Source organism: Mycolicibacterium septicum DSM 44393, assembly GCF_000455325.1.
Taxonomy (GTDB): Bacteria; Actinomycetota; Actinomycetes; order Mycobacteriales; family Mycobacteriaceae; genus Mycobacterium; species Mycobacterium septicum.
This window is the reverse complement of record NZ_HG322951.1, coordinates 520748-576745: the sequence shown is the minus strand read 5'-3', so window position 1 is coordinate 576745 and position 55998 is coordinate 520748. Positions and strand designations below refer to the sequence as shown.

57 protein-coding genes and 2 pseudogenes (1 of these 59 running past the window's edge) are annotated in these 55998 nt (G+C 66.7%); 27 read left to right on the top strand and 32 right to left on the bottom strand.

Annotated elements, in window-relative coordinates; translation table 11 throughout:
- From TX88_RS02785 to fadD5, 6 genes and pseudogenes are all read right to left on the bottom strand, one after another.
- Positions 1 to 766, bottom strand: partial view of a virulence factor Mce family protein gene (locus TX88_RS02785; RefSeq protein ID WP_044519030.1) — the 5' portion only. The gene continues 800 nt to the left of window position 1, outside the view; the window shows 766 of its 1566 coding nt (coding positions 1–766); it begins with the start codon at positions 764 to 766; its stop codon lies off the left edge, out of view.
- Entirely contained in the window at positions 763 to 1794 is a 1032-nt protein-coding gene (locus TX88_RS02780) for a virulence factor Mce family protein (protein ID WP_044514500.1), read from the bottom strand. Before TX88_RS02780 ends, TX88_RS02785 begins: the two co-directional genes overlap by 4 nt.
- The gene (locus TX88_RS02775) at positions 1791 to 3020 is read right to left on the bottom strand and encodes an MCE family protein (protein ID WP_044514499.1); all 1230 of its coding nucleotides are present in this window, start codon (positions 3018 to 3020) and stop codon (positions 1791 to 1793) included. Before TX88_RS02775 ends, TX88_RS02780 begins: the two co-directional genes overlap by 4 nt.
- Positions 3021 to 3024: 4 nt before the next feature.
- A pseudogene (locus TX88_RS02770) lies at positions 3025 to 3895 on the bottom strand (MlaE family ABC transporter permease).
- Between the two features lies 1 nt (position 3896).
- Positions 3897 to 4652 carry an MlaE family ABC transporter permease gene (locus tag TX88_RS02765; RefSeq protein ID WP_409365870.1) on the bottom strand — a complete coding sequence of 252 codons (756 nt, stop codon included), beginning with the start codon at positions 4650 to 4652 and terminating at the stop codon, positions 3897 to 3899.
- 286 nt (positions 4653 to 4938) lie between these two features.
- Positions 4939 to 6528 (bottom strand): fatty-acid--CoA ligase FadD5, encoded by a 1590-nt coding sequence (gene fadD5 / locus TX88_RS02760; protein ID WP_044514496.1) that lies wholly within the window; start codon positions 6526 to 6528, stop codon positions 4939 to 4941.
- A gap of 126 nt (positions 6529 to 6654) precedes the next feature.
- Between fadD5 and TX88_RS02755 the strand changes: the two genes are divergently transcribed.
- Positions 6655 to 7347 (top strand): GntR family transcriptional regulator, encoded by a 693-nt coding sequence (locus TX88_RS02755; RefSeq protein WP_084621959.1) that lies wholly within the window; start codon positions 6655 to 6657, stop codon positions 7345 to 7347.
- Between the two features lie 465 nt (positions 7348 to 7812).
- The gene (locus TX88_RS02750; protein WP_044514492.1) at positions 7813 to 8115 is read left to right on the top strand and encodes a hypothetical protein; all 303 of its coding nucleotides are present in this window, start codon (positions 7813 to 7815) and stop codon (positions 8113 to 8115) included.
- On the opposite strand, the gene TX88_RS02745 is transcribed toward TX88_RS02750, so the two are convergent.
- Positions 8112 to 8552 carry an SRPBCC family protein gene (locus TX88_RS02745; RefSeq protein ID WP_044514491.1) on the bottom strand — a complete coding sequence of 147 codons (441 nt, stop codon included), beginning with the start codon at positions 8550 to 8552 and terminating at the stop codon, positions 8112 to 8114. The two genes, TX88_RS02750 and TX88_RS02745, sit on opposite strands and share 4 nt — an antisense overlap.
- Positions 8521 to 8985 (bottom strand): acyl-CoA thioesterase, encoded by a 465-nt coding sequence (locus TX88_RS02740; protein ID WP_044519029.1) that lies wholly within the window; start codon positions 8983 to 8985, stop codon positions 8521 to 8523. The genes TX88_RS02745 and TX88_RS02740 overlap by 32 nt, the downstream gene beginning before the upstream one ends.
- Positions 8986 to 9021: 36 nt before the next feature.
- On the opposite strand from TX88_RS02740, the gene TX88_RS02735 reads away from it, so the two are divergent.
- On the top strand, positions 9022 to 10113 hold the full coding sequence (locus TX88_RS02735; protein ID WP_044514489.1) for an alcohol dehydrogenase catalytic domain-containing protein: 1092 nt from the start codon (positions 9022 to 9024) through the stop codon (positions 10111 to 10113).
- 7 nt (positions 10114 to 10120) lie between these two features.
- On the opposite strand, the gene TX88_RS02730 is transcribed toward TX88_RS02735, so the two are convergent.
- A complete protein-coding gene (locus TX88_RS02730; RefSeq protein WP_044514487.1) occupies positions 10121 to 11830 on the bottom strand; it encodes an acyl-CoA dehydrogenase in 1710 nt (569 codons plus the stop codon).
- Between the two features lie 9 nt (positions 11831 to 11839).
- Positions 11840 to 12724 (bottom strand): sigma-70 family RNA polymerase sigma factor, encoded by an 885-nt coding sequence (locus tag TX88_RS02725; RefSeq protein WP_044514486.1) that lies wholly within the window; start codon positions 12722 to 12724, stop codon positions 11840 to 11842.
- Positions 12725 to 12823: 99 nt separating this feature from the next.
- Between TX88_RS02725 and TX88_RS02720 the strand changes: the two genes are divergently transcribed.
- Entirely contained in the window at positions 12824 to 13204 is a 381-nt protein-coding gene (locus tag TX88_RS02720) for a DoxX family protein (RefSeq protein ID WP_044514484.1), read from the top strand.
- Here TX88_RS02720 and TX88_RS02715 read toward each other — a convergent pair.
- Positions 13197 to 13970, bottom strand: coding sequence for an SDR family oxidoreductase (locus tag TX88_RS02715; protein WP_044514482.1), 774 nt, complete (start codon positions 13968 to 13970; stop codon positions 13197 to 13199). The two genes, TX88_RS02720 and TX88_RS02715, sit on opposite strands and share 8 nt — an antisense overlap.
- Positions 13971 to 13989: 19 nt before the next feature.
- A complete protein-coding gene (locus tag TX88_RS02710) occupies positions 13990 to 14667 on the bottom strand; it encodes a TetR/AcrR family transcriptional regulator (protein WP_044514480.1) in 678 nt (225 codons plus the stop codon).
- A 126-nt stretch (positions 14668 to 14793) separates the two neighbouring features.
- On the opposite strand from TX88_RS02710, the gene TX88_RS33710 reads away from it, so the two are divergent.
- Positions 14794 to 14904: a hypothetical protein gene (locus TX88_RS33710; RefSeq protein WP_003883225.1), complete on the top strand. Its 111-nt coding sequence runs from the start codon at positions 14794 to 14796 to the stop codon at positions 14902 to 14904.
- Here the strand turns inward: TX88_RS33710 and TX88_RS02705 are convergent, their stop codons facing one another.
- Positions 14905 to 15417, bottom strand: a complete 513-nt coding sequence (locus TX88_RS02705) for a CGNR zinc finger domain-containing protein (protein ID WP_322786847.1) — start codon at positions 15415 to 15417, stop codon at positions 14905 to 14907.
- Positions 15418 to 15517: 100 nt separating this feature from the next.
- Here TX88_RS02705 and TX88_RS02700 point away from each other — a divergent pair, with 100 nt between their 5' ends.
- Genes TX88_RS02700 through TX88_RS02690 form a run of 3 tightly spaced genes read left to right on the top strand, consistent with a single transcriptional unit; the run spans position 15518 to position 18041 of the window.
- A complete protein-coding gene (locus tag TX88_RS02700; RefSeq protein ID WP_044514476.1) occupies positions 15518 to 16381 on the top strand; it encodes an alpha/beta fold hydrolase in 864 nt (287 codons plus the stop codon).
- Complete coding sequence (locus TX88_RS02695) at positions 16381 to 17058, top strand: haloacid dehalogenase type II (protein ID WP_044514475.1); 678 nt, start codon at positions 16381 to 16383, stop codon at positions 17056 to 17058. Before TX88_RS02700 ends, TX88_RS02695 begins: the two co-directional genes overlap by 1 nt.
- Positions 17055 to 18041 (top strand): zinc-binding alcohol dehydrogenase family protein, encoded by a 987-nt coding sequence (locus TX88_RS02690; RefSeq protein WP_244438326.1) that lies wholly within the window; start codon positions 17055 to 17057, stop codon positions 18039 to 18041. Before TX88_RS02695 ends, TX88_RS02690 begins: the two co-directional genes overlap by 4 nt.
- Positions 18042 to 18110: 69 nt before the next feature.
- Here the strand turns inward: TX88_RS02690 and TX88_RS02685 are convergent, their stop codons facing one another.
- From TX88_RS02685 to TX88_RS02675, 3 genes are read right to left on the bottom strand one after another with little or no spacing between them, the layout of a single operon-like run.
- Positions 18111 to 18899, bottom strand: a complete 789-nt coding sequence (locus tag TX88_RS02685) for an ABC transporter ATP-binding protein (protein ID WP_044514474.1) — start codon at positions 18897 to 18899, stop codon at positions 18111 to 18113.
- On the bottom strand, positions 18883 to 19920 hold the full coding sequence (locus TX88_RS02680) for a taurine ABC transporter substrate-binding protein (RefSeq protein ID WP_044514472.1): 1038 nt from the start codon (positions 19918 to 19920) through the stop codon (positions 18883 to 18885). The genes TX88_RS02685 and TX88_RS02680 overlap by 17 nt, the downstream gene beginning before the upstream one ends.
- Positions 19917 to 20780 (bottom strand): ABC transporter permease, encoded by an 864-nt coding sequence (locus tag TX88_RS02675; RefSeq protein WP_044514470.1) that lies wholly within the window; start codon positions 20778 to 20780, stop codon positions 19917 to 19919. Before TX88_RS02675 ends, TX88_RS02680 begins: the two co-directional genes overlap by 4 nt.
- A gap of 218 nt (positions 20781 to 20998) precedes the next feature.
- Here TX88_RS02675 and TX88_RS02670 point away from each other — a divergent pair, with 218 nt between their 5' ends.
- Genes TX88_RS02670 through TX88_RS02660 form a run of 3 tightly spaced genes read left to right on the top strand, consistent with a single transcriptional unit; the run spans position 20999 to position 24316 of the window.
- Entirely contained in the window at positions 20999 to 21676 is a 678-nt protein-coding gene (locus tag TX88_RS02670) for a TetR/AcrR family transcriptional regulator (RefSeq protein WP_044519027.1), read from the top strand.
- On the top strand, positions 21673 to 22530 hold the full coding sequence (locus TX88_RS02665; RefSeq protein WP_044514469.1) for a 3-hydroxyacyl-CoA dehydrogenase: 858 nt from the start codon (positions 21673 to 21675) through the stop codon (positions 22528 to 22530). The genes TX88_RS02670 and TX88_RS02665 overlap by 4 nt, the downstream gene beginning before the upstream one ends.
- Before the next feature lie 16 nt (positions 22531 to 22546).
- A complete protein-coding gene (locus tag TX88_RS02660; RefSeq protein WP_044519026.1) occupies positions 22547 to 24316 on the top strand; it encodes an oleate hydratase in 1770 nt (589 codons plus the stop codon).
- Between the two features lie 13 nt (positions 24317 to 24329).
- Here the strand turns inward: TX88_RS02660 and TX88_RS02655 are convergent, their stop codons facing one another.
- A complete protein-coding gene (locus tag TX88_RS02655) occupies positions 24330 to 24944 on the bottom strand; it encodes a DUF3159 domain-containing protein (RefSeq protein WP_044514467.1) in 615 nt (204 codons plus the stop codon).
- A 55-nt stretch (positions 24945 to 24999) separates the two neighbouring features.
- A complete protein-coding gene (locus tag TX88_RS02650; protein WP_044514466.1) occupies positions 25000 to 26313 on the bottom strand; it encodes a cytochrome P450 in 1314 nt (437 codons plus the stop codon).
- Between the two features lie 123 nt (positions 26314 to 26436).
- Between TX88_RS02650 and TX88_RS02645 the strand changes: the two genes are divergently transcribed.
- From TX88_RS02645 to TX88_RS02625, 5 genes are all read left to right on the top strand, one after another.
- A complete protein-coding gene (locus TX88_RS02645; protein ID WP_044514464.1) occupies positions 26437 to 27099 on the top strand; it encodes a TetR/AcrR family transcriptional regulator in 663 nt (220 codons plus the stop codon).
- Positions 27096 to 28112, top strand: a complete 1017-nt coding sequence (locus TX88_RS02640) for a magnesium transporter CorA family protein (protein ID WP_044514462.1) — start codon at positions 27096 to 27098, stop codon at positions 28110 to 28112. Before TX88_RS02645 ends, TX88_RS02640 begins: the two co-directional genes overlap by 4 nt.
- A gap of 220 nt (positions 28113 to 28332) precedes the next feature.
- Positions 28333 to 29859, top strand: a complete 1527-nt coding sequence (locus TX88_RS02635) for a Re/Si-specific NAD(P)(+) transhydrogenase subunit alpha (protein ID WP_044514460.1) — start codon at positions 28333 to 28335, stop codon at positions 29857 to 29859.
- A gap of 36 nt (positions 29860 to 29895) precedes the next feature.
- Complete coding sequence (pntB, locus tag TX88_RS02630) at positions 29896 to 31335, top strand: Re/Si-specific NAD(P)(+) transhydrogenase subunit beta (protein WP_044519025.1); 1440 nt, start codon at positions 29896 to 29898, stop codon at positions 31333 to 31335.
- Between the two features lie 117 nt (positions 31336 to 31452).
- Positions 31453 to 31836: a RidA family protein gene (locus TX88_RS02625; RefSeq protein WP_044514459.1), complete on the top strand. Its 384-nt coding sequence runs from the start codon at positions 31453 to 31455 to the stop codon at positions 31834 to 31836.
- Positions 31837 to 31921: 85 nt separating this feature from the next.
- Here the strand turns inward: TX88_RS02625 and TX88_RS02620 are convergent, their stop codons facing one another.
- Positions 31922 to 34588, bottom strand: coding sequence for a hypothetical protein (locus tag TX88_RS02620; protein ID WP_244438324.1), 2667 nt, complete (start codon positions 34586 to 34588; stop codon positions 31922 to 31924).
- 249 nt (positions 34589 to 34837) lie between these two features.
- Here TX88_RS02620 and TX88_RS02615 point away from each other — a divergent pair, with 249 nt between their 5' ends.
- Positions 34838 to 35998, top strand: a complete 1161-nt coding sequence (locus tag TX88_RS02615) for an ROK family transcriptional regulator (RefSeq protein WP_044514457.1) — start codon at positions 34838 to 34840, stop codon at positions 35996 to 35998.
- 94 nt (positions 35999 to 36092) lie between these two features.
- Complete coding sequence (locus TX88_RS02610; protein ID WP_044514455.1) at positions 36093 to 37232, top strand: acyl-CoA dehydrogenase family protein; 1140 nt, start codon at positions 36093 to 36095, stop codon at positions 37230 to 37232.
- Here the strand turns inward: TX88_RS02610 and TX88_RS02605 are convergent.
- Positions 37207 to 38121 carry an alpha/beta fold hydrolase gene (locus TX88_RS02605; protein ID WP_044514453.1) on the bottom strand — a complete coding sequence of 305 codons (915 nt, stop codon included), beginning with the start codon at positions 38119 to 38121 and terminating at the stop codon, positions 37207 to 37209. The genes TX88_RS02610 and TX88_RS02605 overlap by 26 nt on opposite strands.
- A 92-nt stretch (positions 38122 to 38213) precedes the next feature.
- Between TX88_RS02605 and TX88_RS02600 the strand changes: the two genes are divergently transcribed.
- Positions 38214 to 39836, top strand: a complete 1623-nt coding sequence (locus TX88_RS02600; RefSeq protein WP_044514452.1) for an LCP family protein — start codon at positions 38214 to 38216, stop codon at positions 39834 to 39836.
- 6 nt (positions 39837 to 39842) lie between these two features.
- Here TX88_RS02600 and TX88_RS02595 read toward each other — a convergent pair whose 3' ends face one another.
- Together TX88_RS02595 and TX88_RS02590 are read right to left on the bottom strand one after the other, a co-directional pair.
- A complete protein-coding gene (locus tag TX88_RS02595; protein ID WP_044514450.1) occupies positions 39843 to 41009 on the bottom strand; it encodes a sensor histidine kinase in 1167 nt (388 codons plus the stop codon).
- 1 nt (position 41010) lies between these two features.
- Positions 41011 to 41649 (bottom strand): response regulator, encoded by a 639-nt coding sequence (locus tag TX88_RS02590; RefSeq protein WP_244438323.1) that lies wholly within the window; start codon positions 41647 to 41649, stop codon positions 41011 to 41013.
- 55 nt (positions 41650 to 41704) lie between these two features.
- Between TX88_RS02590 and TX88_RS02585 the strand changes: the two genes are divergently transcribed.
- On the top strand, positions 41705 to 42586 hold the full coding sequence (locus tag TX88_RS02585) for a LysR family transcriptional regulator (protein WP_044514447.1): 882 nt from the start codon (positions 41705 to 41707) through the stop codon (positions 42584 to 42586).
- A gap of 46 nt (positions 42587 to 42632) precedes the next feature.
- A complete protein-coding gene (locus TX88_RS02580; protein WP_244438322.1) occupies positions 42633 to 43877 on the top strand; it encodes an MFS transporter in 1245 nt (414 codons plus the stop codon).
- On the opposite strand, the gene TX88_RS02575 is transcribed toward TX88_RS02580, so the two are convergent.
- Positions 43823 to 44284, bottom strand: coding sequence for a nuclear transport factor 2 family protein (locus TX88_RS02575; protein ID WP_044514445.1), 462 nt, complete (start codon positions 44282 to 44284; stop codon positions 43823 to 43825). The two genes, TX88_RS02580 and TX88_RS02575, sit on opposite strands and share 55 nt — an antisense overlap.
- Before the next feature lie 43 nt (positions 44285 to 44327).
- On the opposite strand from TX88_RS02575, the gene TX88_RS02570 reads away from it, so the two are divergent.
- Both TX88_RS02570 and TX88_RS02565 read left to right on the top strand, forming a co-directional pair.
- Positions 44328 to 45560, top strand: coding sequence for an acyl-CoA dehydrogenase family protein (locus TX88_RS02570; RefSeq protein WP_044514443.1), 1233 nt, complete (start codon positions 44328 to 44330; stop codon positions 45558 to 45560).
- Positions 45557 to 46357 carry a tyrosine-protein phosphatase gene (locus tag TX88_RS02565; RefSeq protein ID WP_044514441.1) on the top strand — a complete coding sequence of 267 codons (801 nt, stop codon included), beginning with the start codon at positions 45557 to 45559 and terminating at the stop codon, positions 46355 to 46357. The genes TX88_RS02570 and TX88_RS02565 overlap by 4 nt, the downstream gene beginning before the upstream one ends.
- Positions 46358 to 46453: 96 nt before the next feature.
- Here TX88_RS02565 and TX88_RS02560 read toward each other — a convergent pair whose 3' ends face one another.
- Genes TX88_RS02560 through TX88_RS02535 form a run of 6 tightly spaced genes read right to left on the bottom strand, consistent with a single transcriptional unit; the run spans position 46454 to position 50745 of the window.
- Entirely contained in the window at positions 46454 to 46990 is a 537-nt protein-coding gene (locus TX88_RS02560; protein WP_110917875.1) for a YceI family protein, read from the bottom strand.
- On the bottom strand, positions 46987 to 47475 hold the full coding sequence (locus TX88_RS02555) for a DUF456 domain-containing protein (RefSeq protein ID WP_044519022.1): 489 nt from the start codon (positions 47473 to 47475) through the stop codon (positions 46987 to 46989). The genes TX88_RS02560 and TX88_RS02555 overlap by 4 nt, the downstream gene beginning before the upstream one ends.
- Entirely contained in the window at positions 47472 to 48194 is a 723-nt protein-coding gene (locus TX88_RS02550) for a methyltransferase domain-containing protein (protein ID WP_044514438.1), read from the bottom strand. Before TX88_RS02550 ends, TX88_RS02555 begins: the two co-directional genes overlap by 4 nt.
- A 9-nt stretch (positions 48195 to 48203) precedes the next feature.
- Positions 48204 to 48902: a haloacid dehalogenase type II gene (locus tag TX88_RS02545; RefSeq protein ID WP_044514436.1), complete on the bottom strand. Its 699-nt coding sequence runs from the start codon at positions 48900 to 48902 to the stop codon at positions 48204 to 48206.
- Positions 48899 to 49876 (bottom strand): NADPH:quinone oxidoreductase family protein, encoded by a 978-nt coding sequence (locus TX88_RS02540; RefSeq protein WP_044514435.1) that lies wholly within the window; start codon positions 49874 to 49876, stop codon positions 48899 to 48901. The genes TX88_RS02545 and TX88_RS02540 overlap by 4 nt, the downstream gene beginning before the upstream one ends.
- 5 nt (positions 49877 to 49881) lie before the next feature.
- Positions 49882 to 50745, bottom strand: a complete 864-nt coding sequence (locus TX88_RS02535; RefSeq protein ID WP_044514433.1) for an SDR family oxidoreductase — start codon at positions 50743 to 50745, stop codon at positions 49882 to 49884.
- 218 nt (positions 50746 to 50963) lie between these two features.
- Here TX88_RS02535 and TX88_RS34475 point away from each other — a divergent pair, with 218 nt between their 5' ends.
- Together TX88_RS34475 and TX88_RS02530 are read left to right on the top strand one after the other, a co-directional pair.
- Positions 50964 to 51131, top strand: coding sequence for a hypothetical protein (locus TX88_RS34475; protein ID WP_167333287.1), 168 nt, complete (start codon positions 50964 to 50966; stop codon positions 51129 to 51131).
- Positions 51132 to 51290: 159 nt separating this feature from the next.
- Positions 51291 to 51488, top strand: a complete 198-nt coding sequence (locus tag TX88_RS02530; protein WP_044514431.1) for a hypothetical protein — start codon at positions 51291 to 51293, stop codon at positions 51486 to 51488.
- A 67-nt stretch (positions 51489 to 51555) separates the two neighbouring features.
- Here TX88_RS02530 and TX88_RS02525 read toward each other — a convergent pair whose 3' ends face one another.
- From TX88_RS02525 to TX88_RS02515, 3 genes are all read right to left on the bottom strand, one after another.
- The gene (locus TX88_RS02525) at positions 51556 to 52488 is read right to left on the bottom strand and encodes a class I SAM-dependent methyltransferase (RefSeq protein ID WP_044514428.1); all 933 of its coding nucleotides are present in this window, start codon (positions 52486 to 52488) and stop codon (positions 51556 to 51558) included.
- Positions 52485 to 53447, bottom strand: a complete 963-nt coding sequence (locus TX88_RS02520; protein WP_044514427.1) for a class I SAM-dependent methyltransferase — start codon at positions 53445 to 53447, stop codon at positions 52485 to 52487. Before TX88_RS02520 ends, TX88_RS02525 begins: the two co-directional genes overlap by 4 nt.
- 72 nt (positions 53448 to 53519) lie before the next feature.
- Positions 53520 to 54155 (bottom strand): TetR/AcrR family transcriptional regulator, encoded by a 636-nt coding sequence (locus TX88_RS02515; protein ID WP_044514426.1) that lies wholly within the window; start codon positions 54153 to 54155, stop codon positions 53520 to 53522.
- A 124-nt stretch (positions 54156 to 54279) separates the two neighbouring features.
- Here TX88_RS02515 and TX88_RS02510 point away from each other — a divergent pair, with 124 nt between their 5' ends.
- Positions 54280 to 54855, top strand: a complete 576-nt coding sequence (locus tag TX88_RS02510; RefSeq protein ID WP_044514424.1) for a TetR/AcrR family transcriptional regulator — start codon at positions 54280 to 54282, stop codon at positions 54853 to 54855.
- Positions 54856 to 54866: 11 nt separating this feature from the next.
- Positions 54867 to 55998: pseudogene (locus TX88_RS34840) on the top strand (FUSC family protein); the annotation flags it as partial.

Below are 55998 nucleotides of genomic sequence, written 5' to 3'. Positions count from 1 at the left end.
TGTCGTTGATCAGGCCTTCGACCTGATGCGACACCGACGACACCCGCTCCAGCAACATGCTGACGGCCTGACCGCGCTCGTTGACCGCGGCCAGCAGGGTTTGGGCGTTCACCAGCAGCTGGTTGACCTGCGTGCTGCGGTCACCGAGCACCGTGGCGATCTTGTTGGCGTTGGCCAGCAGCTTCTTGACGTCCTCGTCGCGCTTGCCGATGGTCTCGGAGAACTTGGCCACGCCGTCCAGCGCGGCGCTCAGGTGCGGCGAGGTCTGATCGACCGTCTCCGACAACACGTTCAGCGATTCCTTGACCGAATTCGTGTCCCAGCCCGACGCGTTGCGCGTGACATCGAGGAACGCGTCGTAGATCTGGTACGGCGTGGTCGTCTGCCCCAGCGGCAGCATCCCGCGCGGCGGCAGCGTATGGCTGCCACGCGGCTGGATCTCGATGTTCTTGCGACCCAGGATCGTGTCTGTACGGATCGCCGCACGGCTCTCGGTGCCGATCGTCTTCCCACCCAGGGTGTAGCCGATCTCGACCTTGTCGCCGTTGATGTCCATGCTCTTGACCGTGCCGACATCCATACCGGCGATGCGCACCTTGTCACCCACATTCAGGCCACCGGTATCGGAGAACTGGCCGTAATACGTGGGGACCGCGAACAGCATCGGCACGCTCGTCAGCGTCGAGCCGACGCCGATGACCAGCGCCACCACCGCAACGCCCATGAGGCCTTTGCGGAAGCGGTCGGAACCTTGCAGTGTCCTCATCTCGGCGTGCACCTACCCGACGGCTGTGAACTGAGTTTGACGGTTCGGACAGGGCCACCTGGCTGCAACCCGTTGAGCTTCAGCGAGAGGTCGCAGGCATAGAAGTTGAAGAAGTCACCGTAGATGCCACCGGCACGTCCGATGATCTTCAACGCCTGGGGGAACTGCACCAGGATGTCGTTGAGCTGCTGCTTCTGGTCGATCAGCGGCTGCTGGATGACCTCGAGCTGGCCGATCGTGTCCTTGAGCAGCGGACGGTTGTCCGACAGCAGATCTGCCAGCGAGCCGGCCGCGTTGCTGATGTTGGCCACCGAGGATCCGATCGGGTCGGCCCGGTTCTTCAGCCCGGTGATCAGCGTCTCGAAGTTCTTGAGGGTGTCGTCGAACTGCTGCTGATGCGCGACCGTGGTGTCCAGGACGATGTTCAGGTTCTTGATCACCTCGCCGATGGCCTGGTCGCGGTCGGCGATGCTCTGGGTGAGCTGCGCCGTCTGGTCCAGGATGTCGTTGATGGTGCCGCCCTGGCCCTGGAAGATCGTGATGATCGACTTGGAGATGGTGTTGACCTTCTCCGGGCTCAACGACTGGAACAGCGGACGGAAGCCGCCGACGAGTGCGTCGAGGTCGAGCGCGGGCTCGGTGCGTTCCAGCGGAATGGTGCTGCCCGGCTGGATCTTCGTGTTGCTCTCGCCGCGCTTGAGCTCCAGGTAGCGGTTACCGATCAGGTCCTGGTAGCGGATCGCGGCCGTGGACTGGTCGAACAACGGCAGTGACTTCTCGACGTTGAACGTGACCTCGGCCTGCTGGCCACCGTTGATCAGCTTGACGCCCGAGACCTTGCCGACCTCGACACCGGAGGCACGGACGAACTGTCCCGTGCGCAGACCGCTGACGTTCTTGAAGATCGCCGAGTACTCGGCGGTCCGGTTGAACCGGATCTGACCGAAGACCACGAAGATGATCGCAGTGAAGGTGAGCAGCACCAGTGAGAAGATGCCGAGCTTGATAATCGTGCCCTTGATGCTCATGGGTTGATCGTGTTCTCCCCCACTTGGCGGCCCCACACGTACTCGGCCACGAGCGGTTGCCCCAGCTCGAGGTGGTTGTACGGGGCGATCGATGCACCGGTATCCATCACCAGGTACGGCATGGGCCACAGGTCCTTGGTGATCGGCTGCCAGCAGCCCGGCCGGCCCTCGGGCCCGCCCTTGGCGTTGACCCGCGGCAGGTTGTCGGGATAGACGTACGGGTTGCCCACGCCCATCACCAACGACTGGGTCTGCAGCGAGTAACCGTTACCACCAAGTGCGCCGGCAAGTTTCGGGCCTGCGTCGTGGTAGTTGCGGATCGTGCAGAACAGCGCCGGGCTGTACTTGTCGAGCAGAGCCGACGTCGGCAGCAGGTCCTGGGCGCCGCGGACCAGATAGGGCCCGCCGCGCTCGAAGATGTCGCCGCCGGTGTTGCCGAAGCCGACCGCGGCGACCAACGCCTGATCCAGATTGCCGCGCTGATCGTTGAGCGTGCGGGCGGTGGTGACCGCGTTGGTCAGACCGTCGAACAGGTCCGGACCGGCATTCGCGTAGACCTCGCCCAGGTCGGCCAGACCCGCGATGTCGCGGCGGATCTGGGGCATGCGCGGGTTGAGGTCGCTCAGGATGTCGTTGCCGTTGACGATCGACTGGCCGAACTTGTCACCCAGGCCGTCGAGCGCCTGCGCGGTGGCCGTCAGCGTCTGGTTCAGCTTGATCGGGTCGATCTGCTCGGAGATCGCGGTGATCGTCTCGAACAGCGTGTTGAACTCCGTCGTCACGCCCTGGGCGCGGATCGGCGTTCCGGGCGACAGCCGCGTTGCCGACGGGTTGGCCGGCGACAGGAACGAGATGTACTTGTTGCCGAACACCGTCGTGGCCCGCAGTTCGGCGGTCACGTTCTCCGGGATCAGCTTCAGGTACTGAGGCTTGACGTCCAGGGTCAGTTTGGCCTCGGGGTTGTCGTCGACGGTGACGACGTCGACGGAAGCCAGGCGACCGATCGGCACACCGTTGAAGGTGACCTTCGAACCCGGGTCCATCGACAGACCGGCCCGTCCGGACAACACGGTCAGCTGCGTCTTCTTCTCGAAGGTTCCGCGGAACTGCATCCACGTCAGCGCGAGGACCAAGGTGGTGACGAGCGCGAGCACCAATCCGGCCAGCTTGTACGGCGGGATCTTGGGCTTGTTGAGGGGCGCGTGCGGGGCTGAGGGCGTGGCCATGCCGCTACACCGTGAGGTTGAAGTTGGGGTCGGTGCCGTAGAGCGCCAACGAAGCCAACAGGACCACCATCACGATTGCGATCAACGAGGTTCGCATCGACCTCCCTACTGCCTCACCCACACCGACAGCACCGCCACTGGCGTAATAGCCGAAGTAGCAGTGGTTCAACATGACCACGATCGACATGACGATGACCTGGAGGAAGGACCACATCACGTCGTCGACGCGCAGGAACGTATGGAAGTAGTGCTCATACGTACCCACCGACTGCGAATAGAAGACCGTTGTGACGAACTGTGCGGACAGGAAGGACAGCAGGACCGCCCCGGCGTACAACGGGATGATGACGATCGACCCGGCGATGAGGCGCGTGGAGACCAGATACGAAATCGACCTGATCCCCATGACTTCCAGCGCGTCGACCTCTTCGCTGATGCGCATGGCGCCGAGTTCGGCGGTGGCGCCGGCACCGACCGTGGAGGCCAGGGCCTGCCCGGTGACGACCGGGGGCAACGACGCGGATGTTTGCCAGGGCGGCGAAGAAGCCGGTGAAGGCCTCGACGCCGATATTGCCAAGGGACGCGAAGCCCTGGATGGCGATCAGGGAGCCTGCCGACAGCGTGACGAACCCGATGATGGCGACGGTGCCGCCGATGACGGCCATCGCGCCGGTACCCATGCCGATCTCGGCGACGAGTCGCAGAGCCTCACGGCGGTAGTGGCGGAACGCGTGCGGGATCGAGCCGATGGCCTGGACGACGAACCACGCGACGTGGCCCATGCTGTCGAGGAACCGGGCCGGAGTGCCCGCGATGTCTGAGGTGCGCGAGAACGCCCGGGGAAACCGGGACCGAAGGACTGTTGCAGTACTCATGTCAGTGCCCTGTTCCGAACCGCACACCGATGGTGGTGAGCACGACGTTGACTGCGAACAATGCGACCACGCACAACACCAGGGTCTCGTTCATCGCGGTGCCGACGCCCTTGGAGCCACCGGCCACCGTCAGGCCGCGGTAGCAGCCGACGAGTCCGGCGATCAGGCCGAACAGCGTGGCCTTGATGACCGAGATCATCACCTCGGGAAATCCGGTCAGCAGGGTCAGCGTGGACACATAGGCACCGGCGGAGACGTTCTGGACATACACGCCGAAGAAGAAGCCGCCGACCAGACCGATGGTGATCACCGCGCCGTTGAGCATGAAGGCCACAAAGGTGGAGGCGACCACGCGGGGAACGACGAGGCGCTCGATCGGATCGATGCCCAGCACCTCGAGCGCGTCGATCTCCTCACGCACGGTGCGGGCACCCAGGTCCGCGCAGATCGCGGTCGAACCGGCGCCGGCAACCACGAGCACTGTCACCAGAGGACCGAGCTGCGTGACCGCACCCAGCGCCGCACCGGCGCCCGAGACGTCAGCCGCGCCGAACTCCGCCAACAGGATGTTGAGCGTGAAGATGATGAGCACGGTCAGCGGGATCGACACCGCGAGCGTGGGCAGGAAGGCCACCCGGATCAGGAACCAGCTCTGCAGCACGAACTCTTTCCACTGGAAAGGCCGTGTGAGAAAGGCCTTTCCAGTGAGCACAGTCATCTTGAAGAAGCCACCGACCATAGCCAGCGGCTTCTCCATTTGACCACGTACGTAGCCGACGAGCCCGTCGGCAGGCGCCGTCACCGCTGCGCCCCCTGGACGTGTCGCACGCCCCCTCCTCGTCGCCTGTCAACTTGTGTGATCCGTCTCTCCCTACTCACGAGTAGTAATTGAGACCACCGGACTGTACCCGATAGAAACCGGGCCGTGCACTGCATCGGGTGGATTGTGCCATCAACCGTTAACAAGGGCGTGCAAAGACAGCAAACTTTCGCCGCGACCTGCAGAAACCGTTGACGCGGAGTTACTTTCGCAACCGTCAACCCTATTGGGCGTTGATGGGCGACCCGAACCGCTCCCTGAGTTCGGTCTTGAGTACCTTGCCCGAGGGGTTGCGGGGCAGAGCGTCGACGATCTCGAGCGCCTTCGGGTGCTTGTAGCGCGCCAGGCGTTCGGTGAGGAACCCGTCGAGATCCCCGAGATTCAATACGTCGCCTCTGGTGAGAGCGACCACCGCAACCGGAACCTCGCCCCATTTCTCGTCATGCCGGCCGATCACGGCGACCTCGGTGATGGCTGGGTGACCTGCGAGGACGTTCTCGACCTCGGCGCAGTAGATGTTCTCGCCGCCGGAGATGATCATGTCCTTCTTGCGGTCGACGACCCAGATGTAGCCCTCCTCGTCCTGACGGACCAGATCACCGGAGTGGAACCAGCCGCCGGCGAACGCCTCGGCCGTGGCCTTGGGGTTGTTCCAGTAGCCGGCCATCAAAGTTGGGGCGCGGTAGACGATCTCGCCGACATCGCCGACGGGGACGTCGTTCATGTTCTCGTCCACGATGCGAGCCGAGACGGTGGGGATGACCTGACCGACCGAACCGAGCTTGCGAATTGCGTCGTCCGCCAACAACATGCAGGTAACCGGGGACATCTCGGTCTGACCGAACGCAGCAAGGATCTGGCTGCCGGGGAAGGTCTCGGCCATTGCACGTAGCAAGGTGTCCGAGGCCGGCGCAGCGCCCCATGACAGGGCCCGCAGGCAAAGATCGCGCGGATTGGCTTTCTGCTCAGCGCAAACCGCCTGCCACTGCGCGGGCACCAGGAAGATCGCCGTCACCTTCTCGGCCGCCAGCACGTCGAGCAGTGCACCCGGATCGAAGGCGCCGAGCGGATAGAGCACCGTGGGCAGTCCGAGGGTCAGACCCGTGTTCACGTTTCCCGCGACGCCGGCGATGTGGAACAGCGGGACGCCGATGAAGCCGACATCGTTGTTGATGTCGACGCCGGTGGTGAACAGGTTGGTCATGCCCTGCCCGGCGAGGTTGGCGTGGGTCAGCACCGCGCCCTTGGGCCGGCCGGTGGTGCCCGAGGTGTACATGATCAGGGCGGGGGCATCGCTGGGGATGTCAACCGGTTGCGCGGGCTCGCCGTCTTCGGCGATCAGGTCCTCGAAGCCGAGGACGCCGTCTTCCGTTGGGGCGTCGGCGACGACGACCGTCGACAGCGTGGCATCGAGATCGCGTACCGCCGTGGCGACTCCGGCGAGGACGGGCTCGGTGACGATGACACGGGCCGCGCAATCGCTGACCAGGAAGGCCACCTCGGGCGGGGTCATCCGGAAGTTCACGGGCACCGCGATGGCGCCGAGCTTGTTGGCCGCCAGCATCGCCTCGATGAACTCGGGCCGGTTCAGCATCAGGATCAGCACCCGGTCACCGAAGCCGACTCCGCGCCGGCTCAGTGCGCCGGCCAGCTTGGTCACCCGGTGGTCGAGCTCGCCCCACGTGGTGGTGTGCCCCAGGAACCGCAGGGCGGTCTTGTCGGGCTGCATGAGGGCATGCCGGGTCAGTTGATTGGCCCAGTTCTGACGACGGGCCAGGTATGGCTGCTCAGTGGGGAACGGCTCGGCAGTCAACGGATCTGCACTCCATCGGTATCGAGTTGCACGAATTTTATATTTGATCAAACATGGGGTTGCCCCGGTCACACTATGGCCTCGGCGCCTCGGCGACAAGCCCACCAGAAAGGCGACCGGATTCCCGTGAATGCACCTGCCAGAGTGGCCGTGCAACGTCGTCGCGGGGGACGGCGCGAGCAACTTTCCGACGAGGTGGCCGCCCAGCTCCGGGCCGAGATCATGACCGGTGTCCTGCGGCCCGGGACGTTCATCCGTCTCGACGAGACCGCCGCGGCACTCGGGGTGAGCATCACCCCCGTGCGGGAGGCACTGCGCACACTGCGCGGCGAGGGCATGGTGCAGCTGGAGCCCAACCGCGGACACGTCGTGGTACCCCTCACCCGCGCCGACGTCGAAGACATCTTCTGGTTGCAGGCCACCATCGCGCGGGAGCTCGCCGCCACCGCTACAACCCGCATCACCCCGGCCGAGATCGACGAGCTGGAACAGCTCAACGCCGAGCTCGCGGCCGCGGTCAAGGATCACGATCCCGTGGCGATCTCGTCCGCCGAGTTCACCTTCCACCGGGCGTTCAACCATGCCAGCGGCCGCATCAAGCTGGCCTGGTTCCTGCTGCACGTCGCGCGGTACCTGCCCGCCCTCATCTATTCGACCGATCCGAAGTGGGGCACCGAGGCCGTGGAGAACCACCGGCTGCTGATCGACGCGCTGCGCCGGCGGGATGCGACCGCAGCAGTGGAGCTCAATGCGAACCAGTTCACCGATGCTGCCCAACGGCTCATCGCGCGGCTCGACGACATCGGGATGTGGGACTGACGGCTGAGTGCTCAGCTCCGGGGTGTCAGGCATTCCGGCGCCGGTCCCCGCGTCGGCGTGTCGGCGCGGCTTCGCCGGTGTGTCGTGGCGCGAAATCGATGTCCGACCTGCCCGGCTGTCAGCGACATCGAGCGACAATCGCCTCAGGCACACCGTTGGCATCTCCGGTCACAGATGCCATCCATACTCGCGTCACTCCAGGCAAAGCCAACCTCATGCGTAACGCTTTTCGGGTTGCCCACCTATCAGCGACAGAGTCGCTGTTAGTCGGGCATTGAACATCTGAGGCACGCGATGCCAGAGGTGCGATAGTGGCAAAAATGTTCAGCGCCAACGGGTTTGACGAGGCGCGTGATGCCGACGTGGCGACTGTCGCTGAATTGTCGCTCGCAGCCGGGCACCTCGGATATCCGTCCGAAATCGGTGAACGGGGGGACTGTCATACCCTGCTGGCACCGTGACGCCATGGCGGACAAACTCCTGCTGCGCGGCACCAACCTCCGCTACGTGCTCACCATGCAGCTGCTGCAGCACGGCGCACAATCGGTGGCCGATCTGGTCGACGCGCTCGAGGACCAGGGGTTCACCACCGCTGGGCGCCCCTCGAAGGCGATCTCCGACGCCCTGCGGTGGGAGATGAACCACGGCCGGGTCTACCGGATCAGGCACGGCCGATACCGGCCGGCCGAGATGCCTCGGTCCACCGAGTACCGCATCCGCAATCGCGTACTCGAGCTGCGGGCGGCAGCAGCCGATCGCGCGGCCTAAGCGGACAGCTGCTGCACCCTGGCGATGAGGGCGTTGGCCAGGTGGTCGAGGGTGTCGCCGATGAGCTTCTTGACCATCATGGCCGGGATCGGCAGCTTGACCTCGACCTCGAGGTCGACCTGAAGCAGCGTGCTGTCGGGCCCGAGGGGGACGACAGAGAACCGCTGTTCCTGCTTGGTGAAGTGGTCCCCCTGCTGCAGCACGGTGTAGATCTGGTTCTCGGCGGGGTAGTAGACCGCATTGATGAAGGTGCCGGACTGACCCTGGATCTCGACGTCCATACGCAGCTGGCTGGGCCGGCCGTCGTCGTAGCGGGCCAGAATCCAGCAGCCCTTGATCTCGGGGTTCCACTGCGGATAGGCCTCGAAATCACCGACGATCGCCATGATCTTGTCGGCAGGGGCATCAACCTCGACGGTCTTGCTCACGAGTGGCATCCGGCGATGATATCGACTGCAGCAGATCGCGGATCACGTCGGGAATCGGTACCGGCCGGCGCGTGGTCCGGTCCACGTAGACATGCACCCAGTGGCCCACCGCCGCCACCGGCCCATCCGGCTCGAACAATCCGAGCCGGTAGGTGACGCTGCTGTTCCCCAGCCGGGCCACCGCCAGACCGACCACCAACGGGTCGGGGAACTTCAACTCCGCGAAGTAGCGGCACCCGGACTCGGCGACCACACCGAGCCAGGGTGCGTTGACCGGGTCGACGTCGCAGTTGGTGTTGATCCAGGCGTTGATCGCGGTGTCGAACAGTTCGTAGTACACGGCGTTGTTGAGGTGGCCGAACATGTCGTTGTCGGTCCATCGGGTCAGCACCGGCCAGTGCAGCGGAAAGTCCTCGCGGGTCAGGTCGGCAGCGTCGGTCATGGCTGAAGTCTGACACCAGGTGACAGGCTGGTGCCCATGAAGATCCGCGGAGCCGTCCTTGAGCACATCGGCCTCTCCCGCCCGTACGCCACGTCGCAGCCGATCCGGGTGAGCGACCTTGACCTCGCCGAACCCGGCCCGGGCGAACTGCTGGTGCGCATCGAGGCCGCGGGGCTGTGCCACTCCGATCTGTCCGTCGTCGACGGCAACCGGGTACGCCCGGTCCCGATGCTCCTTGGGCATGAGGCCGCCGGGATCGTCGAAGCGGGTGACACCGATCTGCCGGTGGGCCAACGGGTGGTGATGACGTTCCTGCCGCGCTGCGGGGATTGCCCCGCGTGTGCCACCGACGGCCTGACACCCTGCGGTCCCGGATCGGCCGCCAACGGCGCGGGCACGTTGATGAACGGCGACATCCGGCTGACCCGCGACGGCCAACCGGTGTTCCACCACCTCGGGGTATCCGGCTTCGCCACCTACGCCGTCGTCGACCGCCGGTCGGTGGTGCCCGTCCCGGATGATGTCCCCGCCACGGTGGCCTCGCTGTTGGGCTGCGCGGTGCTCACCGGCGGCGGCGCCGTTCTGAACGTCGGCACGCCGCGGGCCGGCCAGACCGTGGCAGTGGTCGGCCTGGGCGGTGTCGGCATGGCGGCGGCCCTGACCGCGCTCGCCCACGACGGCGTCCGCGTCATCGGCGTGGACCAGCTGCCGGACAAGCTGGCCCGGGCGCGCGAGCTCGGCGTGCACGAGGCCTACACCCCCGAGCAGGCCGCCGATCTCAAGGCCGACGTGGTGATCGAAGCCGCGGGCCACCCCGCCGCGTTGGAAACCTCGATCGCACTCACCGGGCCGGGCGGTCGCACCATCACCGTCGGCCTGCCCCGTCCGGACGCCCGAATCTCGGTGTCACCGTTGGGTTTCGTGGCCGAGGGCCGGTCGCTGATCGGCAGCTACCTGGGCTCGGCGGTACCGGCCCGCGACATCCCGCGGTTCGTCGAACTCTGGCGGGCCGGACGGCTACCCGTCGAGCAGCTGGTGTCCTCGACCATCACCCTCGATCAGATCAACTCCGGCATGGACGAGCTGGCCGACGGGCGGGCCGTGCGCCAGATCATCGAATTGAGTTGAACCCGGGCTAGAACCAGTTGTCGCGCATCTCCAGCGTGGTGCGGTCCAGACTCTCCAGCAGGTCCAATTGCGGTGCGGTCTTGGGCAGTTCGTAGCGGAAGAAGTACCGGGCGGCCTGACGCTTGCCGTCATAGAAGTCGCCCGTGCGCCCTTCGGCGGCCAGGTACTGCTCCAGCCAGATCCATGCCACCACGATGTGCCCGAACGCCTCGAGGTAGACCGCGCTGTTGGCCATCGCGGCCTCGATGTCACCGGAGGCGAACATCGCGCCGGTCACCGCGACCAGCCGCTGCCAGGACGCATCGAGCTGGGCCGCCAACTCCGGCGCCGCGCCCGTGGCCTTCGAGACGGTTGCCGCGATGCGCTCCCCCAGCGCCGCCAGGCCGGCCCCGCCGTTCTGGGTCACCTTGCGACCCAACAGGTCCAGGCTCTGGATACCGTGGGTGCCCTCGTGGATCGGGTTGAGCCGGTTGTCGCGGTAGTGCTGCTCGACGTCGTACTCGCGGGTGTAGCCGTAACCGCCGTGAACCTGGATCGCCAGGCTGTTGGCCTCCACGCACCATTGCGAAGGCCAGCTCTTGGCGATCGGGGTGAGGATGTCGAGCACCGCGGTGTCATCGGTATCGACCAGCTTGGCGCAGTAGAGCGCCAGCGCCAGCCCACCTTCGACATAGGCCTTCTGCGCCAACAGCATCCGCTTCACGTCCGCGTGCTCGATGATCGGCACCTGCGGGGTCGACGGGTCCTTGACGCCCAACGGCCGGCCCTGCGGGCGCTCGCGCGCGTACTCCAGCGACTTGAGGTACCCGGTGTAGCCGAGCGCGACGGCACCCATCCCGACTCCGAGGCGGGCCTCGTTCATCATGTGGAACATGTAGACGATGCCGCGGTGCGGCTCCCCGACCAGATAGCCGACCGCGCCGTCGAAGTTGAGCACGGTGTTGGTGATACCGCGTTGGCCCATCTTGTGATTCAGCCCGGAGATGGCCACACCGTTGCGGGTGCCGTCGGCCAGCAACTTCGGCACGACGAACAGTGAGATGCCCTTGGTGCCGGCCGGGCCACCGGGAATCTTGGCCAGCACCAGGTTGACGATGTTCTCGGTGAGCTCATGCTCGGCGCCGGATATCCACATCTTCGAGCCGAACAGCCGGTAGCTGCCGTCGGGCTGCGGTTCGGCGCGGGTGGTGATGTCGGCCAGCGACGATCCGGCCTGGGTCTCCGACAGCGCCATGGTGCCCGAGAACCGGCCCGCCAGCATGGGTTTGACGAACGTCTCGATCTGCTCGGCCGAGCCGAAACGGGCCAGCAGGTTGGCATTGGCGATGGTCAGCATCAGATAGCCCGAGGTCGACACGTTCGCCGCGGAGATCCATGCGAACGCGGCCTGCGCGACGGTGGCCGGCAACTGCGCGCCACCGATCTCGGCGTCCATTCCCATGGCGATCAGATCGGCCGCCGCGAACGCGTCCCACGCCTCTTTCACGTCGGGGATCAGCGTGACGGCCTGTCCGTCGAACGTCGGCTCGTTGGCATCACTGAGCTTGTTGTGCGGCGCGAAGTAACGGGTCGCGAGTTGCTCGCACAGATCCAGCACACCGTCGAAGGTCTCGCGGGAGTGTTCGGCGAAGCGGTCCAGCGCCGTGAGCTTTTCGACGTCCAACCACTCGTAGAGCAGGAAGTCCAGGTCGCGCCGCGAGAGGATCGTCGACTTCATGCCGCCAGGTTAATCGTCGGCAGGCGGCTCGGGCAGCGACATCCGGGCCAGCCGTCGTGGATCGACGATCGACACGATCCCGACTAGCCGGCCCCCGTCGACGGAGCACGCCATCACGCCGAGCGGACGACCCTTCGGCCCCCACGCCAGGATCCCCGGCTCGCCGTTCACCGACACCCTCCGGGCGATGACGCGGGTGCCCTGGCCGCGTCGTACCGCAGCGACGACGGAATCCGATCCGGTCCCGACGGTCACCCCGGCGGCCGTGTAGCGCTGCCAGCTGACGTCGGGGTCGAGCACGCGCAGCAGTGCGTCGAAGTCGCCGTCACGGGCGGCGGCGAGGAAGGCGTCGACGACCTCACGCTGCTCCTGCTTCCGGCGGCGGTCGCTGGTGGGCGGCGGCACGTCCTGCACCTTCCGGCGCGCGCGGCTGGCCATCATCTTGACGGCGTCGCTCGACTTGTCGAGGATCTGCCCGATGTCGGCGAACGGCACGGCAAACATGTCGTGCAGGACGAACGCCAGGCGTTCGTCCGGACGCAGCGATCCCAGCACGACCAGCATCGCCAACCCGACCGAGTCCGCGAGCACCGCGGCGTCCTCCGGGGAGTCGACGTCCTCGGTGACGACGAGTTCGGGAAGGTCGGCGGTGGGCGTCGGCTCGGCGCGGCTGGTGCGCGACCGCAACATGTCGATACAGATGCGGCCCAACACAGTTGTCAGCCAGCCTGCGACGTTCTCGATCGAGTCCGCGTCTTGACGAGACAGGCGTAGCCACGCTTCCTGCACGGCGTCCTCGGCGTCCGCCCGTGAGCCGAGGACGCGGTGGGCCACCGCGAGCAGTCGCAGGCGCTGTTGCTCGAATGTGTCGGCCAGTGATGCCTCGGGCGTCATCGGTTACCTCTCCTCGCGCCGATCCGTCATAAGAGTGACGAGTCGGCAGTGCCCGACGTAACCACGAAGCCCAGACGTAACCACGAAACGGAGCGAGGAATGCACACCACCCTGTGGATCATCACCATCATCGCCGCGGCGGCCTACGTGGCAGGCGGGGCCAGCCTGCTGTTCATGTCCCGGGAGAAGTACCGGTCGCTGGGCAGCAATCAGCACTGGGTCGATGATTTCGGCGACGGCCACCTCACGGCGATCGCGACGATCAAACTGGTCGGTGCGATCGGCCTGGTGCTGCCCGTCGCGGTGGGTATCGCGCCCGTACTGACCCCGGTGGCGGCCTGCGGCCTGGCCCTGTTCATGGCTGGTGCGGCCACGACCAGATTTCGTCGCAGCGAGTGGCTCTACATGGCCGGCGACATCGTCTTCATCGGCATGTTCGCCTTCTTGGCGTGGGGCTGGTTCACCCTGCCCGTCACCTGATCGTGCTGACGCCGCCGTCGACCGGGATGACCGCGCCCGTGATGTACGCGCTGGCCCGGCTGGCCAGGAACACCGAGATCCCGGCGATGTCGTCGGGCTGACCGATCCGGCCGAGCGGCAGCGCCGACCCGACAGCCTCGGACCCGCCGCGCAGCATCTCCTTGGTCATCCGGGATTCGAACAGGCCCGGCGCGATCGCGTTGACCAGGATCCGCGGGGCCAGTTCCCCGGCGAGGTGGCGCGTCAGCATGTGCACGGCGGCCTTGCTGGCGCTGTAGGAGAAGTTGTCGCGGCCCTTGCCGGGCGCGACGATGCCGTCGATGCTGCCGGTGTTGATCACGCGTGCCGGATCTTCTTCGGTGGCAGCGGCATTCAGCAGCGGCGTGAGCGCCCGGGTCAGCAGGAACACGCCTTTGACGTTGACGTCGTAGACCTTGTCGAATCCCGACTCCGGGAACTCGTCGTACGGTGCGCCCCAGGCCGCGCCCGCGTTGTTGAACAGCGCATGGATCGCATCCTCACGGCCCGTCACGGCCGCGGTGAGCGCCGCGACCCCTTCGGCGGTCCCCAGGTCGGCAGGCACCGCGGAGATCCGGCCGAGTGGGGACAACGCGTCCACCGCCGCGGACAGCTCGGCCTCCTTGCGGCTCGAGACGTACACGGACGCCCCCGCCTGCAGCAGGCCACGGGCCATCATCAGGCCGATGCCACGGCCGCCTCCGGTGACGACGGCGACCTTGCCGTCCAGTCGGAACAGATCAGTCATGCCCACCAGATCTTTCTTTCTAGGCTTTTTCCTCGATGTCGACACCGAGCGGGGACTCGTTGCGGGTCACCTCGTCGCGGATCAGCCCACGCAGCAGCGCGGTGCTGAACTCGACGGCGATCTCCTGGGCGCTCCGTCTGCCGTGCGGTCGCAGCCAGCGGTAGGAGCCCAGCGTCATCCCGATGTAGCCGAGGGCCAGGACATGCGAATCGCAGTCGTAGAACTCGCCGCTGGCGATGCCGCGGTCGATCACGTCGCGGACATGCTCGTAGACCTGTGTCTCAGCGCGCCGGATGTAGGCCACCTGCTCCTCGGTGAACCATTCCGCGATGTACGGGCCTTCCTGGAAGTACACCGCGGCGCGCTCCAGGTCGCCGGCGATACCGACCAGCAATCGGCGGGTGAAGTTGTAGATGGTTTCCCGTGCCGAGGCGGTGGGGTCGTCGTGGAGGGCCTCGACGGTGAAGTCCGCGGTGCTCTTGTAGATGTCGTAGAGGATGAGCGACTTGCTCGAGTAGTAGTGGTAGACCGTGGCCTTGTTCAGGCCGACAGCCTCGGCGACATCGTCCATCCGGGTGCCGTGATAGCCGCGGGCGGCGAACAGCTTGGCCGCGACGGTCAGCAGTTCGTCGCGGCGGGACGTCCCGTTGGCCGCCGCGCCTCCGCGGCCCCGGCCGCCCTCTGCATCGGATGACATAGCACACTCACTATCAGCATCGCCCGGACCTTGCCCAGGAAATCAATCAACTAGATGGTTGAAGAGTGTAGGCAATTCTCTTCGCGGCTCTGTTCCGGCCTTGCCCAGTGCGTCTAGACTCCGGGCATGGATCCGAATCCTGACTACGACCTCAGCGACGAGAGCGACTTCTTCTTTCCGTGGCTGGCCTGGGGTCTGCGCGGCGTGTACCCGCCGCCGGCGTACCCCCCGGTGTAATCAGGACTGTTCGTCAGTCTTCGCAGTCCTGGCGCGCTGGTGATACCGGCGCGCCTTCATGCGGTTTCCGCAGGTAGCCATCGAACACCAGCGAGCGGTGTTGGGCTTGCTGCGATCGATCAGGAACAGCCGGCAGTCCGGATTCCCGCACGCGCGTAGTCGCCCCGGACTCGCGACGCGCAGCGCGTCCCAGGCCAGGATGGCCCGCACGGCGCCGCGCCGCGCGGCGTCGGTATCGAGTTCCCACCTCACACCGCCCTTCGTGGCGCGTGCCCGCAATGCCACCGCATCGAGAAGCGGCTCCAACGCGTCCGCCGTCTCGGCCCCGCGCACGACCGCCTGCAGCACGTTCCTGGCCTCGACCAGGTCCGCCAGTTCGGCCTCGGTCGCGTCGTGCTCGTCCAGCCAGGTCCACGCCTGCGCGCGGTCCGCGAGGATGTCGCGCTGCGTCCCTTCCACCACCGGTGTGGTGTTGAGCAGATCCAACAGCAGGGCCTCGTCCTTCAGGCCCACCTCCACACGTTCCATATCTAACCTCCAAACAACTATTGACAGGTTATGCCGTCCGGCGTTAGATGTCACTAACCACTAACACTAGTTAAAGGAGTTAGTCATGACGGTTCACCATCGCTACGCCACCATCGACGGGCAGCGGCTGTTCTACCGCGAGGCGGGTGCACCGGACGCACCGGCGATCGTGCTGCTGCACGGCTTCCCGACGAGCTCGTACATGTTCCGCGACCTCATCCCCCGGTTGGCCGAGCGCTACCACGTCATCGCGCCCGATCACCTGGGCTACGGACACTCCGATGCACCGGCGACCGACGAGTTCGACTACACCTTCGACGCACTGGCCGACCTGACCGACGGCCTGCTGAACCAACTCGGGGTGTCCCGCTACGCGATCTACGTCCAGGACTACGGCGCCCCGATCGGCTGGCGACTGGCACTGCGGCATCCGGAGGCCATCACCGCGATCGTCAGCCAGAACGGCAACGGCTATGACGAGGGTTTCGTCGAGAGCTTCTGGACCGGGGTGTGGGCCTACCAGCGCGAGCAGACCCCCGAGACCGAGGCGGGAGTGCGGACCGCATTGAGTGTCGACGGCATCAAATGGCAGTACCTGACCGGGGTCTCCGATGAGAGCCTGGTCAACCCGGACACCTGGGTGCACGACGCGGCGATGGTGGCCCGGCCCGGCAATGATCTGGTACAGCTCAAGCTGTTCCGGGACTACGCGACCAACGCCCCGCTGTACCCCGCGTTGCACGAGTACCTGCGCACCAGTGCGGTTCCCGTCCTTGCCGTCTGGGGCAAGGGCGACCCCATCTTCGGCCCCGACGGTGCCCGGGCCTTCGACAAGGACGCGGTCGACGCCGAGATCCACCTGCTCGACGGCGGGCACTTCCTGCTGGAGACCCATCTCGACGAGGTCGCCAGCCTGATCGACGGGTTCCTGCAGCGCCGGGTCATCTGATGAGGCCCGAGGCACTGGTGTTCGACGTCAACGAGACCCTCATCGACATCGACTCGCTGCAGCCGTATTTCGGTCGGGTCTTCGGTGATCCACTCGTGCTGCGCGAATGGTTCGGCCAGCTGGTGACGTACTCCATGGCCATCACGCTGGCCGGCGGCTACACCGACTTCTTCACCCTCGGACAAGGGGTCCTGCGGATGACCGCCGAGGTCCACGGGGTGGAAGTCGGCGACGATGATCTACGCGGACTCACCGAGGCCATGCGGACGATGCCGGCCCATCCGGACGCTGCGGAGGGCTTGCAGCGTCTGCGCGCCAACGGTTTCCGCCTCGTCACACTGACCAACTCGCCACACCGAGACGGACCGACGCCACTGGAGCAGGCCGGCTTGGCCGAATATTTCGAGCATCAGTTCAGCGTCGACGAGCAACGGGCCTTCAAGCCCTCACCGGCGCTGTACACCGGCGTCGCCGGCGACCTGGGCGTGGCACCGGCGGCCTGCATGATGGTCGCGGCGCACATGTGGGACACGCTCGGGGCGCAGTCCGCGGGATTCCGCGGCGCCTTCATCGCGCGACCGGGCAACGCGGTACTCGCCGCTCCCGGCGTACCCCAACCCGATGTCATCGCATCAGATCTATTACAGCTCAACGACATACTGGAGAAACTCTCATGACCACCACACAGATGCGCGCGATCGTTCTGGACGGCTTCGGTGGTCTCGACCACCTGGTCTACACCGACATCCCCAAGCCCGAGCCCAAGGCAGGCGAAGTGGTCATCCAGATCAAAGGGTTCGGCATCAATCACGCCGAGATGCACATGCGGCGCGGGGAATGGGCCGAGGCCGCTCCGGTCAGCGGTATCGAATGCGTCGGCATCGTCGACTCGTGTCCGGGCGGCGAGTTCCCTGTCGGCGCCAAAGTCGCCGCGCTCATGGGCGGATTGGGCCGGACCATCAACGGCAGCTACGCCGAGTACACCCGGGTGCGGGCCGCGAACGTCGCACTGATCGACGCCGACCTGCCGTGGGACCAACTGGCCGCTCTTCCCGAGACCTATGCGACCGCGTGGACCTGCCTGTTCCGCAACATCAACCTGCAGTCCGGCCAGACGATCGTGATCCGCGGCGCCACATCGTCGTTCGGCCAGGCCGCGGTCAAGCTCGCCGTCAACGCGGGTGCCAACGTCATCGCCACCACCCGGAGCCCCGAACGGTTCGCGCTGCTGGAACGTCTCGGCGTCGCCCGCGCGGAGAAGGAAGTGCCCGACCTGAGCGCGCACCTCGCCGAGTCCGGAAACGTCGACGCGGTGCTCGACCTGGTCGGCAACAGCACGATCCTGGATTCCCTGGAGATGCTGCGCCGCGGCGGAACCGCTTGCCTGGCAGGCTGGTTGGGTGGGCTCGATCCGATCCCTGACTTCAACCCGCTGCTGCAGATGGCCAGCGGTGTCAATCTGACGTTCTTCGGCAGCTTCGTCTTCGGCTCACCCGGGTTCCCGCTGTCCGACGTGCCACTGCAGGCCATTGCCCAGCAGGTCGAGCGCGGGGAACTCGAGGCCGCGCCGTCGCGAGTCTTCCCATTCGACGAGATCCGTGAGGCGCACCGCGTCATGGAAGCCGGCGAGGCCGGCGGCAAGATGGTGGTGGTCGTCTGACCCGAAAGTGACGTAATGGTCGCTATCGGAGCGGATTTACGACCATTGCGTCACTTTCGCCGCATGCAATTACGCCGCGGCGAGCTTCACGGCCTCACTCACATCCGTCCGCAACTTCAGGTACTCCGGCGAACTGCGCAGTTCGTGAGCGTCGACCCCGGCACGCGGCAGTTCCACCGGCAGGTCCAGGGCGATCTTCCCGGGCCGCCGCGTCAGCACGACGATCCGTGAGCCCAGGAACGCGGCCTCGTCGGCGCTGTGCGTCACGAAAACCGTTGTGCGACCGGACTCCGCACTCACCTGGCGGACATCCTCCTGCAACCGTTCACGGGTGAGCGCATCCAGCGCCGCGAACGGCTCGTCCAACAGGAACAGCGGCGTCTCGGCGGCCAGCGCCCGCGCGATCGCGACGCGCTGCTGCTGCCCGCCACTGATCTCCCAGATCCTGCGTTTGGCGGTGCCTTCCAGGCCCACGCGCTCCAGCAGTTCCTCGCGCCGCTCGGCCCGTCGCTCACGAGGCACGTTGGCGTACTTGAGGGCCAGGTCCACGTTGCCGCCGACGGTGCGCCACGGAAACAGCCGCGGCTGCTGGAACACCACACCCGAGGTGACCCCGGGTGTCGGGCGGGAACCGGACACCTCGACCTCGCCCTCGGACGGGGTCTCGAAGCCGGCGATCAGGCGCAGCAGTGTGCTCTTGCCGCACCCCGATGCCCCCACCAGGACCAGGAAGGAGCCAGGCTCGACGTCGAGATCCACCGGGCCGAGCGCGGTGACCTCCTCGGACCCGCGCCCATAGCGATGGGCGACGTTGCGGATCTTCAGCGCGCCGGAGGCGTCACTACTTGACGATGACATCCGGCAACCCCTTCGTATAGATCGCGTCCTTGAAGGTCTGCAGCGGCGCGGTCTCGGGGATCTGCTTCTGATCGGCCAGGAACTGCGACGCGCTCTGCAGGTTCGCGGCGATGTTGCCCGGTGCGCCGTCACTGCCCAGCCACTCAGGGGAGGCCACCTCGGCAGGCGTCAGGTAGACACCCTGCTTCAGCTGCCCGGCAACATCTTCCGGGCTGAGCCCGACCTCGGCCGCGATCGCCTTGGCCGCGGCCTGCGGGTCATCCTTGATGACGTTCAGCGCGCGGGCCTGCTGCTTGCGCCAGATGTCGACCACCTCTGGATGCGCGGTGGAGAAGTCGTCGGACACCGCGGCAAGATCCAGCGTGGGCTTGCCGTCCTTGGCCAATTGCCGGCTGGTGATCAGATCCTTACCGGTCTTCCGGAGCTGGTCCAGCGTGGGCAGCCAGCTGTAGGCCGCGGCGATGTCCCCACGCTCCCAGGCGGCGAGAATGGCCTGAGGCTGCAGGTCGATCAGCTGAACATCACTGGGAGACAGCCCATTCTGCGCCAGCGCGGCCAGCAGGCTGTAGTGCGCGGTGGACGCGAACGGGGTGGCGATCCGCTTACCCCGCAGGTCGGCGATCGAGTTGACGCCGGCGCCGTCACGGGCCACCAGGGCCTCGTTGTCACCAGCAACGTCGAGCACGAACGCCACCTTGTACGGAATGTTCAGCGGCGCCGACAAACCGCGGGCCACCGGGCTGGAACCCAGCGCACCGAAGTCCAGTTCCTTGGCGATGAACGCGGTGTTCACGTCGGCCCCGGAGTCGAACTTGGTCCACTTGATGTTGTAGTCGGGCAGCGCCTCTTCGAGCCACTTGTTGTTCTTGACGATCAGGTCCCCACTCGGAAAGGACTGGTAGCCAAGGCGAATGGTGGGCTTCTCGGAGCTTTGCCCGGAGTGGTCGACCGCGCAGGCCGATAGCCCGAACGTCGCGGCGGCCACTGCCACCGACGCGGCGAACAGCGCCTTGATTCTCATATCTTCCCTCTCCATGGGACAGCCCGTCGTTCGACGGCCCGCAAACCTCCGTCGATGATCAGGCCCGAGATCCCGATGGCGAAGATCCCGACCAGCACGACCGGTGTGTTGTTGTAATTGCTTGCGTCCTTGACCAATCCGCCGATGCCGGGGATGCCGTTGAACAGTTCGGCGGCCACCACCGACGAGTACGCCATGCCCACAGCCAGCCGGATTCCGGTGAAGGTCTCCGGCAGCGCCGAGGGCACCACGACGTCACGGATGACCTGCGCCCGGCTGGCCCCCAGGGCCCGGGCCGCCTCCTGCAGTCCGACGGGTGCGGCGACGACGGCAGCGGTGGTGGCCACGGCGGCCGGCGGCAGTGCGGCCAGCGCGAGCAGCGTGATCTTGGGCGCCTCGTCGATGCCCAGCCAGATCACCAGCAGGAAGAAGTACGCCAGCGGCGGCAGGGCACGCAGGAAGGTCAGCCACGGTTCGAGCACGCTGCGCAGCCATCCGACCGAGCCCATCAGCAGACCGAGTGCGACGCCGACGACCACACCGATGACGACACCGGCCAGGACGCGGCGCAGCGTCATGTAGAGGTGCTCGTAGAGCAGGTACCCCGCGTAGCCGCGGGCCCCGTCATGCGTGGTGGAGACGTCGATGAACGCGCGCCAGACCGTCGACGGGTAGGGCACGAACGTTTGGTTCCAGATCCCTGCCCAGGCGACGACCTGCCACACCGCGAAGAACACCACCACCGACAACAGCGGCAGGGCGGACCTGGTCAGCAGGGTGCGCCAGCGGTTCGACGGCGCAACGGGACGTGGCGGGCCGGCTTCGGCCTCGCTGGGGACGATATCGACGAACACAGACACTGTGGGCAGCTTTCTGTTGCTGAAGGCAGGGGTGGCGATTGGCTTCAGCGACAACAGCAACCAGGCAGCGTTCCGTTCACCCGGGTATTGCTACCGGCGGGCGCGTCCGCGGTGAAGGTCTGAAATCGAGGTGAGTTTATTTGCCACCCAAGGTTGACGCTTTCGAGCGTTAGTGAGTACGCTCATTAATGAACGCACTCATTAGCGAGGTGAACACGATGCCCGAGGCGACCCAACAGCGGAACGGGCGGTCGACAGGCCGGCGGACGCGCAACATGCACGACAAGCAACAGCGGATCTTCGCCGCGGCGCGCTCACTCTTCGAGGCGCACGGGTTCGAGGCCGTCACCGTGGCCCAGATCGCCGACACCGCCGACGTCGCCGCAGGCACCTTGTTCAGGTACGCGTCATCGAAAGCCGAACTCCTGCTGATGGTCTACAACGACCAGTTCCTGCAGGCGATCGAGACCGGTATGCGCGACGCGGCCGACATCGACGATCCGAGCGCAGCCGTGTTCGCGATGGTGGCGCCCGTCATCACCGAGGCCGCTCGTCGGCCGGACAACGCGACGGCCTACCAACGCGAATTGCTGTTCGGCGCCCCCACCGAGCGTTTCCGCGCCGAAGGCCTCGCACACGTCAAGAGGCTCGAAGACGCGATCTCCGCCCGCCTGACGCACTGCCGTGCAGCGGATCCAGCCACCGACACCGAGTTGCAGGCCAATGCCGACCGCGCTGCCAGAAGCGTCTTCGCGGCCCTGCATCTGTTGGTGGTCCAGCCGTCGACCGGCGTGAAGTGGGGCGCCGACGGTGCTCACGAACTGCTCCAGCAGATCAACCAGATCGTGCTGGGGTTCCTGGCATCCACAACACCACGAGAAGGAGAGACATCGTGACCGACTCCATCAAGACGGTGACCGTGCTCGGAACCGGCGTTCTCGGTTCCCAGATCGCGTTCCAATCAGCGTTCAAGGGCTTCACCGTCACGGCCTACGACATCAACGACAAGGTTCTGGAGGCGGCCAAGGACCGCTTCGCGAAGCTGGCCGAAACCTACGCCAACGAGGTACCCGATGCCCGCGACGGCAAGGCCCAGGAAGCACTGAACCGCCTCACGCTGACCTCCGATCTCGCCGCGGCCGTGGCCGACGCCGACCTGGTCATCGAGGCGATCCCCGAGATCCTCGATCTCAAACGGGAGACCTACCAGAAGCTCGGCGAACTCGCGCCGGCCAAGACGATCTTCGCCACCAATTCCTCGACACTGCTGCCCAGTGACCTCAAGGATTCCACCGGCCGGCCCGCCAAGTTCCTGGCGCTGCACTTCGCAAACCGCGTGTGGCAGTTCAACACCGCCGAGATCATGGGGACCACCGACACCGACCCGGCTGTGTTCGCCGAGGTGGTCGAGTTCGCCAAGGCCATCGGCATGGTGCCCATCGAACTGCACAAGGAGAAGGCCGGCTACGTCCTCAACTCCCTTCTGGTGCCGTTCCTCAACGCGGCCGCCGAACTCGCCGCCGGCGGCTACGCCGACCCCAGCGCCGTCGACGACACCTGGCGGATCGCCACCGGCGCACCCGTCGGCCCGTTCCAGATCTACGACATCATCGGCCTGACCACGCCGTACAACATCATGGCCAACGGCGACGCCGAAGCTCAGAAGCTCGCCGCGTGGCTCAAAGAGAACTACATCGACAAGGGCAAGTTGGGCCTCGCCACCGGCGAGGGCTTCTACAAGTACAACTGAGGAGAAAGTGGGCGAGATGTATTACAGCAGTGGTAATTACGAAGCATTTGCACGTCCCCGCAAACCCGAGGGCGTAGAAGACAAGACCGCCTGGTTCGTGGGCGCCGGCCTGGCGTCGATGTCGTCGGCGGTGTTCATGATCCGCGACGGTCAACTCCCGGGCGACAAGATCACCATCCTGGAGCGATTGAAGCTGCCCGGCGGCGCCCTCGACGGCATCAAGGAACCCGAGAAGGGCTTCGTGATCCGCGGCGGGCGTGAGATGGAAGACCACATGGAATGTCTGTGGGACCTGTTCCGGACCATTCCCTCGCTCGAGATCGAGGGTGCCAGCGTGCTCGACGAGTTCTACTGGCTCAACAAGGACGACCCCAACTACAGCCTGTGCCGGGCCACCGAGAACCGCGGCCAGGACGCCCACACCGACAACAAGTTCGGGCTCAACGCCAAGGCGCAGAAGGACATCGTCAAGGTTTTCCTCGCGACCCGCGAAGAGCTGGAGAACAAGCGCATCGACGAGGTCTTCGGGAAAGACTTCCTGGACAGCAACTTCTGGCTGTACTGGCGCACCATGTTCGCGTTCGAAGAGTGGCACAGCGCGCTGGAGATGAAGCTGTACATCCACCGCTTCATCCACCACATCAAGGGCTTGCCGGATCTGTCGGCGCTGAAATTCACGAAGTACAACCAGTACGAGTCGCTCGTGCTGCCGATGTACAAATGGCTCCTGGCGCAGGGGGTGACCTTCCACTTCGACACCGAGGTCACCGACATCGACTTCGACATCACGGCGGACCGCAAGCAGGCCACCAGGATTCACTGGATCCAGGACGGTGAGCCGGGTGGCGTCGACCTCGGCCCCAACGACCTGGTGCTCACCACCATCGGCTCACTGACCGAGAACTCGGACGACGGCAACCACCACACTGCCGCCAAGCTCAACACCGGCCCCGCGCCGGCCTGGGATCTGTGGCGCCGCATCGCGGCGAAGGATCCGTCGTTCGGGCGCCCCGACGTCTTCGGCGCCCACATCCCCGAGACGAAGTGGGAATCGGCGACCGTGACCACCCTGGATCACCGCATCCCCGAGTACATCCAGAAGATCTGCAAGCGGGATCCGTTCTCCGGCAAGGTGGTTACCGGTGGCATCGTGACGGCTCGAGATTCGAAGTGGCTGATGAGCTGGACCGTCAACCGCCAGCCGCATTTCAAGCAGCAGCCCTCCGACCAGATCGTGGTGTGGGTGTACGGGCTGTTCGTCGACACCCCGGGCGACTACGTGAAGAAGTCGCTCAGCGAGTGCACCGGCGAGGAGATCACCCAGGAGTGGCTGTACCACCTGGGTGTGCCGGAAGCCGACATCCCCGAACTGGCCGCCAATGCCGCCAAGACCGTGCCGGTGATGATGCCCTACGTGACGGCGTTCTTCATGCCGCGGCAAGCGGGCGACCGTCCCGCCGTCGTCCCGGAGGGCGCGGTGAACTTCGCGTTCATCGGTCAGTTCGCCGAGACCACCCGCGACTGCATCTTCACCACCGAGTACTCGGTGCGTACCGGGATGGAAGCGGCTTATCAGCTGCTGGGGATCGACCGCGGGGTGCCCGAGGTGTTCAACTCCACTTACGACGTCCGCAAACTGATCGCCGGAACGGTGCATCTGCGCGACGGCAAGGAGGTCGAACTGCCCATCCCGGAGATCATCCGCAAGCGCGTGATCGGCAAGGTCACCGACAACGAGATCGGTGAACTGCTGGCCGAGTACGGATTGATTCCCGGCAACGGCTGACGATGGGCTTCGGTCAGGTCGCCGAGCGTGCCAGCGCCCGGATCGCGTACCGGGCGCTGAGCAGGACCAGCGTGGTGGTGACGACGAACAGCGGCCAGCCCATCGCCAGCCGCGCCACCGCGAGCAGGCTGTCCTGCCCCGTGTCGTAGAGGTAGTTCTGCACCAGGAACCGCGACCAGGACACGGCCGCCAGGACGGCGGTGACGATGTTGAAGACCCGCCGCACCCCGGGGACCTGGCGCCAGGTGCTGTCGCGACCGGTGGCCCAGGCCCAGATGACGCCGACGAGCGGGCGCCTGACGAAGATCGAGGCGGTCATCACGATGGCCGAGGCCAGGGACATCCAGATCCCCGGGAGGTAGAAGTCCTTGGCCTGGCCGGTCACCAGGGCCAGCAGCCCGCAGCCCGCCACCCCGACGAATCCCCACACCGCGGGCCGGACCGATTCGCGGCGCAGCAGTTGCCATCCGAGCACGACGGCCGCCATCGCCAGCGCGGAGATGATCGCGGGCACCCGCCCCGAGAGCGCCGAGACGGTCGCGTACACGGTCACCGGCAGCGCCGAATAGACCATGCCGCTGACACCGCCGACGCGCGCCATCAGTCCGTCGAGTGGGGAATCCGTCATGGGAGTGTGGGCCTCGCGTTCAAGATCTGGCAGGTCCCCACCGAGAGTACCCAGATCAGCAGACCAGCCCGGCCGGCTCCGTGCGCCTGGTCCCCAGGAGGGCCGGCAGCTTCACATATCCGTGCAGATTGACCAACCCTCTCGGGCGGGGAGTCTCGGTCAGCCGCAGGTCGGGGTAGGCCTCGAACAGCGCCCGCAGGGCGGTGGCGCCTTCGATGCGGGCCAGTGCCGCGCCCAGGCAGACGTGGATGCCCGACGCGAAGGCCAAGTGGTCCCGGGCATTGGGGCGGGTGATGTCGAAGCGCGTCGGCTCGGTGAACACCCGCGGATCCCGGTTGGCGCCACCCAGCAGAACCGCGACCATGGTTCCGGCCGGCAGCCGCTGCCCGGCCATCTCGACGTCGCACTGCGCGGTGCGCGCGGTCATCTGCACCGGGCTTTCGATGCGCAGGATCTCTTCGACCGCGGCGGGCCACAGGTCCGGGTTGTCGCGCAGCAGGGCGAGTTGATCGGGGTGCTGCTGCAGCAGCACGATCCCGTTGCCGATGAGGTTGACGGTGGTTTCGAAGCCGGCGCCGATGAGAAGCGCTGCGTTGGCGGCGAGTTCGTGGTCGGTCAGCGTGTGGTCGGCGGCCATCTTGGTGAACGGGTTGTCCTCCGCGGCTCCGGCGCGGACCTTGTCGAAGAGGTCGGTGAGGAATCCGTCCAGACCACGCATCCCATCGATGCCACGCCGGTACGTCCGCCACGGGATCCCGACATCGAGCAGCGGCGCCCCATCGTGACCCCACTCGAGCAGTTGCGCATGGGATTCGCCGGACAGGCCGAGGATCTCGGCGATCATGGCGACCGGAAGGACGGCAGCGAAGTCCGCGATCAGGTCGGGGTGGGACGCACCGGCGAGCCGCTCGATGAGTTCCGCGGTCACCTCGGCCACCCTGGCGTCGAGCTTGTCGATCGCGCGCGGGGTGAAGCTCTGCGCCACCAGCTGCCGGTATTGCGTGTGCGTCGGCGGGTCGACGATGACCATCGCGGGCGGCTCCACCGGATTGGCCACTTTCGGATCGGTATGGTCCAGCAGCTTCTGAACTGGTTTCGGCATCCCCATCCCAGTCGGCGGGGTGACTCCGAACCGCTTGTCCCGCAGTATTTCCCGAGCGACCCCGTGGTCGACGGTGACCCAGACGAACGGAGTCTTCACCAGTGGGCCGCGTCGGCGGATCTGCTCCATCAGCGGATACGGGTCGATGCCCTTGCCGTGGCTGGAGATGAGCGCACCCATCGGATTACCCGTCCGGCCTTGAAACGACATGAACGCCTTCGGTACGGCATGCAGCGCCATCCAGCGTGTCCACAATCCGATGCTCATAACGCCCTCCCTCGTCGGCCCGGACAACTATGGTGAGATGGTGAGACATAGATACGTTCATTGTCTCTCTCGTCTCGATGGTTAGGCTACGGCGATCGGGACGGACGGGCAAGGAGGGATTTCGTGACTTCCACGCGAACAGCGGACTTCGTGCGGCGCCTCGCCGAACCGGATCCCGCGGTGCTGGCCCGCGTGCGCGAGCCCGATCCGATCAGCACCCGGATCCTGTCCGCGACGCTCCAGCAGGCGGAACTGGTCGGAATCCGGCGCACGACGATGGAGGATGTGGCCCGCCGCAGCGGTGTCGGCCGCGCCACGCTCTACCGGCGGTTCCCGACCAAGGACGCCCTGATCGATGCCCTCGTGCTGTCCGAGGCGCGCCGCTACCTCGAGGGCAGCGCGCTGGCCCGGGCCCACGCCGAAACCCTGGAAGACCGACTCGTCTATGGCACCGTCTTCACGGTGACCTTCCTGCGGGACCACGCCCTGCTCAAGAAGCTGCTGCGCACCGAACCCGAGACGATCCTGCCCAGCCTCACCGTCGATGCCGGGGCCATCATCGATTTCGCCACGGAGTACTCGGCCGCACAGCTGCGCACCGATCTCTATGGGACAACCGAAACCACCGCGGCACAGGAACGCCACATCCGCACCGTCGCCGAGCTGCACACCCGACTTACGTTGTCGTTCATCGTCACTCCTCACACCGGCATCAAACTGACCAGCCTGGAAGACACCCGCGACTACGTGCGCACCTACCTGCTGCCGATGGTGGCCGCCTCGTGAGGCAGGTGCAGGGACGGGTCTGGCGCAAAGGACAGCCGGTCGACGGCGGCTTCAAGTTCACGGATATCTCGGACTGCCTGACCGACGAGGACACCCTGGTATGGGCCGACATCTACGACCCCGACCACGAGGCACTTCGTGAACTGGCCACCGAGCTCGGGCTCAACATGTGGGCCGTCGAGGACGCCGTCGCACCCAAGGAACGCACGAAAACCTCGGTGTACCACACCCATACGTTCTTCACCGTGTACGCCGTGGACACCCGGGAGCCGGAAGCCGACGCGACACCCGACACGTCACTGTTGATCAAACATCGCATCTCGGCGTTCGTCCTGCCCCGAGGCCTGATCACCGTCCGGCTGCCCAGCTACAACGGTGAGGCCACCGAGTTCGACATCAGCAAGGTGTCGCGCCGCTTCGACGACCTCGGCGGCCAGCGGTACGGCGTCGGGTCGCTGGTCCACGCGCTGCTCGACGTCGTGGTCGACGGACACTTCGAGGCTGTCGAGGCGCTCGACGACGCCATCGAAGGACTCGAGGACGAGTTGTTCGCCGACGGCGGTCCACGACGCGGCCTGCAGCGGCGCACCTTCCAGCTGCGCAAGGACCTGGTCGAGCTGCGCCGGGTGGTGCTGCCGATGCGCGAGGTGGTCAGCACCATCCAGCACCGCAGGATGGACTCGTCCACCTCTCCCGACCTCGACCCGCTCTACGCCGACCTCTACGACCACGTGCTGCGGGCCTCGGAGTGGACCGAATCCCTGCGCGACATGGTCACCACGGTGTTCGAGACGAACCTGTCCCTGCAGGACGCCCGGCTCAACACGGTGATGAAGAAACTCAGCGGCTGGGCCGCCATCATCGCGGTGCCGACCGCCATCACGGGTTTCTACGGCCAGAACGTGCTGTACCCCGGGATCAATACTGCAGTGGGGTTCATCGCCAGCAGCATTTTGATCGTTGTGCTGGTCGTCCTGTTGTACGTGATGTTCAAACGCCGGGACTGGCTGTGACGGCCGAACCGGACATGCTGCGGCTCAAGAAGGCCATCGCCAGACCCTGGAGATATCCCCCATTGGTGTGATCTTTCCGGCTGACCGCAACGCATCTTCCCAGGTCAGGGACAAAGCCGCACCCTGAGCACACCGCTTATCCACATGGGGGGTCCTCACCGATTCCACATGCAATGCGACACTCTTCCATGCCCAACCAACTAGATCGGACCGAAAATCGATGATCATCGGGATACCGCGCGAGTCCCTGACTGGTGAAACGCGCGTCGCCGCCACGCCGCAGACTGTCGGACAGATTATCAAGCTCGGCTATGAGGTAGTCGTAGAAACCGGCGCCGGCGCTGCTTCGAGTTTCTCCGATGCTGCCTACGTCGACGCCGGTGCCGAGATCGGCCAGGCGTGGGACGCCGACGTCGTGCTGAAGGTCAACGCACCCGACGATGCCGAGATCGGCAAGCTGCGCGACGGCGCGACCCTGGTCAGCCTGATCTCCCCCGGGCTCAAGCCCGAGCTGGTCGAGAAGCTGTCCACCCGCCCGATCACGGTGCTGGCGATGGACGCGGTCCCGCGTATCTCCCGGGCCCAGTCGTTGGACGTGCTGTCGTCGATGGCCAACATCGCCGGCTACCGCGCCGTGGTCGAGGCCGCCCACAGCTTCGGCCGGTTCTTCACCGGCCAGGTGACCGCGGCAGGCAAGGTGCCCCCGGCCAAGGTGCTCGTGGTCGGTGCCGGAGTCGCCGGCCTGGCCGCCATCGGTGCCGCAGGCAGCCTCGGCGCGATCGTGCGGGCCACCGACCCGCGGCCCGAGGTCGCCGATCAGGTCGCCTCCCTCGGCGGCGAGTACCTGTCGGTGGCCAACGAGGCCGCCGAGGTATCGGCCACCGGCTACGCCAAAGAGATGGACGACGACTACAAGGCCCGCGAGGCGCAGCTCTACGCCGAGCAGTGCAAGGACGTCGACATCATCGTCACGACCGCGCTGATTCCCGGCAGGCCCGCACCGCGCATCATCACCGCCGAGATGGTGGCCTCGATGAAGGCCGGCAGCGTCATCGTCGACATGGCCGCGGCCAACGGCGGCAACGTCGAGGGCACGGTCAAGGACCAGGCCATCGTCACCGACAACGGTGTCACGATCATCGGCTACACCGACCTGGCCGGCCGGCTGCCCGCCCAGGCCTCCCAGCTGTACGGCACCAACCTGGTCAACCTGCTCAAGCTGCTGACCCCGGAGAAGGACGGCAAGGTCGTCCTCGACTGGGACGACGTGGTGCAGCGCTCGGTGACCGTGGTGCGCGACGGCGAGACCACCTGGCCCCCGCCGCCGGTGCAGGTCTCCGCCGCCCCGGCCGCGCAGCCCGCCGCGGCGGCCCCGGTGGTCAAGGAAGAGAAGCAGCCGATGTCGACCGGACGCCGCCTCGGCGTCACGTTCGCCGCCGCGGCCGCGATCTTCGCCCTGATCGCGATGTCCCCGGCAGCGCTGCAGGTCCACCTGACCGTGTTCGCACTGGCGATCGTCATCGGCTACTACGTGATCGGCAATGTGCACCACGCGCTGCACACCCCGCTGATGTCGGTGACCAACGCGATCTCCGGAATCATCGTGGTGGGCGCCCTGCTGCAGATCGGCCACGGCGACATCGCCATCACGTCGCTGGCCTTCGTGGCCATCCTGCTGGCCAGCATCAACGTATTCGGCGGCTTCGCGGTGACGCGTCGCATGCTCGCGATGTTCTCCCGCAGCTAGAACCTGCGTGCCCACAGAGACTTTGGAATGGATTCCATGTTCACCCTAGAAAACGTTGCCACGGCCGCCTACGTCGTCGCGGCCCTGCTGTTCATCCTGGCCCTGGCCGGACTGTCCAAGCACGAAACCTCCCGTGCCGGAAACACCTTCGGCATGACCGGCATGGCGGTCGCCCTGATCGCGACCATCGCCCTGGCCGTCGAGCGCAAGATCGAGCCGCTGGGCCTGGCCCTGCTGATCGGCGCCATGATCGTCGGCGCTGCGATCGGCCTGTGGCGCGCCAAGGTCGTCGAGATGACCGGCATGCCCGAACTGATCGCGCTGCTGCACAGCTTCGTCGGTCTGGCCGCGGTTCTGGTCGGCTGGAACGGCTACCTGCACGTCGAGAACAACCTCGGCGGCGAGGAAGCCGTGAAGCTGGTCGGCGAGAAGATGCTCGGCATCCACTCGGCCGAGGTGTTCATCGGTGTCTTCATCGGTGCCGTCACCTTCACCGGCTCGATCGTGGCCAACCTCAAGCTGTCGGCCCGCATCAAGTCCGCGCCGCTGATGCTGCCCGGCAAGAACTTCCTCAACATCGGTGCGCTCATCGTGTTCGCCGCGCTGACCGTCTGGTTCGTCATCGAGCCGCACCTGTGGCTGCTCATCGTGGTGACCGTGCTCGCGCTGCTGCTCGGCTGGCACCTGGTGGCCTCGATCGGCGGCGGCGACATGCCCGTCGTGGTGTCGATGCTCAACAGCTACTCGGGCTGGGCCGCGGCCGCGTCGGGCTTCCTGCTCGGCAACGACCTGCTGATCATCACTGGCGCCCTCGTCGGCTCCTCCGGTGCCTACCTGTCCTACATCATGTGCAAGGCGATGAACCGGTCGTTCATTTCCGTGATCGCCGGTGGTTTCGGCATCGAGGCCGGGCCCGCCGAGGACAAGGACTACGGCGAGCACCGCGAGATCAACGCCGAGGGTGCGGCCGAACTGCTCAGCCAGGCCGACTCCGTGATCATCACGCCCGGCTACGGCATGGCGGTGGCCCAGGCCCAGTACGGTGTCGCCGACCTGACCCGCAAGCTGCGTGAGCGCGGCGTCAACGTCCGCTTCGGCATCCACCCCGTCGCCGGCCGCCTGCCCGGCCACATGAACGTGCTGCTGGCCGAGGCCAAGGTGCCCTACGACATCGTGCTCGAGATGGACGAGATCAACGACGACTTCGACGGCACCTCCGTCGTCCTCGTCATCGGCGCCAACGACACGGTGAACCCGGCCGCGTCCGAGGATCCGAGCAGCCCGATCGCCGGCATGCCGGTGCTCACGGTGTGGAACGCCGACCACGTCATCGTGTTCAAGCGGTCCATGGCCTCCGGCTACGCCGGCGTGCAGAACCCGCTGTTCTTCCGGGAGAACACCCAGATGCTGTTCGGTGACGCCCGCGACCGCGTCAACGACATCCTCGCGGCGCTGCCTGCTGCGGCGCACGTCTAGTTTCCTCCGCCGGATCTCCGGCGAGCAGACGCCAAAGCCCCCTATTCCTTCGGGAAAAGGGGGCTTTCGCGTCTTTTCACGGTCAAGCCGGCAACTTCTCTGAACCAGGAGCCAGGTATGAAAATAGTTGTCCCGCAGTGGATGCAGCCGATGTACGACGCCCACCACTTCGCACCGGCGGTCGTCGACGGCGATCACCTGCGCTGTTCGGGGATGATCGGGATCCGCCCCGATATGAGTGTCGCCGAGGACCCGCGGGCACAGTTCACGCAGGCTTTCGAGAACCTGCGTGGGCTGCTCGCGGAGGCCGGGCGGACCTTCGCCGACGTCACCGACATCACCAGCTACCACGTCGGCCTGCAACAGCACGTGCAGGTGTTCGGTGAGGTCAAGGACGAGTTCGTGGGCGCACCGTACCCGGCCTGGACCGCGGTCGGTGTCACCGAGCTGGCCGTGCCGGGCGCGCTGGTCGAGATCCAGATCATCGCACGGATGCGCTGACATGCGTTGAACGCCAACCGCTCCGACGCACACACCGTGCGGTGAGCGGGCCGGAGCGGTTGGTTTGGTCAGTGCCCGTCAGTGACTAGACGTTGTCTCGTGCGTCGTCGATGTCGTTGGGATCTAGGAGGCTCTGCTCGTCGCCATCGACGTCGGACGTGATGTAGCCGGTCATCGTCCGGGTGAGCTTGTTGATGTTGGCGTCGGCCTTGAGGTATCCCGTGTGCGCTCCGGTGACCGTGATGTCCGCCTTGTAGGCGACCGACGCCTGGCTGGCGGTGGTATCCGTCGACTCGGTGCCGTTGAGGATCATGCCGTCCTTGTTGACATAGTCGGTGTAGGTGACGGTCCGGACGATGTGACCCGTCGTCGGATCGGTGACCTCGCTGACCACCGCGGTGCCGCCGCCGTCGCCGGCATACGTTCCGGTTGCCGGTAACGGCGCATTGGTGGCGACGTAGGTGTCGAGCTTGGGTGCCCAGTCCGGGTCCGGCGTGGTCATGTCTCCGGCGACGGGCCCGGTGCTGGTCGTGTACTTGAGGTTGGCCACCACGAGGCGGGTGTCCGTCTCGCCGGCCTCCCAGAACGTGACCGCGGTGCCGTCGGCGTTCCAGCTCGCCATGCTCCGAGCGGTGTAGCCGTCATTGTCCGCGAACAGCGGAATCCCGTTCTCGCCCTTGAGCTCATCCTCGACGGCGACGGCCCATTCCTGGTTGCTCACGTTGTGGTAGTTCGAATCACCTGCATAGGCGGTGTAGACGGTCCCCTGAATGTACGCCGGAAGAAATGCCGGCCGGTCGATCCTGGTCATGGGCGACAACGCATGGTATCCGCGCGTGCTGCCGACCGCGATCCACTGACCATTCGGCGACATGTCGATGTCTTCGTCGTACTCGGGGTTGGCGGTCAGTCGGGTGACCTCACCGGTTTCCAGGTCGACCACGATGTCGTCGACACCGCCGGCCTCATACGTGCCGCCGAGGATGATCACGCCCTTACCGTCGGGCGTCCATTGCTTGCCCTCACCTACCGGATAGACCACTCGCGCGTCGTCGATGTGGTACTCGGCTGCCCCGGTGGTGGCGTTGGTGGTGCGGGTCAGCTTGCCGACGACCGGCACGGCCGTGATGGTTCCGCCCTGGCCCATCTGGATCTGGCTGAACAGGACGTGGGTCCCGTCGGGCGAAATCCTCATCTCGCGTTGCGGGTCGAGGGCACGTGAACCCGACGGCGGCGTGACGACCGGGACCAACTGCCGACCGTTGGCGGTGTCCTCGTAGACCACGTAGTAGTTAGGACTGGTGGCGACCTGGATCATCAACCGGCCCGAACCGTCCTGGAACGGAACGACTCTGGACAGTCCCTGGCTGATCTCCGGGGAGACACCGCACGTGATGCACTCGACCTTCGAGCCGTCGACGCTGATCTGGTAGATCTCCTGGCGACCACCGGCCGGAGGGGTGGCCGCGAAGTAGATGGACTTCCCGTCCTCGGCGAAACGGGGGGTGTTGGGGTTCTTGATGCCGTCGGGCATGTTCAGGATCACGCGCTCGATGGTGGGGCTGAGCACCGTGACGTCGACTTCCTTCTGAGCGGTGCGCGGCTTGAAGAAGCTCAGCAGGTTGACCTTCTCGCCGTCGGTGACCGACACCGTGAACGAATCCTCCTGCGCCGCCTCGTAATCGATATCGTTGGGGGTGTAGGTGAACTCGCCTGTCTTCTGGTCGATGGTCACCGTTCCGTACTTCGGCTGCTCGGTCACCGTGTAGGTCAATTCATCGCCCTCGGCATCGGTGGCGCCGATGTTGCCCGTGACGGTCTGGCCCGTCTGCACGGTGGTGACGGGGTCAGAACTGACGGTCGGCGACTGGTTGAACGCATTGCGCCGAACCCAGGCCAGCGCGGCCCACATCATCGGCGTGAACGGTTCCGGCGAATCGGGTGCCGGCGCGAGGAACGGGTTCAGCAGATCGGTGACGATGCCGTTCAGGATCCCCACGGGATCATCGGTGGTTGCGGCAACCTTGGCGACCGGCCCAGCGACGGCAGCAGTAGCGGTCTGCATCTTGGCTGCACCAGAAGCGAATTGGGTCTGGACCTCGTTCGCGGCGGACACCACATCCGACTCGGTGATCTTGTCGGAGACCCTCTCGCTCACCCGCTCCGTCACCTGCTCGGTGACCCGTTCCACCTTGGCCAACGACCGCTTGAGCGTGTCGGTGAGCCTGACCGGCCCGACCGGGGTCAGTGGCGAGGCGTTGTCCGATGTGCGCGCCGACGCGACAGACGCCGCGGAGTCCGGCATCGACAACGCCGGCCTGCCCTTGCCCTCGGTCAGGCCCAAGACGGTCGACCGGACCTTGTCAGGAATCGACGACAGGGCATCCACGTGCGCGTCAACAGCCTCGGCCAGTCCCCGGGGCTTGCCCGGCTCCTTCTGCGCCCCGGTGCTCTCGATATCGGAATCTGTCGCGCGCGCCCCGCCACTGCTGCTGATCGTGACCCCGGGCGCCAGTTCCTTGGTGGTCGACGTCTTGCCCGTCCGCTTCGGCTTGGTGGCCTTCTTGGCCGAGTTCTTGCCGACGGGCGATGCGCCCTTCTTCGCGTCGTCGGAGACGGTGGACGCTTCGGTCGACGACGCCGAGTTCGCTGAACTGGATGTCGAGGAGTCGGGCGAGGAGGTGCCGGTGGTTTCGGCCGCGGCGACGCCGTAGCCGGAGGCGACCGCGGCGACCAGCCATCCCGTGACCACGATGCCGCTGTATGCCCCGATCCGCGCGGTAGTTTGGGTTGTTCGGCGAGCGGGTGTCGGGCTTGCCGGCGCGCTCGACGAAGGCGACGCGAACAGGGGGTTGACGAGCGGATTGCTAGCGTTCATGGCTTGGCTCCGATGCCCTAGTGGCTTATTTAATTTCTGTGACGAATTTAATAGCAGTCGGTTGTCGGGGACGTCAAGGAGGTTCACCTGAAACGGTCAGAATCGACGCGGCAGGAAGCACAGGTGCTGCGCCTGTTGCACCGCCAGCGCGTCGTTCACCTGCTGCGGACAGAGGGTCCGCTGGCCCGGGCCGACCTGGCGGATCGGCTCGGCCTGAGCCGTCCCTCCGTCACCACCCTTGTCGGCGAACTGATCGACAACGGCACCCTGATCGAGCTGGATTCGCGCGTCGAAGGTCCCGGTTACCGGGGCCGGCCCCGCAAACTACTGGGCTGCAACCCGCAGGCGCGGCGCGTACTGGGGATCTGGATCGACGAACGCCGGGCGCGCGTCGTCGTCGCCGACGCGACGGGCAACATCTCCAGCGAGAGCGAGACGCCGACGGCCGGACGGACCCCGGCCTCCGCCATCCGCTCGATCATCCGCATCTCGAAGGAGTTGATCGACGACCCCTCCGGCGGGCCGGTTGCCGCCGCAGGCATCTGCATTCCTGGATTCGTCGACAGCACAACGGGATTCGTCGTCGAGTCGAAGGCGCTCGGCTGGTCGGAGGTGGAGCTGGGCCGGCCGATCTTCGATGCGCTCGGCATACCGACGGCCGTGCAGGACACGACCCAGGCCATGACGCTCGCCGAGACGATTGCCGGCGAGGCCAGGGAGGTGCGCTCGGCGCTGGTGCTCGACTGCGGCGGCCACACCAACGTCGGCCTGATCATCGGCGGCCGGCCATACGGGGGCGCGACCGGGGTCGCCGGAGCAATCGGGCACATGCCCGTTTCCGGAAGCCTCATCCCGTGCGCCTGCGGGCGGGTCGGCTGCGTCGACGCCAGCATGTCGCTGACCGCCATGCAACCCGTCGCCCCACACACCGAGGGCATGGCGCTCCGCGACATCGACCTTGACGCGGTAGCACTGGAAACGAGCCGAAACCCGGACGCCCAGAACCTCATCCGCGACGTCATCGACCGGATCGCGCGCCTCGCCATCCTCGTCGAAGCGATCTTCGACCCGCAGATCCTGATCCTCTCGGGCCTCATCGTCGAGTTCGAGGAACTCATCGTGGCCCTGCACGCCCGCATCGACGAGATCCGGCCGCCCGAGCGACAGGGCCGGACCACCACCGTGCGATCGCAAATCGGCCGCGACTACCGGGTCGCGGTCATCGTCGCCCTGCAACAACTCGACCCCGATATCGCCGGACTGCTGCACACCCCCAGCCGATGACACATCCCCCTGCCGAGCAGACGCTGCGGTACCCGAAACCGCGCGAATCGGGGTACCTCCGCGTCTGCTCGCGGAGAAACTAGGATGTGCAAGTATGCCGGTCGACCGCCTCTTGCCCTCTGACGAAGCTCGTGACCTCATCGAGCTCACCCGCGACATCGCCGACAAGGTGCTCGATCCGATCGTCGACCAGCACGAGAAAGCCGAGACCTACCCCGACGGCGTCTTCGCCCAGCTCGGCGCGGCGGGGCTGTTGAGCTTGCCCCAGCCCGAGGAGTGGGGTGGTGGGGGCCAACCGTACGAGGTCTACCTGCAGGTACTGGAGGAGATCGCCGCGCGGTGGGCGGCGGTCGGGGTCGCGGTCAGCGTGCACAGCCTGTCGTCGCACCCGCTGCTCGCCTACGGCAGCGAGGAGCAGAAGCAGCGTTGGCTGCCCGGCATGCTCTCCGGTGAGCAGATCGGTGCCTACAGCCTGTCCGAGCCGCAGGCCGGATCCGACGCCGCGGCGCTGAACTGCAAGGCCACCCGTGACGGCGACGCCTACGTGCTCAACGGTTCCAAGGCGTGGATCACCCACGGCGGGAAGGCCGATTTCTACACCCTGTTCGCCCGGACCGGCGAAGGTTCCAAGGGCATTTCCTGCTTCCTGGTCCCCAGCGATCTCGAGGGGCTGAGCTTCGGCAAGCCCGAGGAGAAGATGGGCCTACACGCGGTGCCCACCACCTCGGCGTTCTACGACAACGCCCGCCTCGACTCCGATCGCCTGATCGGCCAAGAGGGACAAGGACTTTCGATCGCCTTCTCCGCGCTGGACTCCGGCCGGCTCGGCATCGCCGCCGTCGCGGTCGGCATCGCCCAGGCCGCTCTGGACGAGGCCGTCCGCTACGCCAACGAACGAACCACGTTCGGCCGCAAGATCGCCGACCACCAAGGCCTCGGGTTCCTGCTCGCCGACATGGCCGCCGCCGTGGTGAGCGCGCGGGCCACCTATCTGGACGCCGCGCGCAGACGGGATCAAGGCCTGCCCTACTCCACCCAGGCCAGCGTCGCCAAGCTGATCGCCACCGACGCCGCGATGAAGGTCACCACCGACGCCGTGCAGGTGTTCGGCGGTGTCGGCTACACCCGCGACTTCCGCGTCGAGCGCTACATGCGCGAAGCCAAGATCACCCAGATCTTCGAGGGCACCAACCAGATTCAGCGTCTGGTCATCTCGCGGGGCCTGGGGTCCTGACGAAGTCGGTCACCGCCGCGAGGAACTGGTCGGGCTGCTCGACCATCGGCGTGTGTCCGGAACCCTTGATCACCACAGGCGTCAGCCCGGCCTCGGTGTAGCGCTCGACATTGGGCGCGGTCGGGGTCAGTACATCCTGGTCGCCCCACAGCACCAGTACCGGCTTGTGCAGTGCGGCAAGCGTTTCCACCACCGGATGCGGGCCCTCGGTCGAGTCGCAGACTCCGGCGTAGGTGAGGCGCTCCAGCGAGCGGTGCGCGTAGTCCGGCACCGGGTAGTCCGCGCCGAATCCGGTCTGCAGCGAGCTCTCGGTGATGGCATCCACGGTCCGGAACCGGTCCAGTGCCGGGCCGATCACCGGCCAGCACACCATCTTTCCGAGTAGCGGCATGGTGACCAGATCGTCGGCGGCCGGGGTATCGGACACCACAACGCGATCCACCAGATCCGGATACTGCCGGGCCAGTTCGGCGGAGACCGCTCCGCCCATCGAATGCCCGATCAGCACCGCATGACGCACACCGAGTTGCACCAGTGCGTTGTGCACCGCCTTGGCCTGCTCGGCCGCACGGTACGGAGCACCGTCACCGGGCGCCTCCGAGCCGCCATGGCCGACGAGATCGACCGCGATCACCCGCTGATCGCGGGCCAGTTGCGGCGCCACCTGCTCCCACCACTCGATCGACGCCGAATACCCGTGCAGCAACACCACGGCGCGATCACCCGGCGGCCCGTACTCCCGCACGTTGAGATCGGGGCCGTCCAGCTCCAGCACGTGCCCGCCCGCGAAGGGCTCCGCCTTGCGCTGCTCCTTGGTCACCACCAGCTCGTTCAGCAGCAACGCCACCACCGCCAGCAGGAGCACGCTCACGGCGATGCGCAATTTCATGCTGCGCACGCTAATGCCGGGACGTCGGTGTTGACCAGCAATTTTCCCCGGTGGACGAAGCCTCAGCGAACGGCCCCATAATGGCAGGTGCCATGAACGCACCCAACCACGCCGCCAGCGCCCCCCGGCACCGCATGCCGCGCCGGGGCGTACGCGCCGCCCGGCGCTCGGCCGTCGGCCTGATGGCGGCAACGGTGCTGGCAGGGACGGGTACCGGCTGGGTGTCCTACCACGGCGCGCTGGACGGCATCACCACGTCCAACGCGCTCGAAGGCGGCCCGGTCTCGTCCGGGGACACCGAGAACATCCTGATCATGGGGCTGGACAGCCGGCTGGACCAGCACGGCAACCCGCTGCCCCAGGACATCTACGAGGCGCTGCACGCCGGCGACGAGACCGTCGGCGGCTACAACGCCAACGTGCTGATCGTGGTGCACCTGCCCGGGAACGGCGGCCCCCCGACCGCGTTCTCCATCCCCCGTGACGACTACGTCGAGCTCGCCGGCTGTGACGTCGACCCGTGCAAGGGCAAGGTCAAGCAGGCCTACGGCTGGGCCTATCAGCGCGAGATGGAGTCGCTGGAGTCCTCATCCTCCGGAGATTCCTCGACGAACGAACAGCAGGCCCGTGAGGCCGGCCGCCGGGCCCAGATCGCCACGGTGCGCAATCTCCTCGGAATCCCGATCGACCATTTCGTCGAGGTCACTCTCGGAGCGTTCTTCCAGATCGCCAAGGCTGTGGCGCCGATCACAGTGTGCCTCAACGCCGACACCTCGGATCCGTACTCCGGCGCGGACTTCCACCGGGGCGTGCAGCAGATCGACGCCGCGCAGGCCATGGCGTTCGTGCGTCAGCGCCGCGACATCAACGACGAGAACTTCACCGACCTCGACCGCACCCGGCGCCAACAGGCGTTCATCGCCGCGCTGGTGTCGGCCCTGGGCAAGAGCGGCGCCCTGTCCAGCCCCACCATGCTGCGTGATCTGCTCAACGTCACCAAGCAGAACGTCGCGCTGGATTCCGGGTTCGACCTCGCCAGCTTCGCCAGCCGGGCCTCAGCGCTGACCGGTGCGCCACCCACCCTCTACACGCTGCCCATCAAGGAGTTCGGCCAGAACTCGCTGGGCGAGGACATCAACATCGTCGACATCCCCACCATCCGGGCCATCGTGCGGGACCTGGTCGCCGAACCCGGCGGCACCACCGAGGCGCCCGCCGCACCTGCGCACGTCCTCGAAGGCCACGGTGCGGTGCTCGACGTGGTGAACGCTTCCACGTACTCCGGACTGGCTGCGCAGCTCGAAACCACCTTCTCCGCGAACGGATTCACCCCGGGCGAGATCGGCGACGCCGAATCTCTGGCCGCTGTCACCACGATCGACTACGGGACCGGCGCGGAGGCCGGCGCCCAGTCGCTGGCCGACGAGCTGAAGGTCATCGCCACGCCATCGTCCGAGGTGGCCCCCGGGACGGTGCAGCTGACGCTGGGTACCGACTTTCCCGGCGACGACTACCTGACCGGATCGAGCGAGTCGTCCGACGCGAGTTCCTCGGACGGATCGGATTCGACCTGGGACTCCGCCAGCGAGACGACGGAGGAAACCACCGCCAGTACGCCGGTGACCACCGTGGCCGCAACCGCGTCCGGCACCAAGTCCGCGGCGCCGACCGACCTGAGCCAGATGAAGGTCTCCGGCATTCCCTGCGTGAAATAGCCGCCGCTACAGCGTGACCCGGACCTGGGTGCCGTATCCGGGTTCCGAACTGATCGCCATCGAGCCGCCCATGGCCTCGATGCGGACCTGCAGCGAGGCCAGCCCGATGTGTCCCTCGGCGACGGACTGGGCCACCGTCGACGGGTCGAACCCCTTGCCGTCGTCGGCCACGGTCAGCACCACGCGGTCCCCGGCCCGGAAGAGACCGACCGAGACAGTGCTCGCGTCCGCGTGTTTGTTGATGTTGGCCAGCAGCTCGCGCGCGGCGCGGTAGAGCAGGGCCTGACCTTCGGGGTGCCCGACGTCCTCGAGGTCCGCCCGCACCGTCATATCCGGCCGAGTCTCGTACTGGCGCAACAGTTCCTGTATGGCCGGGGTGAGACCCAGCTGGGCCAGCACCTGCGGATGCAGCGCGGTCACCGTGGAGCGGAGTCCGACCGCCGTCTCCTGCAGGGCGGCATGCACCCGGTCCAGCCCCGGGTCCGGGATGCGTTCGCGGATCTCGTCGAGTTCCAGGCGTGCCGCCAGCAGGACCTGCAGCGGCCCGTCGTGAAGGTGTTCGGCCAGTTCGGCATTGCGCAGGTCGTCGGCCCGCGTCGACTCCGACACCAGCTGGCGCCGCACCTCCATCAGCGTTCGCACCCGCGCCGAACGCCGCGCCAGCACGAAGGACAACGCGGCCGACGCGACAGCCAGCCAGCCCAGGAAACCCACGTGCATGTACACGATGTCCGGCAGGCCGACGTTGTCGTCGCGCTCGGAATACAGGATCCACACCGCCAGGTAGCCCAGTGCAGTGCTGGCGCCGAGCAGCGCCGTCAACCACGGACGATCCTGGAACGCAACGGATATGGGCAACAGGAAGAACACCGGCAGCAGCGCCGCGGTGGCACCGCCCGACACCGCGCACAGCGCGACCAGCACCAGCACATCGACCGCGGTGGAGGCCCACTCGGCCCACGCCGGCACGGGCCCGCGGAACACCACCACCAGCCACAGCACCGCCACGGCGGTGTACACGCTCAGGATCACCGCGTACAGGATCGGCAACCAGTGGTCGACATCCCACACCGAGACCAGGACCACGATGAGACCGATCAGCGGCAGCCGCAGCAACGCCGAAACCCGGACCGGTTGAGTGGTGAAGAATTCGACGACGCGCCCGCTGGCCATGTCAGTCCAGCAGCCGGCGGCGCATCGCCTCCGCGACCGCCGCGCCCCGGTCACTCACGCCGAGCTTCTCGTACAGCCGTTGCACGTGGGTCTTCACCGTCGACGGGGCCAGGAACAGCTCCTTGGCCATTGCCGGGATGGAACGGCCCTTGGCGATCAGGTCGAGCACCTCGCGTTCCCGCGGGCTGAGCACCGGGACATCGGGTTCGTTGCGGCGACGAATCTCCCCGGCCAGCCCGGCCGCCAGGTTCGGGTCGAGCACGTCGCGGCCCTTGGCACACGACAGCACGGCGTTCACCAGCTCACTGCGGGTGGACTCCTTGGACAGGAACCCGGCCGCCCCCTGCTGCAACGCCGTGTAGACGATCGCCGACTCGTCGTGGGCGGAGACCAGCAACACCCGGGTGGGCAGCTCGTCGCGGCTCACCGCGGCTGCCACCTGTGCCCCGTCGAGCTGCGGCATCCGGTAGTCGAGCAGGGCCACCTGCGGCTGATGGGTCCTGATCAATTCCAGTGCGTCGGCGCCGTTGTCGGCTTCGGCCACCACGTCGATCTCGCCGCTGGAGGTCAGCGCGCGCACCACGCCTTCGCGGAACATCGGGTGGTCATCGCCCACCACCACCCGCACCTTTTCGGCCATGCGGCTCAGCATGGCACAGCGCGGGTCGGTGATCAGCGCGTTTAGAGTCGGCGGTATGCATCTGGACGAGCTGCAGTGGTTCGTGGTGCTTGCCGAGACCGAGCATGTCACCGACGCCGCAGCCGAACTCGGCATCAGCCAGCCCACCCTGTCGCGCGCGCTGGCCCGGATCGAGGAGCAGGTGGGGGTGCCGCTGTTCGATCGGGTCCACCGACGGCTTCGGCTCAACGCCTACGGTCGCATCCTGTTGGAGCACGCCCGCCGCAGCATCGGCGAAATCCATACGGCCACCGAGCGAATCGCGGAGCTACGCGATCCTGATACCGGGACGGTGCGGCTGGCGTTCCTGCATTCGCAGGCCGGCTGGTTCGTGCCCGAGCTGTTGCGACGGTTCCGCGCCGAGGCCCCCCTGGTGCGCTTCGAGCTGTTCCAGGGTGCGGCGCACCAGATCGTCGAACGTCTGGCCAACGGCGAGGCCGACCTGGCGATCACGTCACCGCGCCCGGAGGGTTTCCGCTGGCGCGGGATGTACATGGAGCGGCTGTGCCTGGCGGTTCCGCGCGAGCATCGCTTCGCCCGACGGTCCCGGATCCGGCTGGCCGACGCCGGCGCCGAACCTTTCGTGGCGCTGGCACCTGACTTCGGGTTACGCCAGCTCACCGACGAATTGTGGGCCGAGGCCGGGATCTCACCGCCGGTGGTGTTCGAGGCGATGGAGATCCCGACCATGGAAGGGCTGGTGGCGGCGGGATTCGGGGTGGCCGTCGTGCCGGTGCCACGGCCCGAACGGGCCGAGCCGGGCGCGGCGTACATCCCGCTGTCGGAGAGTTCTGCCAAACGTCAGATCGGCCTGACCTGGAACGCGGACCGCCCGCTGCCGCCCGCTGCGGAGCGCCTGGCCGAGTTCGTCATGCACAATGTGCATGACATTGACTAATCTCATGCATTGGACACATCTTTGCCGGCGCCCTACCGTCGTCTGAGTGTCCACCTCCCTGACCTCCGTTGACTGGCAGGGGCATTCACGTGGCTCGAGCGAGTACCGACGCCTGCTGGCCGCATTGTTCTGCGCCGGCGTCGCCACCTTCGCGCAGCTGTACTCGCCCCAGGCCGTCCTCCCGCTGATCGCCCAAGACATGGGCACCGGCGCCGCCCATGCCGCGCTGACGATCTCGGCCGCCACGGTCGGCCTCGCACTGGGCGTGATCCCGTGGTCAGCCCTGGCCGACCGGATCGGCCGGGTCCAGGCCATGACGATTTCCATCACTGCGGCAACGGTTCTCGGGCTTGTCGTGCCGTTGGCCCCGACCGCGGCGCTGCTGCTGTCCGGCCGGTTTCTCGAAGGGCTGATGCTGGGCGGAGTGCCCGCGGTGGCCATCGCCTACCTCACCGAGGAGATCGACGCCGGACATGCCGCCCGCGCGGCGGGCACCTACGTCGCCGGCACCACGATCGGCGGGCTGGCAGGCCGCCTGGTCACCGGACCGGTCGCCGAGTTCGCCGGATGGCGCGTCGGCGTGCTGGTGGTCGCGGTGCTGTGTGGGCTGTCGGCGTTCGCCTTCGTCAAACTCGCCCCACCCGCGCGCGGCTTCACCCCGGCACGCAACCGAGACCTGGCCCGGCGGCTGGCCGAGAACCTGCGTTCACCTCGCCAGCTGGTGCTCTACAGCCAGGGATTCCTGCTGATGGGCGGGTTCGTGGCGATGTACAACTTCCTCGGGTTCCGGCTGATGGCCGCACCGTTCGGCCTGCCCCAGACCGTGGTCAGCCTGGTGTTCCTGGCCTACCTGTCGGGTACCTGGGCCTCGGCCCGGGCCGGCGCCGAGGCCACCCGGTTCGGCCGCAAATCCGTGCTGCTCGGCTCGATCGCCACGATGGTTGCCGGCGTCGCGATCACGCTGGCCGGCAACGTCATCGTGGTGCTGATCGGGCTGGTGATCGCCACCGCAGGATTCTTCGGCGCGCATGCGATCGCCTCGGGCTGGGTCGGCGCGGCCGCCGGCGACGGCAAGGCACAGGCGTCCTCGCTGTACAACCTCTTCTACTACGCGGGCTCCAGCTTGATCGGCTGGATCGGCGGGCTGGCATTCGACTCCGCCGGTTGGCCTGCCGTGGCCGGGACTGTGATGGGTCTGGCCGTGCTGGCAGGGGTGCTGGCCTGCACTCTGGGCAGCTACCAGAGCTCGATGTCCCGGCCGTACTCCGACTCCGGGCGCGGACCGAAGTAGCGCCGCTGCGACTCCTCGATGAGGACGTCGTTGATGCTGGCCTCGCGCCGGGCCATCAGGCCCTCCGGGGTGAACTGCCACAGTTCGTTTCCGTAGCTCCGGTACCACTGGCCCTGCGCGTCATGCCATTCGTACTGGAACCGCACCGCCATCCGGTTTTCCCGGAACCCCCACAGGCTCTTGCGCAGCACATAATCCAGCTCGCGCTCCCATTTGGCGGTCAGGAACTCCACGATCTGTTTGCGGCCGACGATGTGCAGGTCGCGATTGCGCCACTGCGAGTCCGGCGTATAGGCCAGGCTGACCCGCTGCGGGTCGCGAGTGTTCCAGGCATCTTCGGCGGCTTGAACCTTCTGGAGCGCTGTTTCCAGAGTGAAGGGCGGGAAAGGCGGGCGACTGTCGGTCATGCCACCTTTCTACCTGTCTAACCATGTGGCTATCGTGGCTGGCATGGACTTCGCGATGTCGGCCAAAGCGGCTGATTACCACTCCCGGTTGACCGACTTCATGACCGAGCATGTGTTGCCGGCGGAAGCCTCGTACCACGCCTATCGCGAGGAGAAGGGCCCCAAGGACCACACGGTGCCGCCGGTGGTCGAGGAGCTCAAGGCCAAGGCGCGTGAGCAGGGCCTGTGGAATCTGTTCCTGCCCTCGGAGTCGGGCCTGAGCAACCTGGAGTACGCGCCGCTGGCCGAGCTGTCGGGGTGGAGCCTGGAGATCGCTCCCGAGGCGCTCAACTGTGCCGCCCCGGACACCGGGAACATGGAGACCCTGCACCTGTTCGCCGACGAGGCGCAGCGCAAGCAGTGGCTGGAGCCGCTGCTGGCCGGTGAGATCCGCAGCGCGTTCGCGATGACCGAGCCCGCCGTGGCGTCCTCGGATGCCCGCAACATCGAGACGACGATGCTGCGCGACGGTGCCGACTATGTGATCAACGGCCGCAAGTGGTGGATCACCGGGGCGGCCGATCCGCGCTGCAAGCTCCTGATCGTGATGGGCCGCACCAATCCTGACGCTGCCAGCCATGCGCAGCAGTCGATGATCCTGGTGCCCGTGGATACCCCCGGGGTGGACATCCAGCGCTCGCTGCCGGTGTTCGGCTGGCAGGATCAGCACGGGCACTGCGAGATCGTGTTCGACAACGTGCGGGTGCCGGCCGAGAACCTGCTCCACGAAGAGGGCAGCGGTTTCGCGATCGCCCAGGCCCGGCTGGGCCCGGGCCGCATCCACCACTGCATGCGTGCGCTCGGTGCGGCCGAGCGAGCCCTGGCGTTGATGGTCGACCGGGTGCAGAAGCGCGTCGCGTTCGGCAAGCCGTTGGCCGAGCAGGGTGTGGTGCGTGAGTCGATCGCCAAGTCCCGCAACGAGATCGACCAGGCCCGGCTGCTGTGCGAGAAGGCCGCGTGGATGATCGACCAGGAGGGCAACAAGGCCGCGCACGTGCTGGTCTCCCAGATCAAGTCGGTGGCCCCGCAGATCGCCTGCAATGTCATCGACCGGGCCATCCAGGTGCACGGTGCGGCCGGGGTCAGCGACGACTTCCCGCTGGCCCGGCTCTACAGCTGGCACCGCGCGATGCGGCTGTTCGACGGCCCCGACGAGGTCCACATGCGGACCATCGCCCGCGCCGAGCTCGGCCGGGAGAAATCCCCGCTCGCAGCAGCGGCGGTGACTGCGCAGTGACCATCGAGCTGGGGGAACTGTCGGGGGCGTGGAATTTTCGGGATGTCGCGGACGAGACCGCGATCCGGCCGGGGCTGCTCTACCGCTCCAGCCAACTCAGCCAGCTCTCCGCTGACGGCCGGGCCGTGTTCAGTCGGCTCGGCATCACCGACGTCGCCGACCTTCGGTCACACCAAGAGGTACAGCGGCAAGGCACGGGGCAGGTGCCTGACGGCGTATCCGTCCATCTGCTTCCGTTCCACCCCGACAGCGGGTCGAATCAAGATGCGCCGCACGAGAACACCTTCCAACGGGTGATGTCGGAGTCAGCCGAGGGTGAGGACATCACTACCGCGGCCCGCCGGTACATGACCGAGGTTTACGAGGAGTTCCCGACGCTGCCGGGCGCGCACAGCGCGGTGCGGGAGGTGATTTCCCTTCTGGGGCAGGAACGTCCGGTGATCGCCCACTGCTTCGCCGGCAAGGACCGGACCGGCTTCACCGTCGCCACGGTTTTGGAGGCCGTGGGCGTGGATCGGGACCGCATCATCTCCGACTTCCTGGCCAGCAATGGCGCGATCCCGGCTCTGCGGAACCGGATCATGGAGTCGGTACGGGCGCGGTCGCAGGAAGCTCCGGAGTTGATCACCTATGCGGAGGCGCGGTTGACCGACGAAGTTCTCGGTGTGCGCGAGGACTACCTCGCCGCGGCGTGGAAGAAGCTCGACGAGGCGTACGGCTCGGTGGGCGGCTTCCTCGACGCGGCCGGGGTGTCGGCTGAGGATCTCGCGGCGCTGCGGTCCGGCCTGCTCGGTTGACCTAGCTCAGCTCCTCGTTTGACTTTGAGCTGACGCCGCAGTCTTACGGGTAACGGTGTGCGTGGTGTCGAAGTCAACGGGCACCGCCACGCGCCGTCAGGCCGGTTGGGTCACTACCAGACTCACCTCGACCTCGTCGGCCACCTTCATCGCGCCCATCAACATCGAGTACTGCTTCAGCCCGAAATCGCTGTGCCGCACCTGCGCTTGGCCGCTGATCCGCCCGGATCCGTCCCCCTCGACCCGGACGACCGCAACTTGGTCGCCGCTGTGGCCGCCGATCTCGAGTGTCCCCTCGATCCGGTACGTTTCCGCGTCGGCGACGATCTCGCCGGACCGGAACACTGCCTGCGGAAACTTCTTCGCCCGCAGTGTCTTCAACGCATTGGACCGGATCAGCACCTTCTCGGCACCAGACAACGGAGTCATGCCGCCCTCACCCCGCAGCACGTCGAGGGAATCGAGGTCGACCGTCACCTCCACCGACGACGGCACCTTGCCATCCCATTCCACCGTCGCGTGCCAGGAGCGCATCGCGATGGTCAACCGATGACCCATCCGCGACGCACTACCCGTCACGCCGGTGCGCAGCAGCAACTCGCCCGTGTCGGGGCTCAGGTTCCACTGCGTCACGACGCGATCACCAGGCCCGCCACCCACGTGATGGTGGCCAGCAGCGCACCGGTCAGCTCGACCCCGACCGACAGCGCAACCCCCTTGAGCGCGTGCACAGTTGACGCCCAGGCCCGCCGGTAGTCACGCCGTGCGGCCAACTCCGCCAGATACACACCGGCGACGAAGCCGATCACCAAACCGATCACCGGGATGACGAAGAAGCCGATCAGGCCGAGCACCCCACCGGCCACCAGGCTCGAGATCCTCACATCGGCGGCCCGCATCCGCCGGACCGGCCACGCGTACTTGATCACCTCGGCCGTCACGAAGAACACCGCCGCGATACCGAGCGTCACCCACGACACCGTGGTGCGTTCGACGATGGCCCACACCGCGATCGCGGCGAACACGAGAAACCCGCCGCCGGGTAAGACGGGCAGCACGATGCCGACCAGTCCTACGGCGATCACCAACGCAACAAGAACAACGCCAAGGGTGCTCACGGTTTCTGCCCGCGCACCCACTGCATGGTGCCCATGGTCTTGGAACGTACCCGCTCCAGCCCCAGCCCCTCGAACCGATCGGCGAGCTCATCCTCGGCGAAGAAGCGGGCCCCGCCCTTCGACAGCAGCCGTGCCGGCCCACGGGTCGTCGCCGTGGGCACCATGATCGCGATGCGCCCGCCGGGACGCAGCACCCGCACCATCTCCGCCAGCGCTGCCTCGGCGTCGGGGATCAGCTGCACCGCCGCAATCGATGTCACCGCATCGAAGACGTCGTCCCGGAACGGGAGCTTCTGGGCGTCGGCGCGCAGGAAACCCACCTGCCGACCGGCCTCGGCCTCTACGGCGCGGGCCAGCATGGGCTCCGAGATGTCCACGCCGAACGCGAACCCGTCCAGCCCGGCCGCCCGGGCCAGTGCGGCCGTCACGTTCCCTGGACCGCTACCGACATCGAGGGCGATTCCACCGGGCGGGATGTCGAGCCATTCGGCGGGCTCCTGCCACGCCGTCATCACCTTGCGGGCGAGGGCCTGGGCGTTGTCGTAGAGCCTCGACCCGACCGGTGTCGCCCATAGCTTCTGGATGAATCCCGCATTCTTGGGGGCGTCACTGCCCTCCCCCAGCAGATCGAGATATCCCTTGCTGACGTCCGGCTCGGCCGGCGGATCGATCAGGAGATCCAGCGCCTTGCGCAATGCCCCACTCGATGCGGTGTCCACACCTCTACGCTACGCACCGAGCTGGTCGGCGAGGTCGACAAAATCCGTCGCGATGATGTCGAAGTCGTCGGACGCGACGTCGTGCGGAGCTCGGTCCGGCCCGTACTCAAGGGGGCGGGCCACGTACGCGGTCCCGAGCCCGGCCGCGCGGGCGGCCCGCAGGTCAGAAGGATGGGCCGCGACCAGGGTCAGCTCCTCGGGCACGATGTCGAGCAGTTCGGCGCAGCCCTGATAAGCCTCCGGGTCGGGCTTGTAATGCCGGAACAGCTCGGCCGAGATCACGCAATCCCACGGCAGCCCGGCATGTTTGGCCATGTTGGTGAGCAGTGAGACGTTGCCGTTCGACAACGTCGTGATGAGGTAGCGCTGCTTGAGCCGGGTCAGCCCGACCACCGAATCCGGCCATGGGTCGAGCCGGTGCCAGGCCCGGTTGAGGTGGTCGATCTCAGCGTCCCCGGCCCGGATGCCCGCGGCATCGAGCAGGTCGACCAGGATCGCGCGATGCAGATCGTCGATCCTGGTCCACGGCAGCTCACCGCGGCGCACCCGGTCCATGGCCGGGGCGTAGCCGGCCCGCCAGTTGTCGGCGAAAGCCGACCAGTCCCGTTGCAGTCCCCGGCTTTTGCCGAAGGCTTCCAGCTCACCGATGATGCTGGACCGCCAGTCGACGACGGTCCCGAACACATCGAAGGCCAGGGCTCGCACTATGGCTCCAGCACCAGCTTCCCGCGCACCGAGCCGTTGGCCAGTGCATCGAGGGCAGCCGCCCCCTCGGACAACGGGAACCGCACCGGTGGCGGCGGACGCAACCCGGCGGCCACCAACTTCGTCAGCTCGGCACCGACCTCCGCCTGGGCGGCCGGGTGGCGGCGCACGAACTCGCCCCAGCCGACCCCGACCACACTGACGTTGCGCAGCAACAGCCGGTTCACCTTGACGGTCGGGATCCCGCCGCCCGCGGCGAAACCGATGACCAGCAGCCGACCTTCTGGGGCCAGCACCCGGATGGCGTCGTCGAAGGCTTCGCCGCCGATCGGGTCGACAGCCAGGTCGACGCCCTGACCACCGGTGGCTTCCATCACGGCTTCCCGCCAGCCATCTGCCAGCGGCAACACCACGTCGGCACCGAGCGACGATACGAACTCCTCGGCCCCGGACCGGTGCACCATCGCAATCACCTTGGCGCCCATGGCTTTGGCCAACTGGATCGACGCGACGCCGATGCCACCTGCCGAGCCGAGCACCAGGACGGTCTCCCCCGGCATCAGCCCGCCGCGGCGGGCCAGTGCGAACTGCATCGTGTAGTAGTTGCCCAGCAGCGATGCCGCCTCGCCGTCGTCGAGGCCGTCGGCAGTGGGGATCACGTTGGCCGGCACGGCCGCCACCTGCTCGGCGTACCCGCCGATCATCGAGAACGCCGAAACCCGCTGTCCCGGGGTGAACCCGGAGCCCTCGGGTGCCGAGCGCACCGTTCCGGCCACCTCCATGCCGGGTGTGAACGGCGGTTCCAGCCGCAGCTGGTACTCACCGCGTAACAACAGCAGATCGGGGAAGCAGACACCGGCGGCGCCGACGTCGATGACGACGGTGCCCGCGTATGCGGGGTCACCGGCCAGATCATCGACGTCGACGTACGCCAGCCCGGATGTACCGGTAAGTGCCTGCGCTACAAGCGCTTTCACCAGTTCTAGCCGAGCTTGAAGCTGGCCTGCTGAGCGGCGGACAGATCGGTGATCTCGCCCCACTTGGCGGCGATGTCGTCGACCGAGGGCACCTCGGTGAAGGTGATGCCGTCGTTCTGGAACAGTGCGGTGCGCTGCACCTTGCCGCCGCCGACGATGAACACCGAGTCGGTGTCGGGCAGTTCCTCGGTCATCAGGTAGGCCACAACCGGTGCGACGTACTCGGGGGTGAGCTTCTCGAAGACCTCGGGGGGAAGGATGTCCTGGGTCATGCGGGTCGCGGCGATCGGGGCTACTGCGTTGGTCTTGATGTTGTACTTGGCGCCTTCCTGGGCCAGCGTGTTGATCAGGCCGACCAGGCCGAGCTTGGCGGCACCGTAGTTGGCCTGACCGAAGTTGCCGAACAGACCGCTGGTGGAGGTGGCGACGACGACGCGGCCGAAGCTCTGCTCACGGAAGTGCGGCCAGGCGGCCCGGATGACGTTGTAGCCGCCGTAGAGGTGCACCTTGAGCACGGCGTCCCACTGCTCGAACGTCATCTTGTGGAAGGTGCCGTCACGCAGGATGCCGGCGTTGGACACCACGCCGTCGACCTTGCCGAACTCATCGATCGCGGTCTTGATGATGTTCTCGGCGCCCGCCTGCTCGGCAACGCTGTCGTAGTTGGCGACGGCACGACCACCGGCCGCCTTGATCTCGGCCACCACCTCATCGGCCATGTTATGTCCGGCGCCGGAGCCGTCGCGGGCACCGCCGAGGTCGTTGACGACGACGCTGGCGCCCTCACGGGCGAGCGTCAGGGCGTACTCGCGGCCCAGACCTCCACCGGCTCCGGTGACGACGACGACGCGGTCCTGCACTCCTGGCATGGGGATTCCTCCTCGTTAACGGGCCGCAAAACGGCTCAGCTCCCCTCCTGTATACGGCGGGCGGATAACTCCCGGTTAACCGGGTCGGTTACCGCCCGGGACGACGCATTTCTGCCACCGAACGGTCAATTGCCGCCAACCGCGCTGATCAGGAATCAACCGGCTCTTCCTTTAGTTGAACCAATCAAGAAAGCAAGATTTAGAAAGAGGCAGAGGAAATGAAGAAGTTCGGGTTCACTGCAATGATCGCCAGTGGTCTGGCCGCCGCCGTCCTGGGTCTCGCCGGCCCCGCATCGGCCGATGTGTCCCACCACGATTGGCTGGATCAGATCGGCCCGCACGTGACCGTGCCGCACGTCGACACCACCGTGCACCAGAGCCACTGAGACGTCGGTTCCTTGCGGAAACAGCACGCGGACAGATCCCGATGACCCGCCGGGTCCAGTGACCACTGTCACGGCACCAGCCAGGGTTTAGCGGGATTAAACCCCCAGGTGAGTCGGTTGATCTACTACGGAATGTGTTCCCAAAAAGGATAGAAATAGATGAATAAGTTCGGAGTTCCCGCATTGCTCGTCAGCGGAGTGGCCACAGCCCTTCTAGGCCTGTCCGCGCCCGCGTCGGCCGGAGTCGACCACCACCTCTGGGTGCACCAGATGCATCAGAAGGCGACGGTTCCTCAGGTCGACACCACCGTCAAGCACACCAACGTGAATCGCACCAAGGCGATGTCGAACCGCTGACCGGCAACGAAAACGTAAGGGGCGCCCCACAACCGGGGCGCCCCTTTCGTTGTTCGGGAGGTCGGGCTCAGAGCTTTTCAGCCGTGACGAACATGGAGAACGCCCGTGTGTCGTCATGGTCGAGCTCGACGTAACGTCCCAGCCGGCGCATCTCATCGAGTGAATGCACACCGTCGGCACGCCAGCCATGGGTACCCAGCCAGTCGGCGACGTCGGCACGGTCGGGATCCTCGTAGATCAGGTCCTGGATGTTGAGCGCCTGCTCCATGTTGAACTGAGCCGCGAAACGTTCGAAACGCTCGCGCATCTCTTCCCGCCGCTCGCTCGCCGTGACACCGGCGGTCTCGGCCGCGATCCGGCTACCCGGGGCCGACAGCTCGGTGACGAGCTCGAACAGTCGATCCTGGGCATCGCCGGGAAGGTACATCAGCAAGCCCTCGGCCAGCCACGCGGTCGGCTGCCCATCGTCAAAGCCCGCCTCCCGCAGCGCCTTCGGCCAATCCTGGCGCAGGTCGATCGCCACCTCGTGGCGCTGCGCCGATGGCTGCGCACCGTGGGTGGCCAGGGTTTCGGCCTTGTACTCCAGCACCTTGGGCTGGTCGATCTCGTACACCGAGGTGCCGGCCGGCCAGTCCAGCCGGTACGCCCGGGAGTCCAGGCCCGAGGCCAGGATGACGATCTGACGGATTCCCGCCTTGGCGGCCTCGGTGAAGTACTCGTCGAAGAAGTGTGTGCGCACCGCCTGGTAGCTGCCCATGTGCTCGAAGATCTTGGCGGCCTCGCCGTCGACCTCCGCGATCTTGGCGGCGACGTCCTGATCGAGCAGCGTCTCCCAGAAGCCCGTTCCGGCACCGGCGACCAGGATCGCCGCATACGGGTCGCGGATCAGCGGGTTCTCGCGTCCGGTCTCCCCGGCCCGGGCGGCGGCGACCATGACGGCCGTCGAGCCCACACTGGTGGCGATGTCCCAGGTGTCGTCGTGACTACGCAGTGAGCTCATCGGGTTTCTCCGTCCAATCTGGCGCGCAACAGCACGCTGTCCAAGCCGATTTCGGCCAATTCGTCGACGCCGGCCGGCCGGCCCAACCGGGCCATCTCGTCGGCGCTGTCGACCGCGTTGACGTCCCAGCCGTGTGCCGCAAGCCATTCCGCAGCGTCAGCCCGCTCGTCACCGGTGTACATCAGCGCGTCAGCGTCGATGTCGAGCCCCAGCGAGGCACGCATGCGCTCGCCACGGGCGCGGCGCGCGGCGCGCTTCTCCGGGGTGTAGCGGGCCGGCTCCATGGTGAAGTCCTCGACCGCCAGGCGGCTGCCCGGTGCGCTGTGGGCGCCGACGAGTTCGAACAACCGGTCCTGGGCCTCACCGGGCAGATACGGCAGCAGGCCCTCGGCCAGCCACGCGGTCGGCTGCTCCGGGTCGAACCCGGCTTCGATCAGGGCCGCGGGCCAATCGTCGCGCAGATCGATCGGCACCGGGACATGTTGTGCGCGGGCGACGGCCCCGTGCGCCCCCAGAGTCGCGGTCTTGTATTCCAGCACCTTGGGCTGGTCGATCTCGTACACCGTGGTACCGGCGGGCCAGTCCAGCCGGAACGCCCGCGAGTCCAGACCGGCGGCCAGGATGACGACCTGACGGATGCCGTCGTGGGTGACCTCGGTGAAGTAGTCGTCGAAGTAGTGGGTCCGCACGGCCTGATAGTTGCGGGCCATCACGTGGATCTGGTGGGCCTCCGGGTTGTCCCCGATCCAGTGCGGTTCGCTGCCGGCCAGCTGCGCCCACGCGGGGCCGGCGGCCGCCACCAGCAAGAAGGCGAACTCGTCGCGGATCAGCGGTTCAGGTTGTGCGGTCTCGGCAGCACGAGAGGCGGCCACCCCCAGCGCGGTTGCCCCGACGCTCTCGGTGATGTCCCAACTGTCGCCCTCGGCCCGACCCGGCCGTACATCGCTCAGATCAGTCATTTGCCAAACAATGCTACCGAAGAAGTTAGCCAAGCTATACGGTGATGTGGGGCACCTCACGGTGCCGATGCGTCAGTCGCGCAGCTGCCAGAGCTTGTTCGCCATCAACAGTTCGAACTTGTCGACGATGACGGCCACGTCGTCACGATGCCCCACGTAACCGGCATAAAAGCCCATTCCCCACATCACCGCGACCAGCATCTCCACGATCGCCGGGATGTCGGTATCGGTGCTCAGCTCCCCGCGCTGGATGGCCTCGTCGACCGCCCACTTGACGAACTCCCGCGAGCTACGCAATGCGTCGTGCTCCTCGGAAATCAGTTCGGGATGTCGCTGAGCTTCCAGAACCGAGGTGACGAGGAACGCGGCGGCCGACCGATCCGTCGAATCCGCATCCATCGCGGCGGCGAAGAACGCCGAAATCCGGTTCAGCAGAGTGGTCGCTTCCCGGGCTTTGGTAATACCCGCGGCGATCACTTTCGCATTGGTCTGCTCGACCACATCGCGATACAAGACACGTTTGCTGCTGAAGTAATGATTGATTGCCGGGCGGGTGAGATCAGCGCGGATCGCTATCGCTTGGAATGTAGCTGCGTCGTAACCAAGTTCGCTGAAAACTTCACGGGCAGCTCGCACGATGCGCTCACGAGTTTCCGCCGCCTTTGCTGCGGGAGGGCGTCCCGGTCCTCGGCTCGCTGTGTGGGCCACAGTCAAATTGTGCCACACGTCACCTGGGAGTCCCGGGGCCGTCATGTTTGGGTGCGTTAAATGCGGCTGACCAGCAAAGCCCCGTCGCGCTCGAAAAATTGACGACGAACTAGCGTGGTGCCCCATGGCAGGGGGAGTTTCGCGGGAGGCGTACTTCGAAATCGGTCTGGACGTATTGTCCGACCGTGGATACGGCGGGCTCAAACTCGCCGAAGTGTGCAACCGACTGGGCGTCACAACCGGGTCGTTCTATCACTACTTCCCGAACTGGGCGTCCTACACACGGGAACTGATCGCGCACTGGCGCGAGGTGCGTACCCTGCGGGTGGTCGAGGCCATCCGCGCCGACCACGACCCGCATCACCGCATCGAGTCCCTGACCATGGAGGCGCTGGCGCTGCCGCACGGCGCCGAGGCCGCCATCCGGGTGTGGAGCTCACTCGATCCCTATGTCTACGAGGTGCAGGCGGTGGTGGACCAGCTGCGTTTCGACATCATCTTCGAGTCCGCCTACGAGATCATCGGTGACGAACGCAACGCCCGATATTTCGCGGCGTGGAGTTTGTATCTGGTCGTCGGCTACGAGCAGGCGACCCTGCCCCGCGACCCTGACACTCTGGAGTGGATCACCGGCCAGATGCGCGACGCGCTGGAATCGGGCCGGTTCACTCCGCCGCCGAGACCGGATCAACCGGTCTAACATCGGCGATCATGCTGACCCCGGCCGAGATCTGGCACGGGACGGCAGGCCGTCTCCGCGATCGGCTGCGTGAGAAGGACCCCGAATACGACGCGTTGCGCCGCGCCCTGCGGGCCGCCATCGTGCTGCCCATCGCCGCGGCAGTGGGCTTCGCCGTCGGCGGGGACTCCCAGACTCCGCTGTTCGCGATCTTCGGCGCGGTCTCTCTGCTCATCACCGCCGATTTCCCCGGCAACCGGCCGGCGCGGGCCGTCGCGTATGGCGGCCTGGCCGTCAACGGCGCCATCTTGATCGTGCTGGGCACGGTGCTGGCCCCGTATCCGTGGCTGAGCGTGGCGGCGATGTTCGTCGTCGGCATGGTGGTGTCGTTCTCCGGGGTGCTCAGTGAGATAGTCGCCGCCGGGCAGCGCGCCACGCTGCTGCTGTTCGTCCTGCCGCTGTGTACACCCGTCGGCCCGATACCCGACCGGCTGCTGGGCTGGCTGATCGCACTCGTGATCTGTGTGCCTGCCGCGCTGTTCCTGTTCCGCCCCAAGCACCACGACGAGCTGCGCCGCTACTCGGCGCGGGTGTGCCGGCTGCTGGCCGACCGGCTCGAGGGCCAGGCCTCGGCCCGTGACGTCACCCGCGCGATGAACAAGCTGTACGAGAGCTTCCTCGGCGCGGACTACCGGCCCGTCGCCCTCAGCGCGGGCAGCCGGGCCCTGGTACGCGTCGTCGACGACCTCGGCTGGATCTGCGACCAGGTCACCGATGACACCGGGGAACTGCTCGGCGCAATGCGCGACCCCGCGGTGCGGGTGCTACGAGACAGCGCCGCGCTGCTGCGGATCCATGATCCAGCCGAACGAGCCGCGCGCGGAATCGATCTGCGGGCGGCACTGGCCGAGCAGCGCACCGTGGCCCAGGGCAGCTATCGCGACGACATCACCCAGATCCTGGGTACCGCCGACGACGCGGCCGCCGTCGAACTCGGCCGGGGACTGCTGATCCGGCGCACCATCTCGGCGACCATCGCGGTCACCGGACGGGTGATCGGCAATGCCGCGCTGGCCGACGCGCGCCCGGTGTGGGCCCGGGTGCTGGGCCGGCGCCTGCCCGAGACCGGCGCGGCCGACTGGGTGATGCCCGAGGCCGTCGCCG

What these genes read in the sequence shown, in the direction of transcription:
- TX88_RS02710 (WP_044514480.1), bottom strand. Translation starts at nt 14,667, where the DNA reads ATGTCATCCGATGCAGAGGGCGGCCGGGGCCGCGGAGGCGCGGCGGCC.
- TX88_RS02680 (WP_044514472.1), bottom strand. Translation starts at nt 19,920, where the DNA reads ATGAGAATCAAGGCGCTGTTCGCCGCGTCGGTGGCAGTGGCCGCCGCG.
- TX88_RS02585 (WP_044514447.1), top strand. Translation starts at nt 41,705, where the DNA reads ATGCATCTGGACGAGCTGCAGTGGTTCGTGGTGCTTGCCGAGACCGAG.
- TX88_RS33710 (WP_003883225.1), top strand. Translation starts at nt 14,794, where the DNA reads ATGGATCCGAATCCTGACTACGACCTCAGCGACGAGAGCGACTTCTTC.
- TX88_RS02775 (WP_044514499.1), bottom strand. Translation starts at nt 3,020, where the DNA reads ATGGCCACGCCCTCAGCCCCGCACGCGCCCCTCAACAAGCCCAAGATC.
- TX88_RS02570 (WP_044514443.1), top strand. Translation starts at nt 44,328, where the DNA reads ATGGACTTCGCGATGTCGGCCAAAGCGGCTGATTACCACTCCCGGTTG.
- TX88_RS02590 (WP_244438323.1), bottom strand. Translation starts at nt 41,649, where the DNA reads ATGGCCGAAAAGGTGCGGGTGGTGGTGGGCGATGACCACCCGATGTTC.
- TX88_RS02625 (WP_044514459.1), top strand. Translation starts at nt 31,453, where the DNA reads ATGAAAATAGTTGTCCCGCAGTGGATGCAGCCGATGTACGACGCCCAC.
- TX88_RS02725 (WP_044514486.1), bottom strand. Translation starts at nt 12,724, where the DNA reads ATGACGCCCGAGGCATCACTGGCCGACACATTCGAGCAACAGCGCCTG.
- TX88_RS02690 (WP_244438326.1), top strand. Translation starts at nt 17,055, where the DNA reads ATGACCACCACACAGATGCGCGCGATCGTTCTGGACGGCTTCGGTGGT.
- TX88_RS02650 (WP_044514466.1), bottom strand. Translation starts at nt 26,313, where the DNA reads ATGAGCATCGGATTGTGGACACGCTGGATGGCGCTGCATGCCGTACCG.
- TX88_RS02740 (WP_044519029.1), bottom strand. Translation starts at nt 8,985, where the DNA reads ATGACCGACGCTGCCGACCTGACCCGCGAGGACTTTCCGCTGCACTGG.
- TX88_RS02780 (WP_044514500.1), bottom strand. Translation starts at nt 1,794, where the DNA reads ATGAGCATCAAGGGCACGATTATCAAGCTCGGCATCTTCTCACTGGTG.
- TX88_RS02575 (WP_044514445.1), bottom strand. Translation starts at nt 44,284, where the DNA reads ATGACCGACAGTCGCCCGCCTTTCCCGCCCTTCACTCTGGAAACAGCG.
- TX88_RS02535 (WP_044514433.1), bottom strand. Translation starts at nt 50,745, where the DNA reads ATGCCAGGAGTGCAGGACCGCGTCGTCGTCGTCACCGGAGCCGGTGGA.
- TX88_RS02530 (WP_044514431.1), top strand. Translation starts at nt 51,291, where the DNA reads ATGAATAAGTTCGGAGTTCCCGCATTGCTCGTCAGCGGAGTGGCCACA.
- TX88_RS02660 (WP_044519026.1), top strand. Translation starts at nt 22,547, where the DNA reads ATGTATTACAGCAGTGGTAATTACGAAGCATTTGCACGTCCCCGCAAA.
- TX88_RS02605 (WP_044514453.1), bottom strand. Translation starts at nt 38,121, where the DNA reads ATGAAATTGCGCATCGCCGTGAGCGTGCTCCTGCTGGCGGTGGTGGCG.
- TX88_RS02720 (WP_044514484.1), top strand. Translation starts at nt 12,824, where the DNA reads ATGCACACCACCCTGTGGATCATCACCATCATCGCCGCGGCGGCCTAC.
- TX88_RS02655 (WP_044514467.1), bottom strand. Translation starts at nt 24,944, where the DNA reads ATGACGGATTCCCCACTCGACGGACTGATGGCGCGCGTCGGCGGTGTC.
- TX88_RS02510 (WP_044514424.1), top strand. Translation starts at nt 54,280, where the DNA reads ATGGCAGGGGGAGTTTCGCGGGAGGCGTACTTCGAAATCGGTCTGGAC.
- TX88_RS02610 (WP_044514455.1), top strand. Translation starts at nt 36,093, where the DNA reads ATGCCGGTCGACCGCCTCTTGCCCTCTGACGAAGCTCGTGACCTCATC.
- TX88_RS34475 (WP_167333287.1), top strand. Translation starts at nt 50,964, where the DNA reads ATGAAGAAGTTCGGGTTCACTGCAATGATCGCCAGTGGTCTGGCCGCC.
- TX88_RS02745 (WP_044514491.1), bottom strand. Translation starts at nt 8,552, where the DNA reads ATGCCACTCGTGAGCAAGACCGTCGAGGTTGATGCCCCTGCCGACAAG.
- TX88_RS02520 (WP_044514427.1), bottom strand. Translation starts at nt 53,447, where the DNA reads ATGACTGATCTGAGCGATGTACGGCCGGGTCGGGCCGAGGGCGACAGT.
- TX88_RS02730 (WP_044514487.1), bottom strand. Translation starts at nt 11,830, where the DNA reads ATGAAGTCGACGATCCTCTCGCGGCGCGACCTGGACTTCCTGCTCTAC.
- TX88_RS02635 (WP_044514460.1), top strand. Translation starts at nt 28,333, where the DNA reads ATGATCATCGGGATACCGCGCGAGTCCCTGACTGGTGAAACGCGCGTC.
- TX88_RS02600 (WP_044514452.1), top strand. Translation starts at nt 38,214, where the DNA reads ATGAACGCACCCAACCACGCCGCCAGCGCCCCCCGGCACCGCATGCCG.
- pntB (WP_044519025.1), top strand. Translation starts at nt 29,896, where the DNA reads ATGTTCACCCTAGAAAACGTTGCCACGGCCGCCTACGTCGTCGCGGCC.
- TX88_RS02525 (WP_044514428.1), bottom strand. Translation starts at nt 52,488, where the DNA reads ATGAGCTCACTGCGTAGTCACGACGACACCTGGGACATCGCCACCAGT.
- TX88_RS02685 (WP_044514474.1), bottom strand. Translation starts at nt 18,899, where the DNA reads ATGTCATCGTCAAGTAGTGACGCCTCCGGCGCGCTGAAGATCCGCAAC.
- TX88_RS02750 (WP_044514492.1), top strand. Translation starts at nt 7,813, where the DNA reads ATGGCGGACAAACTCCTGCTGCGCGGCACCAACCTCCGCTACGTGCTC.
- TX88_RS02715 (WP_044514482.1), bottom strand. Translation starts at nt 13,970, where the DNA reads ATGACTGATCTGTTCCGACTGGACGGCAAGGTCGCCGTCGTCACCGGA.
- TX88_RS02595 (WP_044514450.1), bottom strand. Translation starts at nt 41,009, where the DNA reads ATGGCCAGCGGGCGCGTCGTCGAATTCTTCACCACTCAACCGGTCCGG.
- TX88_RS02670 (WP_044519027.1), top strand. Translation starts at nt 20,999, where the DNA reads ATGCCCGAGGCGACCCAACAGCGGAACGGGCGGTCGACAGGCCGGCGG.
- TX88_RS02735 (WP_044514489.1), top strand. Translation starts at nt 9,022, where the DNA reads ATGAAGATCCGCGGAGCCGTCCTTGAGCACATCGGCCTCTCCCGCCCG.
- TX88_RS02700 (WP_044514476.1), top strand. Translation starts at nt 15,518, where the DNA reads ATGACGGTTCACCATCGCTACGCCACCATCGACGGGCAGCGGCTGTTC.
- TX88_RS02765 (WP_409365870.1), bottom strand. Translation starts at nt 4,652, where the DNA reads ATGGAGAAGCCGCTGGCTATGGTCGGTGGCTTCTTCAAGATGACTGTG.
- TX88_RS02695 (WP_044514475.1), top strand. Translation starts at nt 16,381, where the DNA reads ATGAGGCCCGAGGCACTGGTGTTCGACGTCAACGAGACCCTCATCGAC.